Source organism: Trinickia diaoshuihuensis (assembly GCF_003390925.1).
Classification (GTDB): domain Bacteria; phylum Pseudomonadota; class Gammaproteobacteria; order Burkholderiales; family Burkholderiaceae; genus Trinickia; species Trinickia diaoshuihuensis.
In genome coordinates, this window is record NZ_QUBS01000010.1 from 1 (window position 1) to 57671 (window position 57671).

Consider the following 57671-nt stretch of genomic DNA (forward strand, 5'->3'; position numbering starts at 1 on the left):
CGTGCCGTAACCGGTGCGCGTGAAGAAAGCCGGAATGCCGGCGCCGCCCGCGCGCAGCTTTTCCGCAAGCGTGCCTTGCGGCGTGAACTCGAGCTCGAGTTCGCCCGACAGGTACTGGCGCTCAAACTCCTTGTTCTCGCCGACGTACGACGAGATCATCTTCTTGATTTGGCGCGTTTCGAGCAACAGCCCGAGGCCGAAACCGTCGACGCCCGCGTTGTTGCTGATACACGTGATGCCCTTGACGCCCGTCTCGCGCAAAGCCGCGATCAACGCTTCGGGGATGCCGCACAGCCCGAAGCCGCCGATTGCAAAGGTTTGTCCGTCCTTGACAATGTCGGCAAGCGCGCCTGTCGCGCTGGGGTGAAGCTTGCTCATGCGTTGCCCTCCGGTAGGTCCGCCCCTGTGCGGCGGACTCGTTATTGGTCTGACGCAGCGGTTACATGACGGCTGCGGATCACGCTAGCGCGACGCTATCCTCGGCGGGTACGCCGGCGGGTGCGGATTCGAATACAAACCCCTCGTAGTCGCGCGCGATAATGCCGTCGCACACATCGATATAGGCGCTGAAACCCTCCAAATCGAGCAGCACCACGCGTGGCTTGCCCGGCACGTTCGCGCCCACGTACCACGAGTTGCTTTCGTGTATCAGCGTTTTTGCCGCGATGGCTTGGATCCGCTCGGTCCACGCGTCCTGCGCGGCGTGGGTCGGCTCGACGATACCCGCGCCGCCGCCGTTCCGTGATCGCGTAATGAGCCGCATGACGAGATCGATCTGATGTTCATCGCACGGGATGGCGCTGCTCAGCGACGCCGTGCTGCCGGGGCCCGCGACGTTGAACAGGTTCGGGAAATCGGCCGACATCAGCCCCAGATAGGTTTTCGGGCCATCTTGCCAGGCCGCCCGCAGCGATTGCCCCCGCCGCCCGCGAATATCGATATTGAGCAGCGCACCCGTCACGGCGTCGAACCCCGTGGCGAATACGATGACGTCGAGTTCGATCTCGCGTCCGCCCACGCGGATGCCGCGTTCGGTAATCGTCTCGATCGGCGTCTCCTGCAAATCGACGAGTGTGACGTTGTCGCGATTGAAGGTTTCGAAGTAGCCGCTGTCGGCACACAGGCGCTTTGTCAGAATGGGGTGATTACGCGGCGTGAGCTTCTCTGCGACGGCCGGGTTCACGACCTTTTCCCGTATCTTGGCGCGCACGAACTCAGCCAAAGTCTCGTTGGCCTCCTTGCTCGTCATCAAGTCCGGATAGCAGGTATAGAGGCACAGCCCACCCGCTTGCCAACGCGCTTCGAATTCACTGAGACGCTCCTCGGCCGATACGGCGAGCGCCGAAGTCGTGAGCGGGAGACGCGGCTCGCCGCCGACGAGCACGAAGCCGCCCGGCGACCGCCATTGCATGCGGCGCAGTTGCTCATAGCCGGCTTTCATGCGCTTCTCGTAGTCCAGGTCCATCGGGCGATTGCGTAGCGGAATGCTGTAATTGGGCGTGCGCTGAAAGACCGTCAAATGAGCGGCGACTTGTGCGGCGACGGGTGTGAATTGGATCGCCGACGATCCGGTACCGATCACGCCAATGCGCTTGCCGGCCAGTTCGACGGGCTCATGCGGCCAGCGCGACGTGAAATAGCAATCGCCGCGGAAGCTGCCGTATCCGGGAATATCGGGAACCTTAGGCGCCGACAGGCATCCGGTAGCCATGACGCAAAAGCGAGCGCGATACGTTTGTCCGGTCTGCGTCGCGATGGCCCATTGGCCGCGTGCCTCGTCGTATACCGCCGAGTCAATACGAGTGCCGAGCTGGATGTGCGGGTAAAGCTCGAAGCGCTGCGCCACGTGTTCGAAGTACCGCAACAACTCCGGCTGCGATGCGTAGCGTTCGGTCCAATGCCATTCCTGTTCGAGCTCCGGCGAAAACGAATACGAATATTCGAAGCTCTCGATATCGACGCGTGCCCCCGGGTAGCGATTCCAATACCACGTACCGCCGATTCCGTCGGCCGCATCGAAGAGTCGCGCCGATAAGCCGGCTTGCTTTGCCCTATGCAGCATGTACAAGCCTGCCACGCCTGCACCGACAATGATCACGTCGAAGGCGTCTTGCTGCTTTTGTGCGATCGCCTGCATATTCGATCCTCTATTCGTGACTGGTTTGGGTACTGCCGTTGAAAGAAAGGCGGGAACCTTCCGTTCAATGCTGAAGCTGCCGGGACGAGGCGCCGCGGCGCACGGACGACACGAGCCCGCCCCGCGCGGCGGGGCCGCGCAGATCGTGACGCATTGATGCGTTGGGATGCCGATGTGAGATGTTGTGAGGGACTGCGATGCGGCGCTATTCGTAGACGCGCGATCCGACGGCAACCGCGGGTATCGACCACTTGCGGCCGTAGGCGACCATCATCAGGAAGCTGAGGATGAAGCTCAGGCCACCCACCATCAAAAGGCCCAACTCCCCGAGCACCGGCAGCAGATTCGTGAGGAAGCCCGTCACGACCCATGCAATGGCCATCACAGAGCCCGCGACGCCGAGCGCCCATCCTTGACGATCTTCAGTGACAGCGTCCGAGTAGGCCGTGTACATCGTCGTGTAAGCGACCATATCGAAGCATCCGACGATCATGCCCAACCCCCACAGCATGCCTTCGTGCGGCAGTAGCGCGGAGAGCACCTGGGCGATGCCGGCGATGAGCAGGCCGGTCTTGGCGATCTCGATTACGCCCCAGACCTTCAGCATCAAACGTACGATCACCATCAAGCCGAAGACGAAACAAATGCCGATCAGCCCGCTGAACAAGCCCAACTGCGAACTCGTGTACTGAAACTTCGTTTGCAAAACGAGCATGATCGTCTGCAAGTAGAGGCCATAACCGACCTGCATCAGAAAGAAGACAATCGAGAGGAAGGCGACGCGGCGGTGCTTGCCGGCTTCGTAGATGATGCGCAGCGGCAGCAGCAGATCGATCCGCGTGGCGCCTTTCGGTGCGACGGCATTGCGATAGAACCCGTATGTCCATAGCCCGCAGACCACCGACAACACCGCCACGAGCAGGAACGGCGTGCCGTAGTTGAAGAACGGTGCGATCGTCCGGTCCGAGGTCACGCCGCCGAGTACGGGGCCGACGATGACCCCGGCGCTGAACGCCATCGACATGATGCTCATGTTGTAGGCTTTGGTTTCGGGCGTGCTCATATCCGCGATCGCGGCTTGCGCAATACCTTGGCAACCGGCCATCAGCCCGCTCAGTCCACGGCCGATGAGCAGCAAGGCAATGCTTGGCACGAGTGCGCCCAGTGCCATCAGAAGATAGCTGAGTGCGAGACCGAACACGCAAAGCAGCAGAATCTTTCTTCTGCCGTAGCCGTCCGACAACTCACCCATCAGTGAAGAGCCGAAGAACATACAAAACGGATATACGCCATAGCCGAGACCCAAATAGAAATTACGGATATGGGGATCGGTACCTGGACCGATGATGCCGGAATGCGGATCGGAAAAGATGGCGGCCATGATGGGATAGACAAGACCGAATCCCATTGCATCGATCGCGATCGCCAGCAGACAGGGGCCCAACAACTTCAGATTGAGCTTTGACATTTGCGCCCTCGATTGGTTACGTGGTCGTAACGTTAGCCGATGCGCATTTATGCGAGTAGGTTTGCTGCGTCGATTAAACCTATCGGACTTACTGATGAGTGAGCGAGGTATGTCCGCCTCGCCCCCGGTATCGTGCGTTTTCAGGCGGAAGCACGACCCGCGCTTCGCGCGAACGATGCAAGTACGGCTGTTAAGTTTGGTAGGGATAAGCGTTTAATGCCATCGCCATGGCATGCATCGTTCTCGCTCTCACTTAGCGAACAACATGTCGAGGTTGCCGAACGATTTGAATTCGAGCGCGTTTCCGCTTGGATCCAGAAAGAACATCGTGGCCTGTTCACCCGGCTCGCCCTTGAAGCGGATATATGGTTCGATCACGAATGTCACTCCGGCAGCCTTGAGCTTATCGGCCAGTGCCGTCCATTGCGGCATGGTCAGGATCGCGCCGAAATGGCGGACCGGCACACCGTGGCCATCGACTGCGTTGGTCGTGCTGACGCCCGTTTCCTCCGGCGCAAGATGCGCGACGATCTGATGGCCATATAGGTTGAAATCGACCCATTCGGCCGAGCTACGGCCTTCCGGACAACCGAGTAAGCCGCCGTAGAATGCGCGCGCGGCATCGAGGCTATGTACCGGAAACGCGATGTGGAACGGTAGCAGCGGAGTATTCATGAACGAGCTTCCAAGCGTTGAAGGGACCGGACGCGCGAGGTCACGCACCGCGAAGACATGTTACACATGATCAAATTCGATGCGACGTCGCAGCGCGATTATGAACAAAAACGCAACGATGATTTATCAAACTAGGTATTAACCCTAGGACCTCCAATCACTACACTGCAGTCATCGGTTCACGCAACGAACTCGATGCAAACAGCAGGTACCACAAACAATCTTGGAGGTAGTAATCATGAAATCGCTCGTTCAATCCGTCGTCATCGCCGCCGCTCTTGCCGCTCCCGTGGCCGTGTTCGCCCAATCGAACGCATCGGTCACGCGTGACCAAGTGAAGGCTGAACTGATTCAGTACAAGCAAGCGGGTGGCCGCACGAATTTCAGTAACGATCCGCACTATCCGGAAGACGCCCAACTCACGCAAGCTCGTGTGAATGCGCAAAACGGCAACAATGAAGGCTACGGCGGCGTGCAAACGGGTTCGTCGGCCTCGGGTGCGCCCGTGAAGGCCGACGGCGTAAAGCCGACCTTCTTCGGACAGTAATTCGGAGATCGACGCATCACGGCCGGCAACGCCCAAAGGCGGGCCGGCCCGCGTAAAACAGCTTCGCTGACTCGAATCGAATTCGGCTTGCGTCGCCGTCGCGACGGCAAGCCGTTCTCGCATCGATACCTCCGCCGCCGAGCATCGGCGGTTTCGCCTGGCCCTTTATTCGGCCGGGCGCTTTTTCCCGGTATTCCCTTTTTGGGTGTGGCAACGGCCACCGCTCAGTCGAGCGCGCGCATGAAGTCGGGCATCGAGCTGCCGATCGAGGCGAGGTACCTTGCCATGGTACCGGCGACCTTCCGCACGGCCGGACGCGAACTCATGCGATCGCGCCACGCGAGCAAATTAGGCGTGTCGGCAGTCATCGGCGCCCCCTTGCGCGCACCGAACAATTGCGCCATGTAAAAGGCGATATCCGCATACGAATAGGTCCCCGCCAAAAACGCTTGGCTGCCAAGCGCTTGCTCCATGCGTCGATAGAATTGAGTTGCGGCCTCGCACGCGCGCCGCGCTGCCGGGTGATCGGGACTGTCTTCGAGCGCCATCAGCCGGATGACGTGCGGAAAGTAAATCTCATCGCTACAGTGCTCGAGTTGGCGCGCTCTCGCACGCGCCTTGGTATCCGCCGGCCACAGCGCGGGGTCCGGCTTCAAGTCCTCTAGATACTCGAATATTTGCGTCGAGTCGAAAATCTCCAAGTCCGCGTCGATCAATACGGGCACCTGGCGCTTCGGATTGACGCGCAGCACGTCGGGATGCTTCGGTTCATACCCTCGCATCTGATCGAACGGCGCCATCACCAATTCGAACTCGATGCCTTTCTCGTGGGCGGCGATCTCCACCTTCGCACCGAACATGCTGAGCGGGCCCGATATGATTTTCATAAGCATCCGATTGAGGCAATGAGCGATACGGCGAATAATAGGCCGCCTAACCTGACACCTTTTGTCATGTATTCGTGAAGGCCTCTTGCCTATGAAAGCCAGCCGCCTGTTGTCCATCATGATGATGCTGCAAACGCGCGGGCGGATGACGGCGCCGGCTTTGGCCGAAGCGCTGGAGGTTTCCGAGCGCACGATCTTGCGCGACATCGATCAGCTCTCCACGGCGGGCGTACCCATCTGGGGAGACCGGGGGCGCAACGGCGGATTTCAGCTACGAGAACGTTGGAGCACCGATCTCACCGGGCTCACCGAAGCCGAGGCGCAGGCGCTCTTTTTAGCGGGTCTGCCGGGGCCCGCAACGGAGCTCGGGCTCGATGCGATGGCCACTTCGGCCCGGCTCAAAGTCATTGCCAGTCTGCCCGCCGAATCTCGCGAGCAAGCGGATCGCGTCGCGAGCCGTTTGCACGTCGACATGGTGGATTGGTACCAAGCGCAGGAAACGCCGGCATTCCTTCGCGAAGCGGCCGATGCGGTGTGGGGCGCCTATCGCATCGAAGTGACGTATGAAAGCTGGCGCGGGTTATCGCACCGCGCACTCGAACCGCTAGGCCTAGTCCTGAAGGGCGGCGCTTGGTATTTGGTCGCAAAGGTAGTGGGCAAGCCCGACCCATCGACGTTCCGCCTCGCGAACATCCATGAATTGAAACGCTCTAGCCGCCGCTTCAAGCGGCCGTCACGCTTCGATCTCGCCAAGCACTGGCGCGCCGCGATGGTGAAATACGAGGCCGAACTCTACCGCATGACCGCGCACATCGCGGTATCGCCGCGCGGCGAGCGTTGGTTGGCGAATGCTCGCGTCAAAACCGCTCCGCTGCCGAGCGATGACTCCCGCATCGATACACCGCCGGGATGGAAAACGTTGATTATGCCGATCGAATCGATCGACCAGGGTGTCCGCAAGCTGCTGGCCTACGGCGCCGAAGTGAAAATCGTCGGCCCGCAAGCGCTGAAAGATCGATTCATTGTGGAGCTATCGCGGTTGCAGACCCTGTACGAGCAGGCGTGATCGCGTTTTCGTCGGGCCGTAACGTTAAAACGCGGACACCGTTTCGCGTGACGGCCACCGTATGCTCGAATTGCGCGGAAAGCCGGCCATCGCGCGTCACGACCGTCCAGCCGTCGGCTTCGGTCCGCACGGCATGACGCCCTTGGTTGATCATGGGCTCGATCGTGAACACCATGCCTTCACGCAGCGTCAAGCCGGTTCGCGGCCTACCCCAATGCAGCACCTCGGGAGGCTCGTGCATCTCCCGCCCGATACCGTGACCGCAATATTCCCTAACGACCGAATAGCCATGTCTGCGCGCATGCCGCTCGATCGCGTAGCCCACATCGCCAAGCGTCGCGCCCGGACGCACGGCTTTGATGCCCTTCCACATGGCTTCGTAAGTCACTTGTACAAGGTCCCTTGCCAGCGGTGACACTTCGCCCACGAGGTAGGTCTTGCTCGAGTCGGCGATATAACCGCCCTTCTCCAACGTGATATCGAAGTTGACGATATCGCCGCTTTGCAGGATCTCCGCGGTGGAAGGCACCCCATGACACACCACGTTGTTGCGAGACGAGTTCAATGCGTACGCAAACCCGTATTGCCCTTTGCTTGCAGGGCGCGCCTGGAGTTCATCGACGATGTAGCGATCGACCAGATCGTTCACTTGCATCGTCGACATACCGGCCAAACTCAATCGATCCAAATAGGCGAATACATCGGCCAGCAACCGGCCTGAATGCGCCATCAATTCGATCTCTTCGGGGCGCTTGGTCATGCGGCCGCCGCCTTGACGGGTTGCGCCGTCACCCCCGCCGCGCGCAGCTCTTTTGCCACGATCTCGTTGAAGGTTTGCGTCGGATTCATTTCGCACAACATGCCGATCTTGATCCAAAACGCCGCCTGCGCGTTGATGGAACGGCACGACACCACGCTGGCCTTGCGTATCTGGTCGTGCAATTCGTCGTCGATGTTCACGATCCCCATGCGATCTCCGGATATATGAAACGTATATGGATCATATAGTCGAAGGCGCAACGCTGCAAGCGGCGCCTGCGGCCGGGGGGCGAGATTGTGAACGGATTTGCAACGATGATTTATCAAACTAGGCGTTAACCCTAGGACTCGAAATCACTACACTTCAGTCATCGGTTCTCGCAACGAACTCGATACAAACAGCAGGTACCACAAACAATCTTGGAGGTAGTAATCATGAAATCGCTCGTTCAATCCGTCATCATCGCCGCCGCTTTTGCCGCTCCCGTCGCTGCTTTCGCCCAGTCGAACGCGCCGCTCACCCGCGCTCAGGTCAAGGCCGAACTCATTCAGTTCGAAAAGGCCGGCGGCCGCGTGAACTTCAGCAACGACCCGTACTACCCGGCCGATGCCCAAGTCGCGCAAGCTCGCGTGAATGCGCAAAACGGCAACAATCAAGAAATTGGCGGCGTGCAAGCCGGTTCTTCGGCCTCGGGTGCGCCCGCAAAGGCTGATGGCGTGAAGCCGCTGTTCTTCGGCATCTAAGTTGGCCGCCTTCGAATGTCGCTCGGCGGCGCTTCAGGTAGCGCACCGAGCGGCGCCATCGATCTGCTTTCGTCAAATCGAATTGAAACCGGCTTGCCCGTCGACGCGACGGCAAGCCGGTTTTGTATTGGGCCGACAATCGGCCTCGGCCGCGCCGTTTACGAGCCCGCGGACTCCGAACTTACTGCGAAACTCTCGGTCAGCCAGTCCCGCATCAATCGATAAGACCGCGCCGCCACTTTCGCGTCATATCGGCAATTTCCCGTTTTGGCCGTCGCCTCGGTCTCGGTGAAACAATGCACCGCGTGCCCCATTTCAACGAACTGCCAATCGGCGGGGTCCTGCTCCATGCCCTTCGTAAAGTCGGGCACTTGCCCGATCGTAAACGTATCGGCCGACCCGTTCATGGCAAGCACCCGCGCTTTGATATTCGCAGCCAAAGCGGGGTTGTCGGTACTCAAATCGCCATGAAAGGCAACCACGGCTTTGACGTCGGACCCGGTGCGAGCCAGATCGAGCACCGCGGCGCCGCCGAAACAAAAACCGATCGCGCCGAGACGCGACAGATCGATAGGCGCATCCGCGGCCTGCCCTTTGAGTTGCTCCAACGCCTTGACGACTCGCGCACGCATCAAGCCGCGGTCATGATAGAGCGGCGCAACAGCCGTGCGCGCCTGATCGTCGCCTTTCGGGCGCACATCACCGCCATACATGTCCGTCAGCAAAATCACGTATTCTTTGCCCGCGATCATTTCCGCCTTCTTGATGGCGACGTCATTGACGCCGTACCAATTCGGCACCATCACCAGCCCGGGCCGCTTTGTCGTCACCGCATCGTCATATACCAGCACGCTTTTGAACGTCGTGCCGTCGAGCTTCCAAGCTACCGGTTTGCTGACCATCTTCGCCCACACGGGCGATACAACGAAAATACCGAGCACAATCAAAACGACGCGCATGAATCGCATGGGAGTGTTCCCTCATCGGTTGGACCGCAAGTTCGTAGTCGGGATCGGCGCGCCGGCCGCGCGAGCGGGCCGTTGGCTGAGCCAAATGCTGCCGACGACGAACACGATACCGGCGATTTGAATCGCAGTCAGCGTCTGATTCAAGAACACCCAGCCCAGCACGGCCGCGGTCAACGGACTTATAAAGAGCAGCGGCGACACCGCGGCCGATTCGAGTCGCGCGACACCGCGGAACCATAGAACGTAGGTGAGCGCCGCACCGATCAATGTGAGCCACGCGAGCCCGGCGACATTGATCACCGTCGGCACGGGCATCGGGGGCGCGAACAGCAGCACGACGGGAATCAACAGAATGCCCCCCGCCGTCAGTTGCCATGCGGTAAACGCGAGCAGCGACACGGGCGGTTGCCACTTACGCGCCAAGACGTTTCCGACCGCCATCGAGGCCGCCCCGGTCAGCCCCGCCGCAACACCGACCGGATCGAGTGCGGCTTTAGGTGTCAGCACCAGCAGCGCCACCCCCGCGATACCGACCAACACGGCGACGATCGACGTCGGCCGGATGGGGCTCCCAAGCAGCATGCGGGCGAGAAAGACGGCAAAGAGCGGCTGGACTGCCGCCACGGTGCCGGCGACACCGCCCGGTAACCGATACGCCGCCACGAACAACATGCTCAAGAAAATCGAGATGTTGAGGCCGCCGAGAACGAACACGTGAAGCCAACCGATGCCGCTGGGTAGCTGACGCACGATCGCAAGCAGCAGTAACCCCGCCGGCAATGCGCGCAGCATCGCAACGCTCATCGGCGAGAAATTCGGCAGCAATTGCGTCGTCACGATGTACGTGCTGCCCCAGACGACGGGGGCCACGGCAGTCGACAACAGATCGCGGGCGTTGGCTTTCATAAGCTTTCATAAGATCTGCAGCACTTCCGATAGCGACCGCCGCGGCTTTTGCGGCCAGTTGCCCGGCGCGGGCCGTCCGACCGCCACGAGCATCACCGGCAGTTCATCGCTCGCGAGCCCGAACCCGGTCGCCACGGCGTCCGCATCGAACCCGTTCATTGGACCCGAAGCCAATCCGAGCGCGCCTGCCGCATACATCAACGTCGCCGCGCCCAAGCTCGCCGAACGGACAGCCTCATCGCGGGCGGCTTGCGGATCGGCATACTTCGCGCGCGCACCTTCTTGCCAAGTCGACGACATCTCCGCTCGCATATATCCAGCCTCGACGAAGAGCCGCAGCCGCTCGGGAATGTGCTCCGAATCAGGCAGCACGCCACAAACGATAAAGGTCACCGCCGCGTTCGACACCTTCGCCTGATCGAATGCAAGCGCGCGCAGCGCATCTTTCGCCGCCGCATCGCGCACGGCGATGAATCGCCAGTTCTGCAAGTTGTAGGCCGTGGGAGCACGCGTTGCGAGACGGACGAGCGTTTCGACTTCCGCATCGCTCAATGCGTGGCAGGTATCGAAGGCGTTGGCCGAAACACGTTGCTCGATGAGCGCGATCGTAGGGTTGGTCATTGCGTAATCGAATGGAAAAGAGATTACGCACAGCATACGGAATTGACCGATCAATGATAATGTTCGCATTAGAACAACATCATCAACCAACGGTGAATGATCGATGGATCGCTATACCGCACTGCAAGTCTTTCGTCATGTGGCGCAGCTCAATAGCTTTGCGGAGGCGGGACGGCGGCTCGGGCTATCGGCGGCGGCGATCAGCAAGAACATCGCCGAATTGGAAGCGTTCGTCGGCGCGCGGCTGATCAACCGCACCACGCGCCGGATGGCGCTGACCGAAGAAGGCCGGATCTATCTGGAGCATGTCACGCGCGGGCTCGATGCGCTCGCCGAGGCGGACGACGCCTTGTCCCCGATCAAGAAGTCGCCGAGCGGCACGCTGCGCGTCAGCGCACCGATGTCCGTTACGTTGACGCGGCTCTCGGCTGCGATCCCTGGTTTCTTGTCCCGGTACCCCGATTTGAAACTCGACCTACACCTCGATGACAGGCGCGTCGATCTGGTCAAGGAGGGGTTCGATCTCGCGATTCGCGGCAGCGACAATCTCGGCGATTCGAGCTTGATCGCGCGGCCCTTGGCAGTCATGCCGCATGTCGTTTGCGCGTCACCCGCCTATTTCGAGGCGCATGGCATCCCGAAGGTGCCCGCCGATTTAAGAGCGCACAACTGCATTCGATTCAGTCTTTCGGGGCATGCCGACGTTTGGGAATTCACCCAGGGCGAGCGCACCGAACGCATCGCGGTCGACGCACGATATTCGGTAGGTTCCAGTCTCGCCATTCGCGATGCGTTGCGCGCGGGGTTCGGGCTCAGTTTGATCCCGTATCCCTATGTCGAACAAGATGTGAACGATGGCCGATTGCAATGCGTGTTGACCGATTGGGACACGGTGCGAACAACCCTCTACGCGATTTATCCGTCGCGGCAACACGTCACCCCGAAACTTCGCGCCTTCGTTGCGTTCTTGATCGACGAATTCAGCCGGTAGGCGCGGACCGAGGCTGGATCACGGTCATCTTGAACGGTCCCGCATTCGCGGCGGCGTGGCGCACGGCTTCGTTCGCCTGGTCGAGAGAAAACGTCTGGACATCGATATGGTCCAGGCTCAACAATCCCGAGCGAATCAGTGCCGCCATGCGAGGCACCGCATCGGGCGAACACATCCACTTTCCTCGTACCGTGATGTCGTTGCGCATGAGCCACGGATACGGCAGATCGAGACCTTCGCCGCCGAGCATGCCCACCCCACCCATCAAGACGACGCGTCCGTATGGGCGCACCGCCATCAACGCCGCGCGCACGGCCGTGGTCGGCGCCGAAGGGGGGAGCAGATCGAGCACGCAATCGATCGCACCCGGGGCCGCTTGACGCATGCGTTCGCGGTCTTCCTCCTCATTCCCGGAAATTCTCACCGTTCGTACGCGCTCGCCGAACCGGCGCTCTAGATCGGCGAGCACGCGTTCGTTACGTCCGGGCGCGACAACGCAACCCGCACCCATGGCGAGTGCCACCGCGACGCAGGCACTGCCGAAGTTTCCCGTCGCGCCGCTCACGAGCAACGTTTCTCCGGCTTGGAACGATGCCGCCAACAACCCGCCATACGGCACGAGCATGACCGTGAGCGCGCACCAACGCGAGGCCCGCTCTGGTTCAATGTCGCCGATACGAACCGCGTTTTCGGTCGGCACGCGCACTTGCTCCCCAAACGGCCCGTCGTGGTAGTACCGTTGCAGGCGCAAGCCACCGTCTCCGCGGGCACTCCAGCCTTGCAGGACGATGTCTGGCATCAAGGCATCGTCGCGCGAGCGCACGGTCGGATCGCAAAACACCCAATCGCCTACCTTCAAATGCGTGGCGTCGGGTCCGCTGGTACGGACTCGCCCTATTGCCCCACAGCCCGGTATGATCGGAAGTTCGATCGGATAGCGGCGTGCCCCGTTGAACACTTCGTTGGCGTAGGACAACACAGGCGCGGCCACGACATCCACGATAACTTCCCCGGTTCGCATTTCCGGGGCGGGGACGTCGGCGATCGCGAAGGGTTCGTCCAGCGACTTCAATACGGCTGCTCTCATCGTCTGCTCCGTGAGTAATCCGCAACGAGATGATTGTGGGCACGCATGCGATCCCTATCCAGGCCTGGTACTATCCTAGGATTCGCAGATACCACGTCCGAGGTTGCCCATGCCGGAGTCTAGGCGTAGCGAGTTTGGAGAGTTTCTGCGCTCGCGCAGGGAAAAGCTGGCGCCCGATGCACGCATGCTCAAAACCGGGCGCCGCCGCCGCACACCAGGTTTGCGTCGTGAAGAAGTGGCGGAGCTAGCCGGCATCGGCGTGGATTGGTACGTGCGGCTCGAGCAAGGGCGTACGGTCAGCCCATCCGAGGCCACGCTGGATGCACTCGCGCAAGCCTTGCGGCTAAGCAAAGCGGAAGCCGCGCATCTACGAACGCTTGCTCGCGGAGACGATGCGCGGGCCTTCGTCCCTGAAAGCGTACCGCCCGCCATCGAGCGAATGGTTTCGCGCCTCCCTCTGCCGGCTTATATCACCGGCCGGCGCTGGGATATCCTGGCGTGGAACAGGGCGGCGCAAGATCTGTTCGGGTTCGGTCGCGTGGCGCAAGCGAATCGCAATGTCCTACTCTTCATGTTCACCGAGCCGAGCGCGCAGGCATTGTTCGGATCGACTTGGGCAGACGAAGCGCGCCGGATGATCGCGCTATTTCGCGCGACACACGATCTTCATGCGAGCGATCCCGCATTCGTCGCGTTGGTCGAGCATTTACGGTCAGCCAGTCCGCCATTCGCAAAGTGGTGGAAAGCGCATGATGTGCGCGGCCCCGGGTCGGGGCAAAAGGTGCTCGTTCATCCTAAGCGTGGCGTAGAGCGCTACGAGTACGCCACGTTTCAAGCGAACGACGATCCGGCTTTGAAGCTGGCGATTTATACGCCCTTGTGAAGTTGCTCCTTTCTAAAATTCGCAGTCGGTCGAGCAGATAAGCGTTGCGAACGCCGCGCCCAACGTCTTATTGTGGTGTTCGATGATCGACTTCGCGGGCAACACCGGCGTATCCATGCAAGTGTGCGCATCGGCGATCAGCACGGGGTGAAAGCCCATATCGGCAGCCGCCCGGCAAGTCGTATCCACACAGTACTCGGTCTTCATGCCCGCGATGACTAATTCATCGATCGCCGCGTCTTTGAGCCAAACCGTTAATCCCGTGCCGGCAAATGCATTCGGACGGGTCTTGTCAAAGAGCCTATCGATGCTTGGATCAAGCTCCATGTCGGCTAATAACCGCGTCAAAGGGCTGCCCGGTTCGATCGGCGAACCGGCTGGCCCCGTATGGCGAACCGCGAAAATCGGCGCCTGCGCATTGCGCGCGTTGGCAATCAACAGCTTGACGTTCGCGAGAATTCGCTCGCGGTCGTAAGGCTCTTCCGGGCCATTGAACAGGCCCTCCTGCATATCGAGGATCAACAGCGCACGGCGTGGCGGACGAGAACTTTGCATGACCTTTCTCCGTTCATGCCAGCGACGTACGGAGAAACGACAAGGCCCCGTCCGTTGCTGGCGGGGCATTGGGATGAATACGATTTGTAGCGCACGTATCGACCTCACGGCCCGCCATAAGCGGTCGTAGGCGTTGTCGTGTTCGTGAAGGTGCGCGAGCTCATGCTCTGCATCATGCGGTAGCGCGCAGCCGGCGTCAATACGCCAGCTCAAGTCTCTCACGCAACCGCGCGCGCCGCGTTCCTCCCGCGCAGCCATTCGAGCGCCAGCAGCAATCCCGTCGAAAACAGAATGAGAATCGTGGCGAGCGCGGCGATCGTCGGTGTGATGTTCTCGCGGATACCGGTGAACATCTGGCGCGGCAACGTCGTTTGATTCGCCCCCGCGAGAAACAGCGTCACGACCACTTCGTCGAACGAAGTAGCAAACGCGAAGAGCGCACCCGAAATCACTCCCGGCGCGATCACCGGCAACGTGATCCGAAAGAACGTGTGCGTCGGATTGGCCCCCAGCGAGAGGCTGGCCCGCACGAGATTGCCGTCGAACCCCTGCAACGTGGCGCCGACCGTCGTTACGACGAACGGCACACCGAGCGCCGCGTGCGCCATGATGAGGCCGATATAGGTGTTGGCCAGACCGAGCGGCGCGAAGAACAGATACATGCCGACGCCCACGACGATCACGGGCACGATCATTGGCGAAATCAATATCGCCATCAGAATCGCCTTGCCGCGAAAGTTCGCTTTCGCAAGCCCCAATGCCGCCAGCGTGCCGAGTATCGTCGCCAGGATCGTGGCTGAAGGCGCGACGATAAAGCTGTTCTTCGCCGCCATGCGCCACGCGTCCGACGTGATCAGATGCTCGTACCAGCGCAGGGACCAGCTCGGAATCGGATAGACGAGGAACGTGCTCGACGAAAAGGACAACGGCACGATCGCCAGCACGGGCAGAATCAAGTACAACAGCGTCAGCACGGCGCCGCCGCGCAGCAGGAAATACCAGGCGCGTTCGACGAGCGACGTATGCGGCGCGAACAGCGGTTTAGAAAGTTTCATCGTCGGCTCCGGCTCGATTGCCCCGAAGGGCATCGCGGGTCTATTGAGTCAAATGGTCGAAAGCGCGAAGGCGAGCGCGGCGCTATAGATTCGGCTGCGCCTTCGTGAAGCGGCCATATACGGCATAGAGCACGAGCGTCGCCGCCAACAGCAGGCCACCGAGCGCGCAAGCCATCCCCCAGTTGATCGTCACGTTCGTGAAGTACGCGACGTAGTAGCTGACCATTTGATCGTTCGGCCCACCGAGCAACGCCGGCGTAATGTAGTAGCCGATCGCCAAAATGAACACGAGCAGCGCCCCCGCACCGATACCCGGATAGGTCTGCGGCACATACACGCGCCAAAACGCCGCGAACGGATGGCTGCCGAGTGACACAGCCGCGCGCTGATAAGTCGGCGGAATCGACTTCATCACGCTATAAAGCGGCAAAATCATGAACGGCAACAAAATGTGCGTCATCGAAATATAGACGCCGGTGCGATTGAACAGCAGTTCGAGCGGCGCCTGAATCAGGTGCAAGTCGATCAACGTCCGGTTGACGAGCCCTTCGGTCTGCAAGATGACGATCCACGCGGCCACGCGCACGAGGATCGATGTCCAAAACGGAATCAGCACGAGGATCATCACCAGGTTCGCGCGGCGCGCGTTCAACGTCGAGATCCAATACGCGAGGGGATAGCCGAGCAGCAGCGCCGCCAGCGTGACCACCGCGCCGATCACGAACGTGCGGCTGAAGACGTTCAGATAGATACGCTGATCGGGATCGGTCTTCTCGATGTGACCGAATGCGTCCTGTCGATGGTCGAGCGAGGCAAGCAGATAAAACGGCGAATAGCGCGAGCCGTTTTTTGCAATCGCGCGCCAATAACGCGCGTCGCCCCACCGCGCATCGACGTCGATCAACTTCGCGCGCAGTTGCTCAGGGGTCAGTTTCAGCGGATGGTTATCGTCGTCGGTGAACGGCAATGCGTTCGCCGTCTTCGATATCAACGAATGAAAGCCCGGAATTTCCACATTCAGCCGGCGCTCCAAGCTGCCCATGATTTGGCCGTCCTGCGTCGCGGCCAAATCGGTCGTCAGCGCCGCGTACGCGCCGACCGGCGGTTCGCTCTTGCGGTCCCAGCGGCTCAAGGCGGCGGCGGTCTTCGGCAGCGCGTCGGCGACCTCGGGGTTTTGGACGGCGCGCGTCAGCAGCGCCGCGATCGGCACCACGAACACCAACAACAAAAAAATCGCAAGCGGTGCAATCAAGAGCAGCGCCGTCAGTCGCTTGCGCGCCTGCGCCGCTTTCAACTCGCGCTTTAAAGTCGCGGTTGATGCGCCGCCCGGCTCGCCCGGAATCGTCATCGTTTGCACGCTCATCTCCTGCATTGCCTCTTCTTCCCGCATTGTGCTTCCGGCCGTGCGCCGCTCGGCCTATCTATCGAGCGGCGCGCTCGGCAATACCGACTATCGCATCGGTATTGCCGCCACTGCTTGCTTGCCGATCGACGTTACTTCGATGCCCACGAGGCGAAACGCTGCTCGAGTTCGTCGCCGTAGTCGGTCCAGAACGCCGCGTCTTGCAAGACCGCGTTCTTACCGTTGGCCGGCGAATTCGGCAGGTTCGACAGCGTCTTCGCGTCGAGCGATTTGATCGCATCACGGTTCGCGGGACCGTAAGCGATATGCTGCGCATAGGCCTGTTGCGGCTTGGACGATATCGAATAGGCAATGAACTGTTCGGCGAGCGCCTTGTTCGGCGTTCCCTTCGGGATGACCCAGTAGTCGAGATCGTAGATGCTGCCGTTCCAGACCACCTTCAGGTTCTTGCCTTCGCGTTGCGCGGCATCGATCCGGCCGTTGAATGCCGACGACATCACGACATCGCCCGCAACGAGGAATTGCGGCGGCTGCGCACCCGCCTCCCACCACTGGATATTCGGCTTCAGTTCGTCGAGCTTCTTGAACGCGCGGTCTTGCCCGGCTTTGGTCGCCAGCACCTTGTAAACATCTTTGGGCGCGACGCCGTCCGCCATCAACGCGAATTCGAGGTTGCCGCGCGCACCCTTGCGCAGCGCACGCTTGCCGGGGATCTTCTTCACGTCCCAGAAATCGGCCCAGCCCGTCGGCGCCGTCTTGAGCTTGTCGGCGTTATAGGCGATGGCGGTCGACCAAACGAAGAAGCCCACGCCGCAGGTGCTCGGCGACTCGGGAATCAATTCCGACTTCTTGGCGATTTTCGACCAATCGAGCTTTTCATAGAGGCCTTCGTCGCAGCCGCGGCCCAGATCGCCCGATTCGACTTCGACGACGTCCCAATTCACGTGCTTGGCTTCGACCATCGCCTTGATCTTGGCCGTTTCGCCGTTATATTCGACAGCCGTCACCTTGTTGCCGGTCTTTTGCTCGAACGGCTGATAGTAGGCAACCTTCTGCGCATCGGCGTTCGCGCCGCCGAAGTTGACGACGGTCAGCTCGGCGGCCGACGCGCCTGCCGCACCGAGCATCGTCAACGCGCAAGCGCCGGCAAAGAGCGCGGCTGTGCGGCGCATCGTGATGGTGTGGGTCTTCATCTAGGCTCTCCTCTACGTGGATCTTCGTGGGTCTTGCGGGGGCTGATAGGGTTATTGGCTATCTTTTTCGACGTGCGTTTCGCCAGCACTTACTTGGCTTACGCGAATACGCGCAAGTGTTCCGGTGCGAACTCCAATGCGACGGGTGCGCCGGGCACATAGGTATCGAGCGCTTCCGTCCCGAGCGGCACCTTGACGAAGCATTCGTCCTGATCCGGCACAGCGCACCGCATGCGCACGTGATCGCCGAAATAAATGAGTCCGCGCACCTCGCTCGAAAGCGCGTTGCCGCGTTGGGGATCGCGCGCCTCGGTCGCCAAGCGCAACCGCTCGGGGCGGATGCAGGCCACCGCGGGCGTCCCTGCCCTCGCGCCGGCCACGTTGCGGCCCACGACATGGGTGCCGTCGTTCAAGCGCAGACGGCAAAATTCGCCGTCCACATCGGCGATCGTGCCGCGCAAGCGGTTGCTGTCGCCGATGAAGTTGGCGACGAATTCATTGCATGGCGTTTCGTAGAGACGGTCCACCGTGTCGAGCTGCTGCACGATACCTTTGTCGAAGACGGCAACGCGGTCCGACATCGTGAGCGCCTCGCCCTGGTCGTGCGTCACGTAAACGAACGTCACTCCGAGCTTCTCGTGCAGCGCCTTCAGTTCGTATTGCATGTGCTCGCGCAGTTGCTTATCGAGTGCGCCGAGCGGTTCGTCCATGAGCACGAGCTTCGGCTCGAACACGAGCGCGCGCGCCAGCGCGATCCGTTGCTGCTGACCGCCCGAGAGCTGCGACGGATAGCGCTTGGCAAAGCCCTCCATGCGCACCATCTTGAGCGCTTCGGCGACGCGGTGAGCGCGCTCGGCGCCATCCACCTTGCGCACCGTCAGCGGATAGCCGACGTTCTGCTCCACCGTCATATGCGGAAACAGCGCGTAGTTCTGGAACACCATGCCGATGTTGCGCTTATGCGGCGGCACCGTATTGAGTAGTTGCCCGTCGAGCCGAATCTCGCCGCCGGTGGGAAATTCGAAGCCGGCCAGCATCATCAGACAAGTCGTCTTACCTGAACCGGACGGCCCGAGCAGCGTCAAGAATTCGCCCTGGTAAATGTCGAGGTCGAGCGATTTGACGACTAGGGTTTCCCCGTCATACGTCTTGCGCACACCGCGAAAGCTCACGATCACCTGATCCGTCTTCATCGTCCGTCGTCTCCGTTTCGGCCTTGGCCGGCGCCTCGGCGGTCTCTTGGATTGGCTCCATCGACTCGCGAGCTACGCACTGCAGTTGCAATCCAATATAATCGGTCACGGTTCCACGCAACGGAACCATTTCATTATTCCGAAGGGAACCACTTTGGATACGATCATTCTGTCGGACTGGCTCGCGGCCAGGCTCGAACGGGGCGCGGCCGAGCCGATGTACCGCCAAGTGCTACGCCTCGTGCAGCAAGCGATCTTGACGGGGCAGCTCGCCCCCGGCACCAAGCTGCCGAGTTCGAGGATGCTGGCAGACGATCTCGAGATCGCGCGCAACACGGTTCTACGCGTATATGACCAGTTGACGGCCGAAGGGTACGTGCTCTCGACCACGGGCAGCGGCACTTATGTGGCCGATACGCGCCCCGACGCGACCGCCGTCCGGCCTCGCGCCGTGCCGCACGCAGCGGAGCCGGGCACGCCGCGCGAAGCGCTCGCTCAGCAAAGCCTGTCCACGCGCGGCCGGCGCTTGATCGGGCGCGCGGGCGTCGCGCCCAAGCAATGGGGCGCCTTTATGCCCGGCGTGCCCGACGTGACCGAATTTCCCTCTCGCACATGGAGCCGCTTGCAGGCCAAGCTGTGGAAAGAGGCGAATCCGGACCTTCTGACCTACGCGCCCGGGAGCGGCTATCGGCCGTTGCGGCGGGCGTTGTCGGACTACCTGCGCGTTGCGCGCTCGGTCAAATGCTCGCCGGATCAAATCATCATCACGACGGGTATTCATCAGTCGATGGATCTCGCCGTGCGGCTGCTGACCGACGTCGGCGATCGCGCCTGGGTGGAGGAACCTTGCTATTGGGGCGCGCGCAGCGTCTTGCAAGCGGCGGGACTCGAGCTGGAACCGATGCCCGTGGACAACGAAGGATTGAACCCGCGCGGCCCCGCCCTCTCGGCGCCGCCGCGCATTGCCGTGGTGACGCCCTCGCATCAATATCCGCTTGGGATGGTAATGAGCCTCGCCCGCCGCCGGACCTTGCTCGAATACGCGCGCCAGCACGGCGTGTGGATCGTCGAGGACGACTACGATAGCGAGTTCCGCTACGGCAGTCGGCCGATCGCCTCGCTGCAAGGGCTCGACGAAGCAGGACGCGTCATCTACGTCGGCAGTCTCGGGAAAATCTTGTATCCCGGATTGCGGATCGGCTACATGGTCGCCCCCGATCATTTGGTGGACACGTTCCGCACGGGCGTCGCCGAGTTGTACCGGGAAGGCCAACTCATGCATCAGGCCGTATTGGCCGATTTCATCATGGACGGCTACTTGACCTCGCATGTCCGCCGCATGCGGGCCTTGTACGGCGAGCGCCGGCAGATTCTCATCGACGCGATCACCACGCGCTTCGGCGACGCGCTGCCGGTCATGGGCGACGAGGCCGGCCTGCACTTCGTGCTCGGCTTGCCGGAAGGCACCGACGACCGGGCCATCACGGCCGCGGCGTTCGAAGCAGGCGTGATCGTCCGGCCGCTATCCACGTACTACAGCCACGAGGATGCCGCGAAGACGGGTCTGTTGCTCGGCTATGCGTGCGTGCCGCACGAGCGGATCGCGCCCGCGTTCGACGCCCTGGCCCGCGTGATCGAGCGGCACATCGAGCTCGGCTCGGCGCGCGCGGCCTAGGGGCACGCGCCGAGCCGGATCGCGACGCTCAGTACGTCGCGCTCAGCTTCGAGAATTGCAGACTGCCAAAGCCGGTGTCGTAGTCCCAGCCCGCCGCCGGCTTATAGCCATAACCGCCATAGCCGTTGCTCGTGGCGGCGGTCACGTCGTGCACGAGCGCCTTGTTGCTCGAAAGCTTCCGGTATAAGCAAGACGTCGGCAGACCGATGATGTTGTTGTGCGCCGACTCGATGCGCGCGAACCCTCCGACGAAAATCGGCGACGATAGACTCGTGCCACCGACTTGCTGGCCGGGTTGTCCGTCGATGACGATCAACGCCCCCGTGCTCGACGCCGCATCGAATGCGACATCCGGCAACGCACGCTTCTTCAGGGAAGTGCCCAGCACGGCCGTTTGCCAAGATGGCACGGCTTCGTAGGCGCTGACCCCGCCGCCCGTTGCCCAGATCCGGGCCGCGTTGTCCACGGGGTAGCCGAATATATCGAGGTCGGCATAGGCGGCGCCTTCGTTCCATACGGTTTCGCCGGCCCAAGCCGTCGTATTCGTCGTGGAAAGCGTCGTGCCGCCGACGGCCACGACATAGGGCGAACTCGCCGGCGACGAGACGCCGTACTTCGACAATGGAATCGTCGGGGTGATCGATGTGCCGCTGCCGTTGTAATTGCCGATGTAGCCTGGCGCCCCTTGCGGCGAGTATGACCATTGATAGACGCCGGCATCACCCGAGGAAATCGAGAAGATCTGACCTTGCGCCGCGGCCTGCTTGAAGGCTGCGTCGTTTGCCTTCAGCGAGCCGTCGGCATAGGCCGCCGCCTCGTCCTCACCGAGCGAAACGTTGATGAGCTTCGCCTCGTTGCGCGCCGCCACCGTATGGTAGGTTTGCGTCAACGTGGCGTCGGTCAAGCCGCTGTCGCTGCTGTCGCCGTTGATCGCCGCGTAGAAGATCAGCTTTTTCACGCCACCCGACACGCCGATGATGTCCTGACTGTCGAGATCCCATTCGGCCGGATCGCCGTCGTCCGCGAGCGTTCCCTGACCGCCGGGCACGACGGCGGTATTGACCGTCGCCATGCCCGCGCGTTGCGTGAATTGCTTGAGATCCGCGATGGTTTGCGTCATATCGCCCCAGGTGACGATGCCCACCGTGGTCTTCGTCGCGGGCGGCAGGCCGCTCGCGCCGTATATCTGCGCGAAATCGGTCGGCTGATGGCCCACCTGCTGACCGGCCAGGGCCTGGGCAGCCAGGTTTTGTTCGCCGATCCACGCTTTGGGGGGCAGCAAACGGTGGATCATGCGATGAGGCACCTCCGCGTTTTGCAAGCCCAAGACCGCGTCGACCACGCCGCCGAGCTCGCCGGGCACTTGCGCGGGCACGTCATTGCCGTACACCGATTTACCGCGATAGTTGAACCGCTTGAGGGTCACATTGAAGGCGCCGCGCGCATTGGACACGTTGCCCTCGGCCGAGACGAGCTTGTTGTTCTCCGATACCGTAATGCCGGTAAAGCCGCTCGCGCGCAGATGCGCGACCACGGCGTCCACTTGGCCCCGCGTCGGGGCGAAGCGCTCGTTGAATTCGGCGCTGGTGAGGTAGTGCAGATAGTTCGCGCTGCCCGGCTCGCTTTGCTCGCGCAGCAGCGCATCGAGCCCTGCCTCGTTGCGTCCCTTGAGTACGACTACGATATGCAGCGGCTGACTGATTTCCAGCGGCGTGATTTTCGTATCGTTAAGGGCGGGCGTGCCCGACACGTTGAGCGCATAGCCGGTCGGCACCGCCACGCTCGCATCGGGTCGCGGCCCGGCCACGCGCTTGGCGCCGGCAAGCAAGAACGCGTCGGTACCCGTGGGTACCCACGACGACGCAGCGTGCGCGCTCAACGGGAGTTGCGCAAGTGCAATCGCAAGAGGAAGCGCTGCCCGAGAAAAACGTTTGATGGAATCGATTTTCTTATTCTTCGACATGAGGAGCTCCGTGGTTCTTTTGGGAAAGCCCGAAGAGACGGCTCGTGGCCCTCGCTCCGGGATTCGACGGCATACCACCGATGAATAATCGAATCTTTCGAGCGATTTACGGCGACATCGAGCCCTCCCATATTCAAAAGGGAATGAACGATCGGACTTCCTGCGAACGGTTGCAGGCGTGCCGGGCTGCCTCGTCTGCCCGATTGGAGCAAGAACCGGCCCATCGCCGGGGCCGTTGGAATAGCATCGACAGGTTAGGCTCTCGCCTATCGCTACCGCCCCGCCCCATGATCGAGCGAAGCCGCGCGCAGTGCCTGTGAGGGATCCGTAAATACGCGCTGCCTAAGTTGCTCGATTTGCGCCTCGCGCTCCGTGGGTGAGAGTCCCATTGCGTCGATGCGCGCACGTTGAGCACTGTAGTCGGCGTATTTCGCGTGCCATGCTTCGTCGTTTTGCTGCATCTTGACGATGCGCTCGGCGGCCTGCGGCCCGAACTCCTGGGTCGCCTTCGCTCGCAACTGATCGAGCGTCATCCCTTGCTGTCGAAGCTGAGCGACGGCCTGGATTCGAGCTTGCGCATCGCGGCTCTTCTCGAGCGCGGTGCGCTCGCCGGGGGGTAAGCTTTGCTCGAGCGCTTGCAGGCGCGCCGCCTTTTGCGCCTCGGTCAAACTCGCATCGCGCAGCACGCGCCATCGCTCGATCATGTAGTGCGCGCGCCGCCAGTCCGCCCCGAAAAACGCCTCGTTCCAGTCGGCGCCCAGCGTTCGCGCCGCCACCGCGGCGCGCTCATCGAGCGACGATTGCATCGCATCGAGATCGCTCGTGCTTGCGGTGCTGCCGGTGGAGGGCGGGGCTGCTATCGCCTTTAGGTTATTCATCGCTTCCAGATAAGCCTGGTAGCGTTGCCAAAGGTCGAGCGCTTCGGGCTCGGCCATCGTGTCGTCGAGTTGCGCCGCAATCTGCTTTCGCACGAGCGCGTCGAGCGCCTGATGCGGCATCTCGTGTTGCGCCGTGAGGAAATAGTCGAAGAACTCGCGCACGCCGCGACTCTTGCGCAAGTGTCCGCGCGCATCGAGTGGCAGCCGCGGTGGCGTCGTACCCATCAGCGAAACGGGTAAAGACGTGGGCGCCGGAACCGGGCCGGGACGCGCCGCCGGTAAGAGCGACGCAGCGCTCGCCGTAGCGGCGAGCGTTGGCGCGCTCGCGCTAGGCGCCCTGGCCGGCGCATCGAAATACCAGATCGCGGCCGCCGCGGCGATACCGGCTAGGCCGAACAGCGCGAGCGTACTCGCGGTCTTCTTAGCGTCGACAGGGCGCATCATCGGTTACAGCCCCTGAACTTTCAGCCGGTTCGCGTGCGCGCGGATCACCGCAAGCGGATCTTCGGCGTTTTGACCCAATACACCGAGCACTTGGTTGATTTCGTCAACGTGATTCCAGTGGTAGCTCGTGCTCAGCACTTGGCCGAACAGCGAGCTGCAAACGGATACGAGCCCATCGTTCGGTCCGGAGTTGCGATTGATCATGATCGTCCCCGAACCGTACAGCGTCAGCGTGGACGGGTCCTTGATATTGGCCGGGTCGAGCGCTCCCGACACGCTCGTGTCGCTCGCCCCTTGAACCCCGAGCGCCGACCACGTGGGCTGGATCGCGCTTCCGCCCCACGAATACAGGTAATGCAGGTTGCCGTTGACCGTCTCGGTCGGCGCACCCGTCTGGCACGAGCCCGGAGCGCCGAGACCGGCGCTCGGTACGGCCTGGTTGTACTGAGCGGCTCCTGCCGTCGTCAGGGCGGTCAACGCCGCAATGGCATCCTGATTCGTATTGAAATTGCTGCTGAACAGCGTCCCGAGCAGATCGGCGAACTTGGCGATGAGCGGTTCAGCAAGCCCCGTCGGATCCTTTGCGAGCACGCCTGCGACGTAATCGGCAAACTCCGAGCCGCGATGTGGTGTGCCGATCGTCGTCACCGACGCGACTAGGTCGGGCGCCACGGCCGCGACGTATCGCACCGATAACCCGCCTTGGCTATGGCCGATCAAATTGACTTTTTGCGCGCCTGTCGCTGCCAGCACCTGCTTAACGTACGCGAGCAATTGCTCTCCGCGCCCGTTCGCACCCAGGTCGCTCTGGAAGCCCGAGAGGTTCGCCACATAGACGTCCGCCCCGTGGGCCTCGAGATCGGCTGCAACGCCGTACCAATAGTCGAGCACATTCGCGTAGCGATCGGTGCCCGAGAGCCCGTGCACCAGCACGATCGGATATTGCGTCGCAGCGTAATTGTCGACTGCCGGGCCCGTGTCGGCCATGGCGGCACTCGGTTCCGCAAGCGAAAGAACCGCTGCAGCGGTGGCAAATCCCGTGAATGAAGCGCTACCGAATGCCAGCGCCGCCAAACCACTCACCACCTTTTTCTTGAAAGTCTTGGTCATGCCATTTCCTCCGATTTCCATTCCGATTAAATGTCGATTGAAATTCATACGGCGTTTTAAACGGTGCTACGATGGAACCCTTGCTGTGCGGGCCACGCAGCGCATTGGAGTGAAGCAGCAAATGACGCTTGGCGTAAGGGGAATTCTCCGATTAGACAGGTATCACTAATCTGAAAAGTGCGTTATGTACGATTAATTTTCATTTGCATTACGATGAAAGAGCATTAACACGAATCATCGATTTTATCCATTGATTAAAGATTCGCATAACAATTTACTACTATTTTGTTTAGGAGAGTTTGTAGTTTTCGCCATTATGTGAATCAGGCGAGATGAAAACAAAAAAGGCTGAGTCCGTTCGACACGGAACTCAGCCCTTGAACCGCTGCGGCGTTACGCCGTCGTTACTTCCCGCGCCTCTCGGCGGGGGCCGGCTTAAACCGCGGCCGCCGCAGCCGTCTCCGTCCGATGCGCCTCGGCGCCCAACCCCTTGGTCAACTCCAGCGCCTGACGCTCGAACAAACGTCGATACAACCCGCCCTCGAGCCGAATGAGCTGCTCGTGATTACCCTCTTCGACAATACGGCCCTTGTCGAGTACGAGCAAACGATCGAGCGAGCGCACCGTCGAGAGCCGATGCGCGACGACGAGGGTCGTGCGCCCTTCCATCAAGCGTTCCATCGCTTCCTGAATCAGCGCTTCGCTCTCGCTATCGAGGCTCGATGTCGCCTCATCGAAGATCAGCACCGGGGCATCGGCCAGGAACGCACGCGCGATCGCCACGCGTTGGCGCTCGCCGCCCGAGAGCTTCACGCCGCGCTCACCCACGAGCGTGTCGTAGCCCTTGGGCAAGCCGGTGATGAACTCGTGCGCGTTGGCAAGCCGCGCCGCGCGTTCGATTTCGGCCTGCGAGGCGCCGGGCCGCGCGTAGGCGATGTTTTCCGCCAATGAGCGATGAAACAGCAGCGGCTCTTGCTGCACGATCGCAATTTGCGCGCGAAGCGAAGCCTGCCGGACATCGGCGATGTTTTGACCGTCGATCGTGATCCTGCCCTTCGAGACATCGTAGAGACGTTGGATGAGCTTGATGAACGTCGTCTTGCCCGAACCCGAATGCCCGATCAGGCCCACCCGCTCCCCGGGCGCGATGCGCGCGGAAAAGTCTGCGTACAACGGCTGCGCATGTGCGTCATAACGGAACGTGACATGCTCGAAGCGGATTTCGCCCTGCTTGACGACGAGCGCGCCCGCACCCGGCTTGTCATCGATACCGAGCGGCTGCCGCGTCAGTTGCGCCAACTCCTCCATATCGTTTACCGACCGCTGCAGTTGACGCACGAGCATACCCACGTCGCGCAAATAGCCTTGCAAGACGAGGAACATCGTCAACGAGAAGGCAAGATCGCCCACCCCGGCGCGCCCCTCGAGCCAGAGCACGAGCCCCACGCCGAGCATGGCCGCTTGCATCAACGCGAGCATGACGTTCTGCAAACTGCCGTTGAGCGTGCCGCGCACCCATGCGCGGCGCGTGCGATCGCGCCATTTGCCGATGACGCGCGATAACCGCTGCTCCTCGCGCTGCTCCGCGCCGAAAGCTTTGACGACGGAATTGCAGGTGACGGCGTCCGCCAGCGCACCGCCCATGCGCGTATCCCACGCATTGCCCAGCCGTGCGGCGGGCGCGACGAACCCGATCGTCAGCGCAACCGTGGTGCCGATGTAGAGCACGGCGCCGACCCCGACGACGACACCCATGATCAGCCAATGCATGCCGAGCAAGATCGTCGCGCCGACCAGCATGACCACCGACGGCAACAGCCCAACCAGCACCGTGTCGTTGAGCATGTCCAGCGCCCACATGCCGCGCGTGATCTTGCGCACCGTGGAGCCCGCGAAACTATTGGCATGCCAATCGGTGGAGAGACGCTGCACGCGCTGAAACGCGTCGGACGCGATTTCGCTCATCATCCGCAACGTCAGCGCGATGATGCCCGCGAAGGTCAGATAGCGTAGCGCCGCACCGCCGAGTGCGAGCACGATCAGCGCTCCGAACGATCGCAGCGCGCCATGCAATGCGCCGTATTTATCGACGCCCGCGCCGGCCAGGGCATCGACGAGATGTCCGGCGAACAGCGGCGTCAATACGTCGGCCAGCGCGGTCAACAGCGATACGGCGACGATGCCGGCGATCCGCCAGCGTTGCCGCATCCAATGAACGAAAGCGAAGCTGAAGACGTCTTTGAACGTCTGCCCGCCGAGGTCGATTTTTTTGCGAGTCATAGGCGCTCCGCCCTGAGAGCTTGCCGCGTCCCGGGCTTTTGAAATGAAAAAGAAACGCTTCGCGACGCAGACGAAAAACGTCGGCGACGCGGCTACGCCGCGTACCGCGGCGAACGAACGGAAAAGCTAGAGAGCCGGTTTGCGCGCCGGATGACTCCGGCTGAACGCGGCAACGATTAGCGCGCTGTCAGCGGCGCATGTCGCCCGAGGGAACTCGCGCCACGTTTGGGACGGCTTTTAGCGTGGTGTTGTACATCGAACGCCTCCCTAAGTGGTTGAGTGGGTTGAGAAAGATTGATACGACGATAGTGTAGCAGTAATGGGCCGGTTCCGTGCGGATGGCGTTGTGGGGGTGGGGGTATTTGAGCTACGTGTGGCGTGCCGCTGCCGTTGCGCGGTAGGTGCGGCGGTGGCTTCGGCGCGGTGGTTAGGATTTTTCGTAGCCTCGCTATCGTAACGGTAGCGGTCGTCGGTTCATTTCCCGTGCGCAACGCGCTCGGGGCAAGCGTCACGAACGGCGCCCACACGACGCGGCGCCGAACAAAAATTCAGAAATTCCTAGGTTGGTAAGAATGCACGTCCCTGGCGACGACCATCGCGTTGAGGGGCAGGCACGGTCAAAGCGATGCGGCAGCGAGTAGGTCGGCGCGAGCCTTTTCAGCTTCCGTGAGCGACGCGCGCACGCGCGCTTCGACGACCTGCGCGGCGCGTGCGTAGGCTTGCCATCCGACGTGGGTCGAAAGTGTGGCTGCTGCGCGCCTGAGCCATGCGTCGCCAAGCGCCTTGTCTTGAATTACGCCCCACCCGCGCCAAAACAGAATACCGGTTTCGAACTGCGCGAACGGCTGTGACAGTCGCGCTCTGTCAAGCGCCAACAGCGCGAGCCATGTAGCGTGTTCGTCATTATCTCCGTTCGCATCTCGTGCGGCTGCAGAATCGCCCTCAAACGAATCAGCGACAGCTCGCGCAAGCCAAAATCTATCATGTGCATTGACCGGGGACGGCTCGTCGCCTTCGCTAAGTGCTTCTAACGCGAGCGCGATGGCTGCTTCCTCGGACCCGAGCGCTGCCGCCTTACGGTACCACCGTTGCGCAAGCACAGGGTCGCGCGCGACTCCCTCACCCGTCCCGTAGCAATTGGCAAGGTCGGTCGCCGCCTGCGCCGACCCCGCATCGGCCGCGAGAGTCAACCATTTCGACGCGGCAACGACATTTTGTTCGACGCCGCGCCCAAACAGATACGATTCGCCGACGAGCATCATGCCGTCCGCGCTGCGTGCCGCCGAGCGGTTAGCCCAAGCGAATGCCTCATAGTTGTCGTGCTGCCCGCCCACGCCGGTAAAGAGATCCCGCGCCAGCGAACTCTGCGCCGCCGAGTCTCCGTGCATCGACGCATACCTGAACCAGTAGAGCGCCGCGCCATGGTCGACGGGGACGCCTCGCCCGAGATCGTAGGTTTCGCCCAGAATACGTGCGTAGGTCGCGTCGCCCGTCGATGCGAGCCGCCATTGCCAGTAGGCGCGACCTGCCATCGGCAATTCCGGCACGGAGCCCGACGCCAGTGTGCCCATCGCGATCTTATCCCCCGCGGCGGCGGCCACGGCGCACCAATGCAGCGCGTTGCCGGCGTCGTGCGCCGGGCTGAGGGCGCTGGCATACGACTGACACAGGTCTCGCTCGGAAGCCTCATCCTTCACCGCCGCCCCGCGCGCAAACCACTCGATTGCAGTCGGCAGATCCGGTTGCGCGCCCGGGCCCGTTGCGTAAAGCTCTCCCATTACGGCATAGGCCGGCCCGAAATGCTGAGCGATCGCTTTGAGTAGCCACTCCTTCGCAACGGATAGATTCCCTACGGCGGATTGCCTCAATAGCAAACTCGCCAAAGCGGTCTGCGCGCGAGGATTGCCTTGGTCGGCTGCCCGCCTCAGATAGCTTGCGGCTAACACATCATCACGGGCGACGTCGATACCGGAAAGATATCGCTGCGCGACGATAAGCTCGGCTTCAGTGTCACCATCATCCGCCGCCTTACGTTGCCATGCGAGTCCGGCGGCCTTTTTTGCTTCCACTCCGACGCCGCTCGACAGCATCGACCCAACCCACAGTTCCGAGCGCGGATCTCCGCGCTGCGCCCCCAGCCTTGCGTACCGATACGCTTGTGCCTCATCGCGAGGCATGCCGAGGCCCTGCGCCGCCATCGCCGAGAGGTTTCGCGCAGCGACACCGAGCCCCTGCACCAAGGCACGCTCGTACCACTCGCGAGCCTCCGTCAAGTTCGGTGGCCCGCCTTCGCCTTTCTGCAGCATGGTCCCGAGATCGTTTTGCGCTGGCGCAAACCCCGCTTCCGCCGCGCTGCGCATCCACGCTACGGCGCCGTCTAAATCGACTGGCCCGCCCGTTCCCGTACGATATGAAACAGCAAGCTCAAACTGCGCGATTGGGTCGCCGTTTAGCGCCGCTTTGCGAAACCATATACGCGCGATGACATCGTCAGCAGTAACACCGATCCCCTTTTCGTAAAACTCGCCAACGCGGCGCTGCCCATTCGGCAACCCTTGGTTGGCAGAATCGAGCAGCAACGCAAATCCGTGGCGAGGATCAACCGACACGCCGGTTCCGCGCAGGTAGAGTTCTGCGAGCAGCGCTTCTGCCTCCCGCTGATGTTGGCGTGCGGCTGCGCGAAGCCAACCGCTTGCCTTTACGTCGTCCTTCTCGACACCCGAACCGAGAAGGAGAGCGCGACCCAGGAGAAACTGAGCGTCGGCATCACCATGCACTGCACCGTGAATGAACCAGGCGGCCGCACCTGACGGATCTTTCGGCGTGCCAGGCCAGCCCGCCGCCAGCATTCGTCCGGCGTTGGTGGCACCCCGTGCGTCGTCATGCGTGGCCGCTTGCACGAACTGTTTGTAAGCAGCGAGGAAATCCGGCTTTCCACCGTCGCCGGTATATTCAAGCATTCCGAGGATACCGGCAGCGACGCCATCGCCGGACGCTGCCGCACGGCTCAACCACAGGCGTGCCGCATGTGGATCCCGCGGCACGCGCTCGCCCTCCCGGTAAAGCGAGCCGACGATGCGTTGCGCGACACGCTGGCCGTCTGTCGCTGCATTGATCAATATAGTCAATCCGGCGCCGCTCGGTGCACCGGCGAATCCGTACAAGACTAGCTGGCCGTAAATGGTTTGCGCGTCGAGGTTGCCGCGAGCCGCTTCCTCAGCACAAACCGAACGCTGTTGCGCCGGCGTCTGCAACGGCGACCGGAACACGCCGCTCGGACCACCCCATTGCAAGGAGCACAATGAAGTGCTGTCGCTGAACGGGATTTGGGGAGCGGGGTGAAAGACGCCCGGATTTCCGAGCGAACCGTATCGCGCGGACGACATCGCCTGCGCGGCAAGCGACGCCATTGCGGCGACCGCGACGATCACGCGACTTACACCACACGGGATCCCCGTCATCGGCTGCCTCGAGAGTGCCATTACACGCCGCCGAACTGGACCATCAACCATTCGTTCGTGCCAAACGGCCGAAGATCGTTGATCCGCTCCCTAAAGACGCGTGCGGCCACCTCATCGTGGTTGACGAAGCGCTCGTAACCGGCTGCCATCATCCACGTTTCGGCTAGAGCGTTCTGACGTGCAGCGGGGCTCGCGATCACATCGATCATTGCGTAGACGGTCTTCAACGGCACGCGGCCGCGAACGTATTGCAGCAAGGCCTGGCGATACTGCTCCCCGCTTCTGAAATTGCTTCGACGAATGTAATCTTCGAAGTACGCATTTGCTGGAATTGAACTCTCACCGCGAGCACGCACGATGAGATAGAGCGCAGCCAGGTAGTCCCGATCGAAATCGTCCGAGCCGTACGCGGTATCGGCGATCATCGCAACTGCGTTCGGCCAGTCGCGCTTTAGGATATAGCCCCAACACAACGACCCGGTTAGTTCAGCATATTTTCGGGACACGTCAGCGGGATCCTTCCCGTCCATGAGTTCATGATGCATTTGGTCGAGCAGCGGAGCTGCTGCGGCCAGAGCGTCGTCGATGCGATCCAAGCCGACGAGAGTCGTGATCCTCGATTGTCTGAAATGCAAGTCATCGGGAGCGAGCGCGATTGCTTTGTCAATGGCTGCAAGTGCTTGTACACGCCGATCGCTCTCGTCGAGGCCGACCGATAGATCCCAGTATGCTTTGGCTTTCGCTTGAGCCGTATCAGCAGTAGTCAGCGCCTGTTGCGCGTCCCTCGCCGATTGCTGTGCGCGTTCGAGCAGCGGGTTCGCGTTGCCGAATGGGTGCCTGCGCTCGCTCGCAGCGTCGATCCCGAGGTTCGCCAGCTTCGCTAGCGTGTTCGCGTCGATCGAATCTTCGGCTGCCCAGCGCGCGAACTCAATGTAGTCAGCGCGAGCTCCATCCTTATCGCCGACGACCTCGCGATTCTGTGCTCGCAGCGCATAGGCGGCAGCAAGCGCTGGCGTGGCCGAAATCACAGTCGAGAAATTGGCGATCGCATCGCTAGGATGCCCCGTTGCTGCGAGGTTCTTGCCGAGCTCCAGATGGTATGGGACACCGAACGTGGCATCGAGATCGTGCCGGGACTCGTGCGCCGCCCGAATTCTGTCGAGCGTAGCGAGACCCTCCTTGTACCGGTGCGTGACATCGTACAGATTGGCCAAGTAAAACAACTGCCTGTCAGTGGGCGCGGACTCTAAATCGATTGCGGCTGACTGCGCTTCGATCGCAGCATCGTTGTCCCGCAGAGCCACTTCATCCGACGCAAGCCCCTCGAGCATTAATACCCTCAGCGCAATAGGCAGGTCGCGCGACGCCAAACAGGTCTTTATGAGGCGAGCCGTTTTCGTCAGGTCCAGATCCCCTGTTTGCACCGACGCCGCGACTGCCATGCAGTTTGCCCGCACATCAGGCGGCAGACTTGCGATGGCCTTCGCTATATCGGCGCCTGACGCAGGTGCCGCTTCATTCTGGCGCAAAGGAGCCTGGGCTTGCGTACCCGAGACGGATGGTTGGGCGCAGGATATCAAGCAAAATGATGCGAATGAAAGAAATGTAAAGCAGGCAATTCTTTTAATCATCGTTTGCTCTTGGAGTGGCCGGACACGACGACACAGAGCTGCAGGTGTCGTCCTTATCAATTGGAACACTTATTTATCGGCAAATTGGTCCCGGTCTTTAGTAGACTGTGAAATATCTTCCGCAGAACTCATCCCAGCGCGAGGGGTAACCGTTGAAACCAGGAATCGAACAAAACTGAGGGCACAGTAAGGTGCTTGGCGGACAGCTACACGGAGACGAAGTGCACCGTTCCGTGCGCCCAAATCGGCTTCTCCCGATCAGTCAGAGGCTTCTGGCCACGACGGATCGTGGTCTGCGTCGATCTGAAACGTCGTGCCGCTTGAAGTCGGATTGGATGTCGACCTTCTCCCGAATCGCCGCCACTGCTTCGCGCTTGGCTTGCGGCTCAAGGCTTTCCCTTGACCACCACCCTCAGCGCGTCCCTATCCAGCATCGCTTCGCCCAGCCCTGGCCCGGTTTGTGGGGGGCAAGTTCAGCAAAAAAGAACGGACGGGACAGTACCATCAACTATCGGTGCGACATCAGCGGCGATGTGCCGTACTCTTTGATCCAACCGTTCCAAAGTGCGTGGAGTTTCGCGTTGTCGTCTGTTTCGGAATAGCTTTGCGTGAACCGAATATCGGACGCCATATGCAGCAATGTGCGGATCGAGGTGGTTCCGATTTCGGTATGCTCAAGCTCCGGCACAAGACAAGTCTCCTCACACGCGTTCGTTGGCTATGACCGTTAAAGTCCTTCCGACTGAAAGCGCAAGGGAACGTCAGCGCCCGGTTCCGTGACTTTTTGAATGCGCGGCAAGCAACGCCCGGTGGCGTGCTTCGGTTTCGTCATCGGCGGGAAACATGCATTCTAGACGGAGCTCTTCTGCCACGACACTCCGCGGTGCGCCAACGGTCGTCACCATCGAGAAATATCGAAGCACGCTTCCCTCGCTGATGAAATCCATCGGAATGACGGGCATCGTGGGCGCGGCCGGCGGCCCATAGTGTGTCTTCCAATCACGCGGCACGTCTGGATAGGCGAGCAGTTCGTCGAGCAGACGCCTGGTGCCGGCGTCGATCACGTTCCCGACGGATTCCCGATAGACGCGTTGAAGTAAGCTTCGCGACACGGCATCCCAATCGGCCACGAAGGGACGCATCCCCTGCGGATCGAAGATCAAATGCAGCATGTTGCGCGGACCCGTACGCGCGGCCATGTCGATGAAACAGTCAAAGAAGCGCGGCGCCGCGTCGTTAGTCATCAGAACGTTCCAGTGGCGGTCCATCACGATCGCGGGAAAGGGCTCATGTTGGCGAACGACCCGTTCAAGCGCGCGGACGACGCTATGCATCTCCTGTGCGTTCCATGGCGCCTCTGAATAGATAGGTGCGTAACCGGCTGCGAGCAACAGGGCATTGCGCTCACGCAGCGGCACATCGAGCGTCTGCGCAAGCGCCAGCAGCGTGTCCCGTCCAGGGACGCTGCGCCCGCTTTCGATAAAACTGATCTGCCGCTGTGAGACGCCGGCCTCGAGCGACAGATCGAGCTGACTCACGCCACGGACGTCCCGCCAATAGTGCAGAAGGTCACCGAGTTCGCCTGGTGGCGCTTTCGGATCGGGACGGGTGGCGGTCATCGATTTCCCCAAGTTCAGACCGCAGGCACGGGCGCCCGCCAAGCGAACGCCTCGAACTGCGCTTCGAGCGGTGGCTGCGTCACGCTGCTCGCATAATTCGTGATCGTCGATGCTGCTACCACTGCAATCACCTCGAGTATCTGCAGGGCGCTGAACCCCGCGTCCAGGAAGCGTTGCTGGTCGGATTCGGCCAGGCGGCCCCGCTTCTCTATCAGTGTGCGAGCCAGTGCCGATAGCGCGGCCAGTCCGGCGTCGTCCGGCAAGCTCCCATGCCGGATCGCCTCTACATCAGCAGGCCTCACGCCCTCCTTCAACGCGAGCGCCGTGTGAAATGCGACCGGCCATTCGCTTGCGTTCGTCACTGCGTTGGTCAGCAAAAGCGTTTGAATTTGCGCCTCCTTCAGACTGCTGGCATGCACGCGCTCGAACAGGCCGATGAAACCGTTGATCAACACCGGCGATACGGCCATCGTTGCGGCGATGTTCGGGATCAAGCCGAACGCCTGCTGCAATTGCCGAAGCACGGGCTTCGATTGCGCGGGAGCCGATTCAATCGTATGAAGAGGATAAATTGGCATGGTATCTCCTTGGCGGTGTTCGCGACCGGAATGGGAAGCGCGATAGCCGAAGAGTAGAAGCGGCTGTTCTTTGCGCCAATTACATCGGATGTAATTGGCGCGGCGTGGCCGGCGGCCGGGCCGGGTCACAACGACTTCTCCGGGTCGATCCCGACGGCCAGATAGCTTCCCTTCCCATGACAAACGACGGCGTTCCCCAGATACCGAGCGATTGAGCGTCATTGGCTCATCCGCTTCGCCGAGCAGGCAAGGTGCCTAAAAACCGTACAGTTTCTCCGCATTCGTCACGAACGCCATCCGTTGCCATTCCTGACGCCCGATCCACCCAGCGATCGCATCGACCAGATTCGCGTCATCGGGCTTCGTGCCCTTCTCGGTCGGATGCGGCCAGTCCGTGCCCCATAGCATCCGTTCCGGCGCCATATCGATGAAGGCTTTAGCCACCGGCGCAACATCCGCGAATGACGGGGCGCCGACTTTCGTGTCGACGTATGGACCCGACAGGGTGATCCAGGTATTCCCCCTGCCGAGCAGCTTTTGCACTGTACGGAAAGCCGGCGACGTAAGCCCCTCCGGCTGCGGAATATGAGCGATGTGATCGATCACGAGTGGGCATGGTAGCGCCAGCAACTGGCGTTCGAGGTCCGGCAGACGGTGGCCCTGCACCACCAGCTCGATATGCCAGCCAAGCGGTGCGATCCGCCTCGCGAGCGGTGCGAGCATATCGACTGTGGTCGCGCCTGGATAGCTCAGATTGAAGCGGATCGCGCGGATGCCGCCGTCATCGAGCATGCGAAGCGCCGCGTCGGTCACCGACGTGTCGACGACCGCCACGCCGCGTGCATCCTTGCCGAACCGTGCAATCGCGTCGAGCGTCACGCGATTGTCGGTGCCGTACGTCGACGGCGTGACGACAACGTTGCGCCGCACGCCGAGACGCTTCTGCACCTCGCGATACTGCGCGACGGTCGCATTCGGCGGCCGCAGCGCCGTACCGGGCGCGGCAGGAAAGCGATCATCGTAAATGTGCATATGGCAGTCGATCGTCCCATCGGGCAGCGTGAACGCAGGCGGCTTCGTGCCGCTCGTCCAATTTTCCTGCGCACCCGCACACGCGGGCAACACCGATGCCGCGAGTAATGCACCGCCCTGCCGCATGAATTGACGTCGATTCAAATCCCGCATCGTTCAGATCGTCTCCGTATTGTTGGCGATCGCTCGTGTCCGGCCGGTGCGGCCGTTGCGCGTAAGCAGCAGCAGCGTCGCGACGCTCACGAGCGTGAGGATGGCGAGCGGCATGAGCGCCAGCGAATAGCTGCCCGTCGCACTTTTCACCCAGCCGTACACGTTCACCATCAGGCCGCCGCCGAGCAAATTCGCGATCGCGTTGACCGTCGCCAGTCCGGCGGCGACCGTACCGTTCGACAGCATGTCGGTGGCGAGCGTCCAGAACGGTCCCTTGAACGCGTACGCACCCACCAGCACCGCGCACAGCATGCAGACGGTCGGTGCCAGCGAACCTGTCAACGACGTCGAGAACAGCCCCACGCCGATCAAAAGCATCGGTAGGACCGTATGCCACCGATGTTCGCCGCGACGATCGGAACGGCGCCCCCAGTAGATCATCACCACGGATGCGAGCGCATACGGAATGGAGTTGAGCAGTCCAGTCTGCATCACCGTCAGCCCGTACGACTTCAGCAGCTGCGGTTGCCACACCGACAACGTGCTCCCCGCCGCGGACGCGCACGTATCGACGAGCGCAAGGCACAGCACATAGCGATTGCGAAAGAGTTTCGTAACCGGCATCGCCGCAACCTTCTTCGGCGCCTTGTCTTCCGATGCCAGCGCGCCGAGCAGCCATTTGCGCTCATCGTCCGTGAGCCACGTCGCGTCGGACGGCTTATCGGTCAGCATGAATAGACACGCGAGGCCGAGCAGGACGGTCGGCAGGCCTTCGAGAATGAACAGCCAGTGCCAGCCACGCAGGCCCGCGATGCCGTCCATCTGCAACAGCAGCGCCGAGATCGGCGATCCGATGAAACTGGCGGCAGGGATCGACACCATGAAGGTCGCCACGGCATGTGCGCGATATTTCTTCGGCACCCAGTACGATAGATAAAGCAGCACGCCCGGGGCGAAACCCGCCTCCGCCGCGCCGAGCAGAAAACGCAGCGCGTAAAAAGTCGCAGCGCTCTGCACCAGCGCCGTACAGGCGGATACGATGCCCCAGGTGATCATGATTCGCGCGAGCCAGCGCCGCGCACCGTACTTTTCGAGCGCAATATTGCTCGGCACTTCGCAGATGAAATACGACACGAAAAAGAGACTCGCGCCGAAGCCGAACACCTTCGCCGACATGCCGAGATCGTGATTCATCTGCAACGACGCCATGCCGACGTTGCCGCGGTCGATAAACGCCATCAGATAGCAGACCATCAGAAACGGCAGCAATCGCCAAGTCACCTTACGTATCGTTCGACGCTGAAGCATCGCGTCGGTGGTCAGTCCCACTTCCATGCCAATCTCCTGGTTCTCAGGCGCCGAGGCGCTCATTTCTTAATGTTTGCGGCAGCGCGAGGACCGCTGCGAACCCACCGTTGAGAAGCGGGCAAATCATGAAAGCGCTTTGCCGCGCGTTTCCGGCGCGAAAAGTACGACGATGGCGGCAGCCACGAACGCAAGGAGCGTGGTCGACAGTCCGAGCACAAACCCGCCCGACGTCGATGCCAGCGCACCGATGATCAAGGGCGCGATGAAACCACCGAGGCGACCGCCGTTGTATGCAAGCCCCATGAAGAAGCCGCGCGACGCCGTATTGCCGATGATCTCCGCAAGGAAAGGTCCCGCACCCGCGAAGATTCCGTTGACGCTGAACCCTGTGAAAAAGATCGCGATCATCAGCAGCACCGTATTCGCCGAGAGGATGTAGACCAATACGGCCGATGCGCCGACCAGCAGATAAGCGATAAACATCGGCCGCCGCCCGATCCGGTCGACCAGTGCGGAAAACAGCAAAAAGCCGGTGATCGCGCCGAACTGCAGCGACAGCACGAACTTCAAGCTATGGACAAAATCGAGGTGCTTGACTGCGACGAGAAAGGTCGGTGTCCACGTGAACACGCCCCAGTACAGGTATTGCAGGAAAAAGATGAAGGCGAACGCCGTGAAGAGACCGCGCACGTTCAGCTTTCGATCGCCAGACCCGGTCGCCTCTTGCCCAGCGCGCTGCGCCTCCGCGCGGCGTGCAAGCCAGATCGGCGATTCGGGCGTCTTGCGAGCGACCCAGAACAATACGAAAAACGGCAGCGCGCCGATCAGGAACAGCAGACGCCACCCGTTGCCCGCCAAACCACCGTTCACGTCACTGACGATGCCCGCAACGATGATCGCGAGAATCGCGCCGATCGGTAACCCCATCTGCATTAGCGCGCCGCCCTTGCCACGACGGTCGGCGTGCCAGGTCTCGGCGATCAGGGCAGCGCCCGCGGTCCACGTGCCGCCCATGCCGAGCGCACCGCAAAAACGCAGCACCGCGAACGTGTGCTCGTTCGGCGCAAACGCAAGCAGCCCGGAAAATAGCGAATAGATACCTATGCACAGCAACGCCGTACGCACGCGGCCGATGCGGTCCGACACATAGCCGAACAGGATCCCGCCCAGAATCTGGCCGGCCGCCGTGATGCTGGTGAAAAGGCCCAGTTGTGCCTTCGAAAGACCGAATTGAACGGCAAGCGTGGGTAGCAGCAGCGACAGCAGGAACGAATCGTAGCTCTCGAACGTCCAGCCGAGGCCGGCCAGCGTCAGTGAACGCCGTTCGGTGTTTGTGATGTCCCGATAGCGGCTACCGTCGCTCTGTTGTGCTTCGGTTCGAACGGCCGGGAACAGGCCTGCATTCGTCTTCATCAGTCGTCTCCGGATAATTGAAGGCGATACGTCCCTGCGGCCGTGCGGCTGAACAGCGCCGCCTTCTCGTCTGCCGACAGCGCGTGCGCCAGTCGTTTGAATGCGTTCCACAGCACGTGATAGCTGAACGCGCCTTTGTCGACGGGGAAATTGCTTTCGAACATGCAGCGATCGACGCCGAACAGGTCGATGCAGGTTTCGAAATACGGACGCCACGCCGCGGCGAGCTGCTCCGACGACGGCGGCCGTTCCTGCGAGGCGAAGTCGAAGCCGAACACGGTCATCCCCGCGCCGCCGAGCTTCATCCGTGTGTTCGGCAACGAGGCGAGCTTGCGCAACTTCGCCGCCCATTCGGTCAGCGCGACATCGCGTTGCGCCGCATGTGGGCCGACACCCACTGGGCCGCCGAAATGATCGACGACGATCGTCACCGCCGGGGCGGCCCGTGCAAGTTCGTACAACGCGTCGAGTTGCGTGTGATATACCCACGCGTCGAGCGACAGGCCATAGCGTCCGAGGATACGCACGCCGTGCACGAACGCCGCATTCGACATGCGATCGCGCGGCGGCGTCACCGGACTCGAACTCACCGCCGCATCCTCATGCCACGCGAGCGGATTGCGAATACCGCGCAGCCGCCCGCCTGATACCTCGAGCATCGCTTCGAGCACGGGCTCGACTTCGCCCGCGAGCGACAGGTCCGCCCCGCCGACGATCGCAGCGCACCCGAGTGTCGGGCCGTACGCGCCGCTCGCGAACATCGCCGCAATGCCGTTGGCGAATTCGACTTCTCCGACCGGCTTCATCGCCTCCGGCCCCGCCGACCGCATCATCGAGCGACACTGAACGTAGACCGTTGAGACGATTCGATGACCGCTCGCGAGATCGTCACGAAATTCGTGGGTCAGATAGCGGCCCGATTGACGGTCCCATAGATGATGATGCGCATCGACGATCGGCAGATCCGGCTCGAGAATCGCTTCCTCATGCGATGCGAGCCAGTCCGGTCGGACCGGAAGATGGGGCGCGTGGACGATTTGCACGGCGTGGTCCGCGTCAGAATTTCGAGCGCATGCCGAGCGTGACGCCGGTCTGGTCGTAGCCAGGTGCGACCGTGCCATAACCGTTCACGCCGAGCGCCGAATTGCCTTTGTTACGCGCAAAACCCGCGACCGCATAAAGATCGGTGCGCTTGGACAACGCGTAATCGGCCAGCAGTACCGCGAGCCACGGATCGGCATTGCTGCCGTGCACGTCCTGGTAGTACGCCGAAGCGGTCAGCGAGAACGCCGGCGTCACACTGTACTGAGCGCCAGCGTAGTACAGGTTCGCGGTGCTCGCTTGACCGCCCGGCACGACGATCGGATTGACCGGCTGGAACGTGTTGACATCGCGCAGCCAGCGATAGCCCGCGAAACCCTTCACCGGGCCGAGGATGTATGTGGCGGCAGCGTACGCACGCCGCTCGGTGGCCGTGTTGGTCGCGACCGTGTTGCTGTTGCGCTGCTCGTAGACCACGGTCGCGGCGAACGGCCCGGTCGCGTAAGTCAGTGCGCCGCTGAAGAAACGGCCCGTGAGTTGCGCGCCCGGCACCTCGCTGCCGTAGCCCGCGTCGTAACGCGTGCTGTACATGGCCGCCGCCGTCACCGGACCGAACGCGCCGACGTATTTCATCGAACTGTCGATCCGCGCGGCCATCGCGTAGTCCACGGAGAGGATCGAATAGCGCGATGAGGTACCCATCGGATCGAACGGCACGGAGGCATCGTAAAGCAGCGCGTTCTGGCGGCCGAACGTGAGTTGCTGGCCGTTGTAGTTGAGGCCGACCCACGCCTGGCGGCCGAACAACCGCTGCGTGGTCGCCGCGTTCGCGCCGAGGCCTTTGGTACCTTGCGCGGTCGTGCCGTCGTTGATGTTGAAACCGTCTTCGAGATTGAAGATCGCCTTGAGCCCGCCGCCGAGGTCTTCGTTGCCGCGCATGCCCCAGCGCGAGCCCGACAAGTTGCCGGACACTTCGCGGGTCTGGCCGCCACCGGCCGTCGTGTTGTCGATGTGTTCGATGCCGACATCGACTATGCCGTACAACGTGACGGTGCTTTGTGCGTGCGCCGAACCGGCGGCGAGACTAGCGCCAGCCACCGCTGCGCCAAACAACGCGCCGCGGGAAAGCACTTTCTTGTTGGTGCGGATCTTCAACGACATGGAGTCTCCAAAAGCATTTGAGTTATCGATTTATAGGAATGGCACGACCGGATAATGCTTATCTGCTGGCTGGTAATGCGTCCGGCGCGACGGTCGGTTCACCCACGTCGGCGCCCGGATCGCCGAGCCATACGGTGACCAGCGCGCCGGCCAGCAGGATCGCGGCGATCGCCATCAGCGGCCACGTGAACCCGCCGGACATCTGCTTGAGCGCGCCGATCATCGACGGTCCAACGAAGCCGCCGAGATTGCCGACCGACACGATCAACGCGAGGCCGCCCGCCGCGGCCCGGCCGGTCAGGAAACCGGAGGGGATCGCCCAGTAGGTCGCCTGAAACGCGAGGATGCCGCTCACCGTGAAGCACAGTGCGATCAGCTTCAGTACCGGCGCGTCGGTAAAGCCGGACACGCACAGTGCGACTGCCGCGACGACCAGCGCACCCGATACGTGGGGAATGCAGTTCGCCGAGCGGCGCGCAAGCTTCGCCCATAACAGCATCACGACCGCGCCGATCGCATAAGGGATGGCGGTCAGCCATCCGACCGTCGTATGACCCACGCCGAACTGCTTGATGATCTGCGGCATCCACATGCCGACGCCGATCGACCCGACGATTCCGCAAAAATTGATCAGGGCGAGCACGAACACGCGCCAGTTGGTGAAAGCGTCCTTCAGCCTGTTGCCGTGCTTCGCGCCGATGTCGCCCTGCTCGAGCTCGAGGCGCCGCTCCAGCGAGCGCTTCTCGTCGCTGCTGAGCCAGACAGCTTTCGACGGACGATCGGACATCACGAAAAGACATGCAACGCCGAGCAGCACCGCGGGCAGCCCTTCCATCATCAGGAGCCACTGCCAGCTGCGCAGACCGTAAAGACCACCGAGTTGCAGCAGCGCGCCGGAGATAGGCGAGCCGATCATGTTGGCGACCGGAATGCCGACGAGGAACGCCGCAGTCACTTTCGCGCGCCATTTGCCGGGAAACCAGTGCGTGAAATACAGATAGATGCCGGGGGTGAAACCCGCTTCGGCGAGACCGAGCAGAAAGCGCGCCGCCGCGAAGCTTTTCGGTCCGACGACGAACGCCGTCCCCATCGAAAAAATGCCCCACGTGATCATGATCCGCGCGATCCAGATGCGCGCGCCGACCTTCTGCATGATCAGATTGCTCGGGATCTCGAAGACGAAATAACCGATGAAAAAGAGCCCGGCGCCAAGACCAAACTGTTCGGCGGTCAAGCCGAGATCCTTGTTCATCGTCAGCGCGGCAAAGCCGACGTTGGTGCGATCGAGATAGCTGATGACGTAGCACGCGAAAATGAACGGCAGAATTCGGCGGAACGCTTTCGCTAGCGTGCGTTCGCTCGCCGCGTATTCGGCGTCGGACATCGCATGCGCCGACGACGCGCCCGCTCCGTAGGCACCGTTGCCGTTCCGCGACGGCTGTGCGTGCTGCGTCGCACGCAATGCCGGATTGCTTTCCATGTTTGCTCCTCCACGGCGCTCTGCGGCGCGATGTATCAGTGACGTCTTCGGCGAGCCTCTTCCGGCCCGCTCTTATCGTTTGCTGCTCAAGTCTTCGCGCGATGCGGCAACGGGCCCGCGACTTTCATCCGCGCCTTCAGCACGGACCCGGATACGGACTCGGTCATGTAAAGGGTTTTCATGTCGTCGCCGCCGAAGCACAGATTGGTCAGCGACGTGCCCGCAGAATTGATCAATACCTCGACCGGTTCCGCGCGATGGTTGAGCACCCACACGCGGCCGAGCCCGGGATTCGCGACGAGGATCCTGCCTTCGCAGTCGACCGTCAGGCCATCGGGACCGCTCGGTCCATACGAGGTGAAGAACTGCCCTACCTTGCTCACCGATCCGTCCGCCTGCAACGGCACGCGCCATACGCAGTTGCCGCGCGTCATCCCGACGAACAGCACCTTCTCGTCCGGCGACAGCACGAGGCCATTCGGGCTCGGGCAATTGCCGAGCAGCATGTCGAGCCTGCCATCCGGTGCGAGGCGATAGACTCGTCCGCTCGGGTCGTGCAGACCCGATTGGCCTTGATCCGTGAAATACAGGTTGCCGCGTGAATCGAAGGTGAGATCGTTGACGCCGCGAAAGCGCTCGGAATTGCGGCGCTCCAGGAACGGCTTCACGACACCGCGTTCGATCTCGAGCAGCATGAGACCGTTGCGATAGTCCGTAATCAGCAGATGCGCGTCGTCATAGCGTTTCATGCCGTTGGGCTCGCCGTCGTACTGCGCGACGAGTTCCCATTCGCCGTTCGTCGAGATGCGGAAGATGCGGCCGTGCGGGATGTCGGTGACGAACAGATACCCCGCCGGATCCCATACCGGCCCTTCGAGAAACGAATCGGTCGGCAGACCGCCGCGATTCGCTCGCGCCCAATCGGTCTGCACGCCGGGCTTGCGCCAGCGCTCGGGCATGCGCGTGAACACGTCGGCTTCGCGCACTTCAGGCTGGATGAGGAAAAACATGATCGTATCCTCGGTGTCGTGCGTTCGTCAGACGCCGCTGCCTGCGTGCGCTTCGAGCACGGCCAGCACGTTGGCCGCCGCGGCCGTGCCCATGGCCACGTATGCCGCATCGCTGACGCCGCCGATATGCGGTGACAGGATAACGTTGCCGATGCCGTCGAATGGATGCGGATGCGGCTTCGGCTCGACCGCAAAGCTGTCGAGACCCGCGGCGCGGAGCTCCCCGCTCGAGAGCGCGTCTACGAGCGCGTTTTCGTCGATCAGGCCGCCGCGTGCCGTGTTCACCAGAATCGCGCCACGCTTGATGCGCGCAAGCGCGGCGGCGTCGATCATGTTGCGGTTCTCGTCGGTGAGCGGACAGTGCAGCGAAACGACGTCGGACGCCGCGTACAGATCGTCGAGCGCGACGAGTTTCACGCCAGCCGGCGCTTCCTTTGCATACGGATCGAAGGCGATCACGTTCATGCCGAACGCGATGCCGGCGGCCGCGACGCGACGACCGATCGAACCGAGACCGACGAGGCCGAGCGTGCGGCCGTTCAGCTCGATCGACTTGTGCGTCGACTTGTCCCAATGGCCCGCGCGCATGCGGGCGTCGAGTTGCGGCACCGCTTTCGCGCAGGCGAGGATTAGCGCCCACGCGTGCTCTGCCACGGCCGGCGCGTTCGCGCCGACCGCCGCGCGCACCGCGATCCCTCGCGCAACCGCTGCCGCCTGATCAATTACGTCGATGCCGCTGCCGTGCTTGGAGATCACCTGGAGGTTTTCCGCCGCGTCCATGATGCGCGCGTTGATCTTGCCGTAGCGCACGATGATCGCGACCGGCTTGTGGCGCATGCACAGTGCGACGATATCGTCTTCTCCCGGCTGCTTGCCGGCGAATACGACTTCGAACCCCGACAGCATCGCAAGCGCCTCGGGCGCGAGATCGGCGGCGGTGACGAGCACCACGGGTTTGTTCGCGACGCCCTGCATCACAGCGCCTCCCCTTCGGCCAACATACCGGCGGCACGCAGTTCTTTTTCGACCCACGTGGGACGCAACTCGCCTCTCGCGATACCGGCGATGCGCGCGGTTTCGCCCGCGAGCTTCTTCGCCGCGAGATCGATAATACGTGCGACGTCGGCGCGCGGAATCACGACCACGCCGTCTGCGTCGCCGACGACCAGATCGCCGGGATTGACAGTCGCGCCGCCAACCGACACCGGGAAATTGACGCGACCCGCGACACTCTTGGTCGGACCGCACGGATTCGTGCCCACCGAAAACACCGGGAAGTCCCACGTCGCCAGTTCGTGCGAATCGCGCACGGCGGCGTCGATGACGAAGCCCGCGAAACCGCTTGCTCGCGCTTGCGCCGCCATGATTTCGCCGATCAGCGCGCAGCTCTGGTCGCCCTTGCCGTCAACCACGATGACGTCGCCGGGCTTCGCGATGGCGAGTGCGGCATGGATCGCGAGGTTGTCGCCGGGGCGCACTTCGACAGTGACCGCCGGTCCCGCGACCTTCATGGCCGGTGACAACGCTTTCACGCGACCGTTGATCGTGCCCCGCCGACCGGCGACGTCGGCCAGGATCGCCGCCTGAAATTTGCCGGCGGCGGAGACGAGTTCGGGCGATACGCGCTCGATGTCTCGATTGATGGAAGTATGTCCTGGGGGAATCGTGCTCATGAAAGCGGCCTCACATAGTGTGTTGTACTGTGTGCAATGATGCTGTACATCATGAAACGACTATACCGCTCGTGTTTTGGCGGAGACCATCGGCGTTTACCCTTTTACCATGTGCAACTGCGTTTTACTGTGTACAATCCTTAATCACGCAGTGACCGGAGATCAAGACGATGGGAAATGAAGGGGTGGCCGCTGTCGAGAAGGCGCTTTCGCTGCTCGACTGTTTCAAGCCGGGGAAGGAGAAACTTGGGCTGGCAGCGCTCGCGCAGGCCTCCGGCATGCACAAGACCACCGTGTATCGCCTCATGAACTCGCTGGAACGCATGGGCTACGTGGTGCGCGCCGAATCGGGAGAATACTCGCTCGGCGCGCGATTGCTGTATCTAGGCAAGCTCTACGAGCAATCGTTTCATCTATCGACGATCGTCGAACCTGCGCTGCACGCGCTTGCCGCGCAGACACGGGAAAGCGCATCGTACTACGTGCACGACAACGGCCACCGCCTGTGCCTCTTTCGCGCCGAGCCATCCGAAGGCCTTCGCGAAACGCGGCTTCCGGGCACGGCGCTGCCGCTCGACGACACCGCGATCAGCCAGGTGATCCGCTTCTGGGGACTCGGCGAGCCGATCTACGATACGCCGCCCGCGTTTCCGCTGTTCACGTCGGGCGCACGCGACGTGCACACCGCCGCGTTCGCCACGCCCGTGTTCGGTGCCGGCGATCGTTTCATGGCCGCGCTCACGTTGTCCGGGCCTGCATCGCGCCTGAGCGCCGCACACGAAACCGGCGAGCTGATCGAGCCGCAATTGCGTACGGCGTCGGAACTGTCGAGAAAGCTTGGGGCGAGTCTCGCGTTCTGTGAGCGCATGTACGCGCGTAGTTGATGCTATGTCGACGCAGAACGGCGACGTCCGGCGGCCTTACGCGTGACCGGCTGCGCCGGCAGCGTCGCGCCCAGCAGCGCGCTCGCGTTGGAGGCTTCCTCGTAGAGAGCGGCACGCAGCTTGCGATCGTCGACATCGAAATCGCCGATTACACCCGAGAGCGTGAGCACGCCGACGAACGCATCGTCGACACCGAACAGCGGCATCGCCATCGACGCGAGCAGCGGATCGCCGACCCCGGACGACGCGCTCACGTTTTCCACGCCCTTATTCGCCAAGGCCGCCGCCGTACGGTTTTCAAAGCGCGCGAACGCCTGCCCCGACGCGGTCTTGTCGATCGGGCGACGCGTACCCGCGCGGATCGACACACGCACGACGCGATCCGGTTCCGCGCGCACGAGACACGCGCGCGCGTCCCCGTCGCGCACATAGACGGATGCGCTGTGACCGGTCGTATGCATCAGACGATCGACGATCGGCCGCAGCGTCGCGACCAGATCGATGCCGCCGTCGAACGCCTTGCCCAGCTGCGATGCCTTGACGCCCAGCCGGTATGCGCCGTTCGCTTCCTTGTGCACGAAGCCGCGTGCTTCGAGCGAGAGCATATAGCGCAGGATCACGCTCTTGAAGAGGCCCGTTTGCGCTTCGAGATCGCTCAAGGACCGCGTGCCCGGCTTGCCGAGGAACGCTTCCAGCAGGAGCAGGGTCCGATCGACCGCGGCGACCGAACGGTCGATGAGTTCGTCGTCGCGGCTCATGCTTGTTGCCATTGCTCGGAAGCGCCGACTCTCATCAGCAGGTGCGGGCCGAGCTCGTCGAGCGCGTTCAGGCCGAGCAGACCGAGGTTGCGCTGTACCTCCGTGCGAAGAATGGCGATTGCATGATCGACGCCGGCTTCGCCCGCGACCGCCGCCGCATAGTTGAACGGCCGCCCCACGAACACGAAATCGGCACCGAGCGCGAGCGCCTTCAAGACGTCCGTGCCGCGCCGGATACCCCCGTCGATCATGACCGGCATCTGCGCACCGACCGCCGCGGCGATCGCCGGCAGCACACGCAGCGGCGCGACCGCGCCGTCGAGCTGGCGCCCCCCGTGATTCGACACGATGATGCCGTCTATACCGTGATCGCAAGCCGCGCGTGCATCGTCGGGAGCGAGCACGCCTTTGATGATCAGCGTGCCCTTCCACTGTCGGCGAATCTCGTCGACATGGGTCCAGTTCAAATGATCTTTCGCGCCGAAATCGCGGGCTACGCGGCCCGAAAAAATCGGCGCTCCGCGCGTGGCATAGGAATTTTCAAAGTGCGGCATGCCGTGCTTCACAAGCGTCTTCACCGCCGTGCCGAACAGCCAGCGCGGGTGCGTGAGACCATCCATGGCCAGGCGCAGGCTCGGCTTGAGCGGCGTCGAAAAACCGGCGCGAACGTTGTTTTCTCGATTCGCGAGCACGGCCGTATCGACAGTCAGCACCAGCGTCTGGTAGCCAGCGCGTTCGACCCGCTCGACCAGCGCATGGATTTTCGCGGATTCGCCGGGTAGATATGCCTGGAACCAGGTTTGTGGGGCAACTTGCGCGACCGCTTCGAGCCGGATCAGCGACGAGCCACTCATGATCATCGGAATGCCGGCGCGTTGTGCAGCTTGCGCGAGCACCAGATCACCGCGATAGGCGGAGAGCGCGGAAATACCCATCGGCGCAATGCCGAACGGTGCGGACCATGTACGACCGAACAACGTGGTGGACTGCGAACGTTTCGATACGTCGCGCAGCACGCGCGTAACGAAACGGTACTCGGCATAAGCGCGCTGGTTGTCGTCGAACGATTCGTTGCGCTCGGCAGCACCGCCGATGTAGCCAAAAATCGGTCGTGGGAGATGCCGTTGCGCCCCTTGCTCGAAGTCGTCGAGCGATAGGTAACGGCGCAAGGTTTTTTGCGGTTTTGGTGGTGTCAATGTTTGGGGATTCGTCTGGGCCATATAAAACCATAACATCGTTATGATTTCTGCCAACCGATGACAACGGACTGCCTGCCATCCACCCAGCCGGCAGTCTTCAAAGCTAAAACGGCCGTTTAGTCGTGACGGCCCCAATGACTGTTCGTGTGGTGTCGCTGCCTAAAAAATGTCACGCTCGGGTCACGCAGCGTAGGGCTGCAGCGAGCCGCGCGAGGCCTCGATTCAAACCGGGCGCTTCAGGCATGCGCTCTGCTTGCTCATTACAAGCGCTCGAGGCGCTCGTACGAACGAGCACGGGCCGACGTGGTGGTTGACCAATCCCGGGTCTCTTTAGCACGCCTCATGACTAGCTCGTACAACCTTCCGCTGGTGGCGCTCTCGATCGTGCTTGCGACGGCGATGTCTTTTGCTGCGGTCCGACTCGCCCGAGCTCAACTCGCGAGGCCGAGGCGAGCGAGCGCGGTGTGGACCGCAGCAACGGCGCTGGTGCTGGGCACGGGCATTTGGTCGATGCATTTTGTCGGAATGCTCGCCTTTCGGTTGCCGATACCGATCGGGTATGACTTCACGACAACGCTGGCGTCCTGGGCGGCCGCCGTCCTTGTCTGTTGGTTCGGACTGACGTTCGTGCTGGTGCCGAACCCGACAGCAAGCGGCATCCTTGTCGGTGCGCTCTTGATGGGTTCGGGAATCGCCGTGATGCACTATTCCGGCATGGCGGCGATGGAGATGAGCCCGTCGATCCAGTATCGACCTGTACTCGCCGCGCTATCGGTAATCATCGGCATCGCGGCGTCATACGCTGCATTGCGCGTGCTCATCGGCTTACGCACTCTCACGCAAACATTTACCAAGGACGTGACGGCCGCAGTCCTCATGGGCATCGCGGTGTCCGGCCTGCATTACGTCGGGATGGCCGCCGCCGAATTCCCACCATACTGCGTGAGTCGAGCCGCGAATGGGTTCGACCAGCGGCAGTTTATCTTCGAACTGGTCGTGACCGTCCTGGCCGTGCTCGGCGCAGCATTGAGTGCGGCGCTGTTCCAAGCGCGCGAAGAAGCAACCTTTCGTGCGATGGAACAGGAGCAGCGGCTTTCGGTTACGACAAGCCGCCTCGCGGAAAGCGAGCAACGATTCAAGGCGGTGCAGGACGTCGCCGTCGATCCTTTCTTCATCCTCACGCCCGAGTCGGATGGGGGAGCGATCGCCGACTTTCGCTTCAGCTACGTCAATCCGGCCGCGCTCCGGTTTTGGCAACTTCCCGCGGCGGACGTCATCGGACACAGCTACGCGAAACGGTTCCCCACATCGCTGGCCAACGGCCTGTTCGCCATGTATGCGCGGGTCATGACGACTGGGGAGCCGGCCACCGTCGAGCAGGAGTACGTAGGAGATGGGATCTCCGGATGGTTTCGGATAAGCTGCGTCAAACTCGTCGACGGGGTCGCAATCGCGTTTTCGGACATCACCGACCGCAAACGTTACGAGCAAGCGCTTCGCACGTCTCGCGAGGAGCTGCGGCGGCTGTCGGCGCATGTCCAACACGTGAGGGAAAAGGAAAAGGCCCATATCGCCCGCGAGCTACACGACGATCTGGGCCAACAGTTGACTGCTTTGAAGATGGCGGCATCGCAGTTGGAAAATACCGCTCGTTCGGATGGAGCTTGGCCCCCTCAAGCCCTGAGCGATATCTACGCGATGATCGACAATCTCGTCGCATCGGTCAGGCACATCGCGGCCAACTTGCATCCGGTCATGCTGGAAGATCTTGGGCTGATCCCGGCGATCGATCACTTAATCGACGATTTTTCCGCGCGCTACGGCATTCGCGTCGTTCGTCATATCGATCAAGACGCGATCAATTTCAATCACCAATGCCGCAACGATATATTCCGGATAGTTCAGGAAGCATTGACGAACGTGGCGCGGCATGCGGATGCGAGCGAAGTCGTAGTGGAGATCGCGCGCGAAGATTCACACTGCATCGTACGAATCGTCGATAACGGACGCGGTGCGTCGAACCAGGACCCGAAGCGGTCATTCGGTTTGTTGAGCATGCGTGAGCGCGCCACGATGCTTGGGGGCGAAGTTCGCATTAGTACCGACTCCGGATCCGGATTCGCCGTGACCGCGATTTTGCCGCTGTCTAGTTTGCAGGCGGAGTGATGGGACTGGCGGGGAACGAATGGCATGCAAGGTCCGCGGCGTCGACGGGCACTGCTATCTCACCGAGTTGATGGCAGCCGTGTCCGGGCAGTAAGTCGGTATCAGCGGGGAATTCGTTGGTAGGTCCACGCTTACGCAATCAACTCGAAGCGAATGTGCTTGCCGAGCGCTGCCGCTGCGCTTGCAAGCGTGGTTAGCGTCAGGCTTGTGTCTGCGGCGTCCAGGAGCCGATTGAGCGCTGCTCGACTGGTGCGCATACGTTCCGCCATCGCCGTTTTAGTCAACTTCTGCGCCTTCATTTCCTGCTCGATTTGCCAAGCGATCACCCGCTTCATGGCGGTTGCCGTAGCTTCTTCCAGCATCGCCTCTTCGGACAGGAAATCGTCGAAGCTGCTTCCGATGTGCTTGTTTGCCATGACTGACTCCTGGGTTAGCCGCCCTTCAGTTGGTTCAATCGCTTGCGCCACAACTCCTCGTTGCTGACTCCGGGAGGAATCTTCATGTCTTAATCGATCACATTTTCCCGCGCCGAATCATATAGATCCCAGTTTTGCAATCGATCAGCGATTCGGCGACACGCTTCCGCCCCTCTTCCACGACGCCTAATTCACCCCCTCAAGACGCCGGCATCAAATCAACCCGGGTAGAAGGCCCGTTATCCTTCATCCCCTCCACTCCGAAATGCGGCGCGACAACCTCCAGCCGATTCGCATCAATTTTCTGACTCAAATACTGCCGCACGTGCTGCGCGCGCTGCTCCGCAAGCGCATGCAGGCTCGCATCATTAACGGGCGCGTGATAAGCAAGCGCTCGCTTCATATCCTCATCGGGCAGCGTCTTCGTGAGCCCGACGAAATTGCGCGGCTTCTGAAAATCCGCGTCTTTATACGCCTGCGTCAGATAACGATGGTATTCGTCCGGCGTCACGGTAACCGCGGCCGGATCCGCAGCCGACGACGCTTTCGCCTTCTGCCGCCGAACGAGATCGTCGACGTAAGCCATCTGCAGTCCCGGCATGTCCACGTTTTCATCGGCGCGGCCGCTCAACTCCAGCTTCACGGCCGGCCTCTCGCTAAGCAACTTGACCAGCGTATCAAGCTTCTCGCGCGACGCATCACTCAATGCAGCCGAGCCCGGTGCAAACGCAATGTACTGCAGATGCTCGGCGCTCGCGTTCCCATCACCGCCCGCCCCCAATGCATTAGCCAATAGCGAGAACGGCGCGGTGACGGCCCGCTCGATCAAATGCTTCACCGCGCCCCAAATCACGCTGCCCAAGCTGAACTGCGGATTCGACAGCGATCCGGAAACCGGGATATTGACGTCGATCTTGCCGTGCGAATCCTTGAGCAGCGCAATGGCGAGCCGCACGGGCAGGTGCGTTTCGGTGGTGTTATCCACGTGGTCGCCGAACGTCAATTGGTCAATGACGAGATGGTTTTGCGCCGTCAGTTGATCGTTTTGCAACTGGTAGTGCAAATCGACGTTCAAGCTACCCTTCACGATCGGATAGCCCGCGTACTTCAACGAGTACGGAGTGAGGTTCTTCAGCCCGACATCGTGCGCGCTCGCCGTCAGATCGAGCGCTGGCTTCGAAGCCAGCGGATTGGCCGTGCCGCGAATCGCGATCGGGCCGTTGTCCGCCAAGCTCGCGCTAATATCCACCGGGGCCGGCGCGGCAACGTCCGTACCAAAGGTGCCGATCTTGCCGGTGATATCGACCAGGTCCGCCGTGTAATGCGGCTGAACGAAATCGTCCGTGTAATTCACATGACCCTGCTGCAATACGACCTCGCCGATCCGCGCATGAACCGGCATCGAAGGCGTGCTCGGCGCATGCGTTTGCACCTGCGCCGTGCTGGTCGCGGATTTCGGTTTGTCCGTCGTCTGGTTCGACGCCTCACGCTGCTGGGAAAGCACGTCGTTCAGATTGAGCTTGCCTTGCGGATCGAGCAGCACCCGCCCGAAAAAGCGCGCGAACGTCACTCGCGCGATGTCGAGATTCAACCCACGCGCGTCGTAGCGCGCATTGATGCCGCCGATTCCCAACGTGCCCCAACCGGCGAGCGGCGAACCGTTCGTGCGGTCGAGCAAACGCACGTCGACGAGCGCGGCGTATCCGCGGTAGGCATACGACGCCGCGCCGTTCTTCGGGATCGTCGCCTTGACGTCGCCGCGCGCATTGAGCCCCGCGCCGGCGATCTTCGCATTGAGACTCCCGCCGAAGTACGGTTCGAGCGGCGCGAGATCGAGCCGGTTCGCTTCGACCTTCAACGTGGCGTCGAGCGGGCTAGGCACGACGTTGCCGTCTAAGTTGAGCGCACCTTTGCCGTTCAGCGACGCCTCGAGCTTGACCGCCAGCGGGCGGCTCAGATCTTCGGTGACGTTGCGCACATCGAGTTGGAGCGGTGCAAGGTGTAGCTTCGCGGGACGTGGCGCCGCTTCGTCGACGAGATCGGCCGCGCCGTCCTTAACCAAGAGTTCGCCGATCCGATAGCGCCAGCCGGGCTGCCCGCTTTCAGCCGTATGAGCTGACTTCGGTTTGCCTTCGGCGACCGGCTCTTTAGCGTGGGACGCGCGCCCGTGTTCCGCGACACGGGCCTCGCTTGACGAGTGCGGCGGCTGGGCAAGCTCGGCGAGACTGATGCGGCCGTCCTTATCACGCGCGCCGGAGACGGTCAGCCCCGTTGCCTCGATTCGTTCGATTTCGGCCGAGCGCGCCGCCAGATCCACGTTCTTAATGGCGATACGCCCTTGCGACAACGCGACAGCCGGCGCCGCGCCTTTCGCCGCCGCAGCGCTGGCCACCCTGAGCGAGCTGAGCGTCACATCGCCCGCGCCGACATGCAGTTGCGTCGCCGCGCTCGACCAGTCGGCATCCAACGAGAGCGCCGCGCCGAGCGTGCCGTCGGCCAGACGCGCGCCGGTAACGCCGTCCAAGTACGGCTGAGCCACCGGCAATGCCAGGCCGTCGAGCTTAAATTGAACGTCGGCGCGTTTTGCGGCCAAACCGAGCGCACCGCTCGCGTCGATCGTCCCGCCTTGCTTCAACGCTGTCCGGACCACATAACGTGCTTTCTCGGATCCGAGCGTCGAAAAATCGTCCAGCGTCGCTGCCAGCTTGGTCAAATCGAGCGACACGGGCCGCTGCGGCACACGGTCCTCCAACGCGATGCTGCCGTCGTTCAGGGCGAAATGCTTGATGGAAAGATCGAGCGGCGTCGACTTGTCCTGACCCGCGGCGGCTGGTGCCGAAGCAGCCAAAGCGGCCGAAGCCGGGGCCGAAGCAGCCGAGGCCGCCGAGCTCGGCGCAGCGGAGGCCGCAGCCGGTTGAGGCGGCGCAGCAAACGCACTCGCGATACTCAATGCCCCCGAGTGCTCGCGCGTGAGATGCAGCGACGGCTGATCAAGCCGGATTTCGTCGAATCGATACACGCCGGCGAGCGGCTCGAGTCCGGCCGCCGATACATGCAGCGCCTGCGCCGAAAAGAACGGCGCGTGCGAGGTCTCGTCGATGCGCGCATCGGTCAAATCGGCCGTACCCGAGACGGTCAGCGCGGGCTTATCGGCCGACATGACGAACCGCAGCTTGAGCGCCCCGGCAAGCCGGCCGCTTTGCACATCGAGCGGCAGCTTCGTCGGCAAATACGAAACGAGGCGCGGCACGTCCAGTCCGCTGAACGTCAGCGTCACATCCGATTCGCGCGACTTGGCGAACGGCTTCGTCTTGCCGGCGATCACGATCGGGCTGCCGTCAACGCGCGCCGAAAAACGCGGATCGACGAAGATGTCGGTCTGCGACGGCAACGTCGCGATAAACGGCACGCCCAGCGACAGTTGGTCGAGCAAATGGCGCGCGCCAAGCAATCGGTCGTCGAATGCGATGCGGCCGTTTTCGAGGGCAATGTTCGAGACCGAGAACAACGCGGGCCCCGTTTGCGGCTGCGAGGGCTTGGCAAACTTCTCGGCGATGTCGGTGAAGTTGAAACGCTGCGCGTCGTAGCGCACGACGTTGACGGCCGGCGAATCGATCCGCAACTCGGTCACGATCGGCGCGAAGCGCAGCAGCGTCATCCACGACGCGCGCACGACGAGCCGCTCGATCGCCGCGAATTGCCCGGCGCCGCCGCGCTCGGAAACGCGGATGCCGTCAACTTCGAGCCGCAACGTATACGGATTGAGCACGACGCGCTCGATCGTGGCGGGCCGATCGAGCGCCCGCCCCAATTGCTGTTCGGCGACATGCCGAATCAACGGCGGCGCCGCGAAAAAGCCCAGCAAGCCATACAACACCACGGCGATCACCACGCCGATCGCCGTGCGGCGAGCGCCGCGCGACCCCAATTTGTCCTTCAGGCGGCCTACCGCGCCACCCTTCGGTTCGCTCGTCATCGAACTACTCCAGTCACGCTCGTCTCACCCGCCGTTGCCACGACGTCCTCGGTTCATCGCCGCTTGAGCGGCGGCGGCGCCCAACTACCGTCCGTGGCCGACGGCTGTGGCGCATAGAGGCGCATCACGAGCTGGAAGGGACCCTCCGGCGCGGGCAGCCAATTGGCCACATACGCGCGGCCCGGCGATTTCGACGACACGAAGATGTCGACCGAACCGTCGCGGTTGCGCCGGATGCGGTCGTGCGAGTCGATCGAACGATGCGGCAGGTGTCCGGAGACCAAGGCGCCGTCGGGCGTGTACGCCGTAATCGTCCAGTACGCGCGGGCGGGCGGCAGCGTCTTGCGCGTGAAATGCATCACGTACTCGTTCTTGCCGTCGAGCGGCTGTCCGTCGGCGTCGACGGATACGGCCGGGAACGCCTCGTCCTGTGCGCTCGCCGCGCCCGCGTGCGCGAAGGTCGCGTAGGCGCGCAACGCATAGTCGTCGCGATAATTACCCGTGCCGTCGCCAGCCCAACTCCAGCCGTTACCCGAGACCGCATTCACGGGCGGCGCCTGCACGCGCTTCACGCCGTCGGCCACGCCCGCCGCGATCGCACCGGCGGCACCGTCGGCGAAATGCAGCGGTTGCCCCGGCTGCACGCCAATATCGGCCAATTCCTTGAGCGCGTGGCTGTCGTCGGCATCGGGCGGGTTGTCGCGCATCGCATCGGCCAGTTTGCTGAAAAAAGCGTTCGCATCGAGCTTGGTGACGGCCAACGCGTTCGCGGCGAGCCCCGTCGACGCTTCGGCGACGCTCTCTTGCGGATCAGCCGTCGTTGCATGGGCTGCCACACGCTCGTGTTTGCCGCGTTTGGCTCGCGCCGCATGATGCTCGTGATCCCCGGCGGCATAGGCCGAGAGCGGCGCAACCCGCACCTCGCCGAGCAGCCGGCGTGCCCACGGCAGCTCACGCGCGTCGAGCGCCGCGATGCGCACGCCGAGCCACAAGTTCTTACCCGGCGCATCGACACGCTGGACGCCCTGCGGCAATTGGCCGTCCCAGCCCGGAGGAACCAATGCGATCGTCTGCGGCTTCGGGGCCCCCGTGCGCGCGTTGGCGCCCGGCCCGGTCGACCAAACGACGTTCGTCCACATGTCCAAGACGCGCGCGTCGAGAAAGCGCCCATGCGTATTAGGCACCGAAACGAGCACAGGCTCTTGCGACAGATCGAGCCACGCATTGGCGGACAACGTATCGACGTCGGCCAGCGGCGGCAAAGGATCATCCGCCGTTTCGGTCGTCGGCATCGGGCGCAGCGTATTGAGCGCCGCCCCCGTATCGGTGCCCGCGGCGGCCAAGGCCTGTGCACGGGCCGTCGCCATGACGACGAGCGGATAACCGAACACGTAGGAATCGACCACTTCGTCCTGCGTCCACCCGCTCGCGCTGGGCGGCGGCGCCGCCTTTTGCGGCGCGGCGCAACCCGCAAAGACAACAGCGGCAACGCATGCCAGCCAGGAACGCGCCCCCATGGGAAGGAATGCTTTTCGAGTTTTTGTTTTCATGTGTACGATCTGTTGACCAGGTGTCCGGCGCGATACCCGCCTGCACCATTGTTTCGCGCCCGATCCGGCCGGGACCTCGCGCCGCGTCGATTCTTCTGCTTCGAATCGCGAGAGCGTTTTATCGTATCCTCGCCCGCGAAGCAAGGACTCGCCCACACCCGAGCATAAAACGTTGGACCCGCCGGTACAGTACCGCGGCCCGAATGAGTTCGAGCGGGTCCCATTATCTGCCCGTCGCATCGTTCAAACGAACGGGCTTCGACGCAGCGCGGCCGAGCGGAAGGCATGCTTGACCTTCCCATCATGGGAAGGCTAATAGTGTTTCTCATTCCGGCCACAGTCCGCTCTTGTTCACCGTTCGAACCATCATGACAGACCTCTCCTCCCCTAGCGGCGCCGGCGTCTCGACCGCCGAATTGGATATCGAGGGCATGACGTGCGCCTCGTGCGCGGCGCGTGTGGAAAAAGCGCTTTCGCGCGTGCCGGGGGTCACCGGTGCCTCCGTCAATCTCGCCACGGAGCGGGCGACGGTCCATGCCGCCGCCACGCTCGCGGCCGCCGACGTGCAGCGGCTCGTCGATGCGGTCGTCGGCGCGGGCTATCAAGCGCACCCGGTCGCAGTCGAACAGGAAGCGGCCGGCAGCGGGCCTTCCAGCGGCGAAGGCTCGCGGGCGCAACAGGCCCGGCGCGAGCTCCGGGCGGTCGCGCTCGCCGCGGTGCTCAGCGCGCCGCTGATGCTGCCGATGCTGACGGCGCCGTTCGGCGCCGAGCGGGCGCTGCCCTCCTGGCTGCAATGGGCGCTGGCAAGCGTCGTCCAATTCGTCTGCGGCGCGCGATTCTACGTTAGCGCCTATCGCGCCGTCCGCGCGCGCGCGGGCAACATGGACTTGCTCGTCGCGCTCGGCACGTCCGCCGCTTACGGCCTGAGCGTATGGCAGACGATCGCCCATCCGGACGATACGATGCATCTATATTTCGAGGCATCCGCCGTGGTCATCACGCTCGTGCGGCTCGGTAAATGGCTGGAGGCCCGCGCCAAGCGCGAGACGACCGATGCGATTCGCGCATTGGCCGCGCTGCGCCCCGAGCGCGCCTCGATCAAGGACGAACGTGGCCACGAACGGGAAGTGCCGCTCGCGCAGGTCCGCGTCGGAACGATCGTGATCGTGCGGCCGGGCGAACGGGTACCCGTGGACGGGCTGATCGCTGCGGGCCGCACGCATGTGGACGAATCGCTGATCACCGGTGAAAGTCTGCCCGTCGCCAAGGGCCCCGGCGAGCGCGTGACGGCGGGGTCGGTCAATGGAGAAGGATCGGTCGAAGTGACGACGACGGCGACCGGCGCCGAGACGACGCTGGCCCGCATCATCCGACTCGTGGAAAGCGCGCAAGCGGAGAAGGCGCCGATACAACGTCTCGTCGATCGGGTCAGTGCCGTGTTCGTGCCCGCCATTCTCGTGCTCGCGGCGGCCACGTTCGGTCTATGGCTGCTGGCGGGCGCGCCGGTGCAGACCGCGATTCTGAACGCCGTATCCGTACTCGTCATTGCATGCCCTTGCGCGCTGGGCTTGGCGACGCCGGCGGCGATCATGGCCGGCACGGGCGTCGCCGCGCGCCGCGGCGTATTGATCAAGGACGCGGAGGCGCTGGAACTTGCGCAACGCGTGTCCATCGTTGCATTCGATAAAACGGGGACGCTGACCGAGGGCAAGCC

The 57671-nt window shown here is 62.3% G+C and carries 47 protein-coding genes (1 of these 47 running past the window's edge); 9 read left to right on the forward strand and 38 right to left on the reverse strand.

The features are described 5' to 3' along the window. From DXT59_RS01250 to DXT59_RS01265, 4 genes are all read right to left on the reverse strand, one after another. A partial coding sequence (locus tag DXT59_RS01250) for a CoA transferase subunit A (RefSeq protein WP_162877891.1) occupies window positions 1-378 on the reverse strand: 378 nt, incomplete at its 3' end. A gap of 79 nt (window positions 379-457) precedes the next feature. Further along, window positions 458-2137, reverse strand: coding sequence for a flavin-containing monooxygenase (locus DXT59_RS01255; RefSeq protein WP_116135120.1), 1680 nt, complete (start codon window positions 2135-2137; stop codon window positions 458-460). Window positions 2138-2342: 205 nt separating this feature from the next. Then, window positions 2343-3605, reverse strand: coding sequence for an MFS transporter (locus tag DXT59_RS01260; RefSeq protein WP_116135122.1), 1263 nt, complete (start codon window positions 3603-3605; stop codon window positions 2343-2345). Window positions 3606-3854: 249 nt separating this feature from the next. After that, entirely contained in the window at window positions 3855-4280 is a 426-nt protein-coding gene (locus tag DXT59_RS01265) for a VOC family protein (RefSeq protein ID WP_116135124.1), read from the reverse strand. Window positions 4281-4518: 238 nt separating this feature from the next. Here DXT59_RS01265 and DXT59_RS01270 point away from each other — a divergent pair, with 238 nt between their 5' ends. Continuing rightward, the gene (locus tag DXT59_RS01270) at window positions 4519-4827 is read left to right on the forward strand and encodes a DUF4148 domain-containing protein (protein ID WP_116135128.1); all 309 of its coding nucleotides are present in this window, start codon (window positions 4519-4521) and stop codon (window positions 4825-4827) included. A gap of 224 nt (window positions 4828-5051) precedes the next feature. Here DXT59_RS01270 and DXT59_RS01275 read toward each other — a convergent pair whose 3' ends face one another. Then, window positions 5052-5714: a glutathione S-transferase family protein gene (locus tag DXT59_RS01275; protein ID WP_116135131.1), complete on the reverse strand. Its 663-nt coding sequence runs from the start codon at window positions 5712-5714 to the stop codon at window positions 5052-5054. A gap of 91 nt (window positions 5715-5805) precedes the next feature. Between DXT59_RS01275 and DXT59_RS01280 the strand changes: the two genes are divergently transcribed. After that, window positions 5806-6780, forward strand: a complete 975-nt coding sequence (locus tag DXT59_RS01280; protein ID WP_116135133.1) for a helix-turn-helix transcriptional regulator — start codon at window positions 5806-5808, stop codon at window positions 6778-6780. Here the strand turns inward: DXT59_RS01280 and map are convergent. Both map and DXT59_RS01290 read right to left on the reverse strand, forming a co-directional pair. Further along, a complete protein-coding gene (gene map / locus DXT59_RS01285) occupies window positions 6734-7540 on the reverse strand; it encodes a type I methionyl aminopeptidase (protein WP_116135136.1) in 807 nt (268 codons plus the stop codon). The genes DXT59_RS01280 and map overlap by 47 nt on opposite strands. Next, window positions 7537-7749, reverse strand: a complete 213-nt coding sequence (locus tag DXT59_RS01290) for a ParD-like family protein (RefSeq protein WP_116135139.1) — start codon at window positions 7747-7749, stop codon at window positions 7537-7539. The genes map and DXT59_RS01290 overlap by 4 nt, the downstream gene beginning before the upstream one ends. A gap of 225 nt (window positions 7750-7974) precedes the next feature. Between DXT59_RS01290 and DXT59_RS01295 the strand changes: the two genes are divergently transcribed. After that, window positions 7975-8283 (forward strand): DUF4148 domain-containing protein, encoded by a 309-nt coding sequence (locus DXT59_RS01295; protein WP_116135140.1) that lies wholly within the window; start codon window positions 7975-7977, stop codon window positions 8281-8283. Window positions 8284-8441: 158 nt separating this feature from the next. On the opposite strand, the gene DXT59_RS01300 is transcribed toward DXT59_RS01295, so the two are convergent. From DXT59_RS01300 to DXT59_RS01310, 3 genes are read right to left on the reverse strand one after another with little or no spacing between them, the layout of a single operon-like run. Beyond that, entirely contained in the window at window positions 8442-9251 is an 810-nt protein-coding gene (locus DXT59_RS01300; protein ID WP_116135141.1) for a dienelactone hydrolase family protein, read from the reverse strand. A gap of 12 nt (window positions 9252-9263) precedes the next feature. After that, window positions 9264-10157, reverse strand: coding sequence for a DMT family transporter (locus tag DXT59_RS01305; RefSeq protein ID WP_116135142.1), 894 nt, complete (start codon window positions 10155-10157; stop codon window positions 9264-9266). A gap of 6 nt (window positions 10158-10163) precedes the next feature. After that, complete coding sequence (locus DXT59_RS01310) at window positions 10164-10778, reverse strand: nitroreductase family protein (protein WP_116135143.1); 615 nt, start codon at window positions 10776-10778, stop codon at window positions 10164-10166. Between the two features lie 103 nt (window positions 10779-10881). On the opposite strand from DXT59_RS01310, the gene DXT59_RS01315 reads away from it, so the two are divergent. After that, window positions 10882-11769, forward strand: coding sequence for a LysR family transcriptional regulator (locus DXT59_RS01315; RefSeq protein ID WP_116135144.1), 888 nt, complete (start codon window positions 10882-10884; stop codon window positions 11767-11769). Here the strand turns inward: DXT59_RS01315 and DXT59_RS01320 are convergent. Beyond that, window positions 11759-12856 carry a zinc-binding dehydrogenase gene (locus DXT59_RS01320; RefSeq protein ID WP_116135145.1) on the reverse strand — a complete coding sequence of 366 codons (1098 nt, stop codon included), beginning with the start codon at window positions 12854-12856 and terminating at the stop codon, window positions 11759-11761. The genes DXT59_RS01315 and DXT59_RS01320 overlap by 11 nt on opposite strands. 109 nt (window positions 12857-12965) lie before the next feature. Between DXT59_RS01320 and DXT59_RS01325 the strand changes: the two genes are divergently transcribed. Next, on the forward strand, window positions 12966-13739 hold the full coding sequence (locus DXT59_RS01325; protein ID WP_116135146.1) for a helix-turn-helix transcriptional regulator: 774 nt from the start codon (window positions 12966-12968) through the stop codon (window positions 13737-13739). Between the two features lie 12 nt (window positions 13740-13751). Here the strand turns inward: DXT59_RS01325 and DXT59_RS01330 are convergent, their stop codons facing one another. From DXT59_RS01330 to DXT59_RS01350, 5 genes are all read right to left on the reverse strand, one after another. Continuing rightward, a complete protein-coding gene (locus DXT59_RS01330) occupies window positions 13752-14294 on the reverse strand; it encodes a cysteine hydrolase family protein (RefSeq protein WP_116135189.1) in 543 nt (180 codons plus the stop codon). Window positions 14295-14512: 218 nt separating this feature from the next. Beyond that, window positions 14513-15349 carry an ABC transporter permease gene (locus tag DXT59_RS01335; protein WP_116135190.1) on the reverse strand — a complete coding sequence of 279 codons (837 nt, stop codon included), beginning with the start codon at window positions 15347-15349 and terminating at the stop codon, window positions 14513-14515. Window positions 15350-15431: 82 nt separating this feature from the next. Beyond that, window positions 15432-16697 carry an ABC transporter permease gene (locus DXT59_RS01340; RefSeq protein ID WP_116135191.1) on the reverse strand — a complete coding sequence of 422 codons (1266 nt, stop codon included), beginning with the start codon at window positions 16695-16697 and terminating at the stop codon, window positions 15432-15434. Window positions 16698-16843: 146 nt separating this feature from the next. Continuing rightward, window positions 16844-17905: an ABC transporter substrate-binding protein gene (locus tag DXT59_RS01345; protein ID WP_116135147.1), complete on the reverse strand. Its 1062-nt coding sequence runs from the start codon at window positions 17903-17905 to the stop codon at window positions 16844-16846. 98 nt (window positions 17906-18003) lie between these two features. Next, on the reverse strand, window positions 18004-19098 hold the full coding sequence (locus DXT59_RS01350) for an ABC transporter ATP-binding protein (protein ID WP_116135148.1): 1095 nt from the start codon (window positions 19096-19098) through the stop codon (window positions 18004-18006). Window positions 19099-19252: 154 nt separating this feature from the next. Between DXT59_RS01350 and pdxR the strand changes: the two genes are divergently transcribed. After that, window positions 19253-20773: a MocR-like pyridoxine biosynthesis transcription factor PdxR gene (pdxR, locus tag DXT59_RS01355; RefSeq protein ID WP_116135192.1), complete on the forward strand. Its 1521-nt coding sequence runs from the start codon at window positions 19253-19255 to the stop codon at window positions 20771-20773. Window positions 20774-20801: 28 nt separating this feature from the next. Here the strand turns inward: pdxR and DXT59_RS01360 are convergent, their stop codons facing one another. From DXT59_RS01360 to DXT59_RS01445, 17 genes are all read right to left on the reverse strand, one after another. Further along, a complete protein-coding gene (locus DXT59_RS01360; RefSeq protein ID WP_116135149.1) occupies window positions 20802-22736 on the reverse strand; it encodes a S53 family peptidase in 1935 nt (644 codons plus the stop codon). A 272-nt stretch (window positions 22737-23008) separates the two neighbouring features. Continuing rightward, complete coding sequence (locus tag DXT59_RS01365) at window positions 23009-24058, reverse strand: lipase secretion chaperone (RefSeq protein ID WP_240324357.1); 1050 nt, start codon at window positions 24056-24058, stop codon at window positions 23009-23011. Between the two features lie 3 nt (window positions 24059-24061). Beyond that, a complete protein-coding gene (locus DXT59_RS01370; RefSeq protein WP_116135194.1) occupies window positions 24062-25168 on the reverse strand; it encodes a triacylglycerol lipase in 1107 nt (368 codons plus the stop codon). A gap of 435 nt (window positions 25169-25603) precedes the next feature. After that, complete coding sequence (locus tag DXT59_RS01375; RefSeq protein WP_116135150.1) at window positions 25604-27448, reverse strand: ABC transporter ATP-binding protein; 1845 nt, start codon at window positions 27446-27448, stop codon at window positions 25604-25606. Window positions 27449-28065: 617 nt separating this feature from the next. Continuing rightward, the gene (locus DXT59_RS01380; RefSeq protein WP_162877893.1) at window positions 28066-30930 is read right to left on the reverse strand and encodes a tetratricopeptide repeat protein; all 2865 of its coding nucleotides are present in this window, start codon (window positions 30928-30930) and stop codon (window positions 28066-28068) included. After that, window positions 30930-32540, reverse strand: coding sequence for a tetratricopeptide repeat protein (locus tag DXT59_RS01385; RefSeq protein ID WP_162877894.1), 1611 nt, complete (start codon window positions 32538-32540; stop codon window positions 30930-30932). Before DXT59_RS01385 ends, DXT59_RS01380 begins: the two co-directional genes overlap by 1 nt. Before the next feature lie 761 nt (window positions 32541-33301). Next, complete coding sequence (locus DXT59_RS01395; protein WP_116135195.1) at window positions 33302-34159, reverse strand: helix-turn-helix domain-containing protein; 858 nt, start codon at window positions 34157-34159, stop codon at window positions 33302-33304. Between the two features lie 14 nt (window positions 34160-34173). Further along, on the reverse strand, window positions 34174-34737 hold the full coding sequence (locus DXT59_RS01400) for a carboxymuconolactone decarboxylase family protein (protein WP_116135154.1): 564 nt from the start codon (window positions 34735-34737) through the stop codon (window positions 34174-34176). Window positions 34738-34992: 255 nt separating this feature from the next. Next, complete coding sequence (locus DXT59_RS01405) at window positions 34993-35922, reverse strand: amidohydrolase family protein (protein WP_116135155.1); 930 nt, start codon at window positions 35920-35922, stop codon at window positions 34993-34995. Window positions 35923-35925: 3 nt separating this feature from the next. Next, on the reverse strand, window positions 35926-37257 hold the full coding sequence (locus tag DXT59_RS01410; RefSeq protein ID WP_116135196.1) for an MFS transporter: 1332 nt from the start codon (window positions 37255-37257) through the stop codon (window positions 35926-35928). A gap of 96 nt (window positions 37258-37353) precedes the next feature. Continuing rightward, on the reverse strand, window positions 37354-38643 hold the full coding sequence (locus DXT59_RS01415) for an MFS transporter (RefSeq protein ID WP_116135156.1): 1290 nt from the start codon (window positions 38641-38643) through the stop codon (window positions 37354-37356). Continuing rightward, complete coding sequence (locus DXT59_RS01420) at window positions 38643-39686, reverse strand: amidohydrolase family protein (protein ID WP_116135157.1); 1044 nt, start codon at window positions 39684-39686, stop codon at window positions 38643-38645. Before DXT59_RS01420 ends, DXT59_RS01415 begins: the two co-directional genes overlap by 1 nt. A 13-nt stretch (window positions 39687-39699) precedes the next feature. Beyond that, entirely contained in the window at window positions 39700-40845 is a 1146-nt protein-coding gene (locus DXT59_RS01425; RefSeq protein ID WP_116135158.1) for a porin, read from the reverse strand. A gap of 58 nt (window positions 40846-40903) precedes the next feature. Then, window positions 40904-42325 (reverse strand): MFS transporter, encoded by a 1422-nt coding sequence (locus DXT59_RS01430; protein WP_116135159.1) that lies wholly within the window; start codon window positions 42323-42325, stop codon window positions 40904-40906. Between the two features lie 86 nt (window positions 42326-42411). After that, window positions 42412-43335 (reverse strand): SMP-30/gluconolactonase/LRE family protein, encoded by a 924-nt coding sequence (locus DXT59_RS01435; RefSeq protein ID WP_116135160.1) that lies wholly within the window; start codon window positions 43333-43335, stop codon window positions 42412-42414. 27 nt (window positions 43336-43362) lie between these two features. Continuing rightward, window positions 43363-44310 carry a hydroxyacid dehydrogenase gene (locus DXT59_RS01440; RefSeq protein WP_116135161.1) on the reverse strand — a complete coding sequence of 316 codons (948 nt, stop codon included), beginning with the start codon at window positions 44308-44310 and terminating at the stop codon, window positions 43363-43365. Further along, window positions 44310-45008 carry an RraA family protein gene (locus tag DXT59_RS01445; protein WP_116135162.1) on the reverse strand — a complete coding sequence of 233 codons (699 nt, stop codon included), beginning with the start codon at window positions 45006-45008 and terminating at the stop codon, window positions 44310-44312. Before DXT59_RS01445 ends, DXT59_RS01440 begins: the two co-directional genes overlap by 1 nt. A gap of 170 nt (window positions 45009-45178) precedes the next feature. On the opposite strand from DXT59_RS01445, the gene DXT59_RS01450 reads away from it, so the two are divergent. Beyond that, entirely contained in the window at window positions 45179-45892 is a 714-nt protein-coding gene (locus tag DXT59_RS01450) for an IclR family transcriptional regulator (protein WP_116135163.1), read from the forward strand. A 2-nt stretch (window positions 45893-45894) separates the two neighbouring features. On the opposite strand, the gene DXT59_RS01455 is transcribed toward DXT59_RS01450, so the two are convergent. Together DXT59_RS01455 and DXT59_RS01460 are read right to left on the reverse strand one after the other, a co-directional pair. After that, window positions 45895-46650 (reverse strand): IclR family transcriptional regulator, encoded by a 756-nt coding sequence (locus tag DXT59_RS01455; RefSeq protein ID WP_116135164.1) that lies wholly within the window; start codon window positions 46648-46650, stop codon window positions 45895-45897. Next, the gene (locus DXT59_RS01460; protein ID WP_116135165.1) at window positions 46647-47870 is read right to left on the reverse strand and encodes an alpha-hydroxy acid oxidase; all 1224 of its coding nucleotides are present in this window, start codon (window positions 47868-47870) and stop codon (window positions 46647-46649) included. Before DXT59_RS01460 ends, DXT59_RS01455 begins: the two co-directional genes overlap by 4 nt. Window positions 47871-48311: 441 nt before the next feature. Between DXT59_RS01460 and DXT59_RS01465 the strand changes: the two genes are divergently transcribed. Next, a complete protein-coding gene (locus DXT59_RS01465) occupies window positions 48312-50015 on the forward strand; it encodes an MHYT domain-containing protein (protein ID WP_162877896.1) in 1704 nt (567 codons plus the stop codon). Between the two features lie 131 nt (window positions 50016-50146). Here the strand turns inward: DXT59_RS01465 and DXT59_RS01470 are convergent, their stop codons facing one another. The 3 genes from DXT59_RS01470 to DXT59_RS01480 form a co-directional block, all read right to left on the reverse strand. Continuing rightward, entirely contained in the window at window positions 50147-50431 is a 285-nt protein-coding gene (locus tag DXT59_RS01470) for a helix-turn-helix domain-containing protein (RefSeq protein ID WP_116135167.1), read from the reverse strand. 199 nt (window positions 50432-50630) lie between these two features. After that, window positions 50631-54407 (reverse strand): DUF748 domain-containing protein, encoded by a 3777-nt coding sequence (locus tag DXT59_RS01475; RefSeq protein ID WP_116135168.1) that lies wholly within the window; start codon window positions 54405-54407, stop codon window positions 50631-50633. Window positions 54408-54460: 53 nt separating this feature from the next. Beyond that, window positions 54461-55924, reverse strand: coding sequence for a DUF1254 domain-containing protein (locus DXT59_RS01480; RefSeq protein ID WP_116135169.1), 1464 nt, complete (start codon window positions 55922-55924; stop codon window positions 54461-54463). A gap of 401 nt (window positions 55925-56325) precedes the next feature. Between DXT59_RS01480 and DXT59_RS01485 the strand changes: the two genes are divergently transcribed. After that, window positions 56326-57671, forward strand: partial view of a heavy metal translocating P-type ATPase gene (locus DXT59_RS01485; RefSeq protein ID WP_116135170.1) — the 5' portion only. The gene runs 952 nt beyond the window's last position; the window shows 1346 of its 2298 coding nt (coding positions 1-1346); the start codon lies at window positions 56326-56328; its stop codon lies off the right edge, out of view.

What these genes read in the sequence shown, in the direction of transcription:
- DXT59_RS01255 (WP_116135120.1), bottom strand. Translation starts at nt 2,137, where the DNA reads ATGCAGGCGATCGCACAAAAGCAGCAAGACGCCTTCGACGTGATCATT.
- DXT59_RS01260 (WP_116135122.1), bottom strand. Translation starts at nt 3,605, where the DNA reads ATGTCAAAGCTCAATCTGAAGTTGTTGGGCCCCTGTCTGCTGGCGATC.
- DXT59_RS01265 (WP_116135124.1), bottom strand. Translation starts at nt 4,280, where the DNA reads ATGAATACTCCGCTGCTACCGTTCCACATCGCGTTTCCGGTACATAGC.
- DXT59_RS01270 (WP_116135128.1), top strand. Translation starts at nt 4,519, where the DNA reads ATGAAATCGCTCGTTCAATCCGTCGTCATCGCCGCCGCTCTTGCCGCT.
- DXT59_RS01275 (WP_116135131.1), bottom strand. Translation starts at nt 5,714, where the DNA reads ATGAAAATCATATCGGGCCCGCTCAGCATGTTCGGTGCGAAGGTGGAG.
- DXT59_RS01280 (WP_116135133.1), top strand. Translation starts at nt 5,806, where the DNA reads ATGAAAGCCAGCCGCCTGTTGTCCATCATGATGATGCTGCAAACGCGC.
- map (WP_116135136.1), bottom strand. Translation starts at nt 7,540, where the DNA reads ATGACCAAGCGCCCCGAAGAGATCGAATTGATGGCGCATTCAGGCCGG.
- DXT59_RS01290 (WP_116135139.1), bottom strand. Translation starts at nt 7,749, where the DNA reads ATGGGGATCGTGAACATCGACGACGAATTGCACGACCAGATACGCAAG.
- DXT59_RS01295 (WP_116135140.1), top strand. Translation starts at nt 7,975, where the DNA reads ATGAAATCGCTCGTTCAATCCGTCATCATCGCCGCCGCTTTTGCCGCT.
- DXT59_RS01300 (WP_116135141.1), bottom strand. Translation starts at nt 9,251, where the DNA reads ATGCGATTCATGCGCGTCGTTTTGATTGTGCTCGGTATTTTCGTTGTA.
- DXT59_RS01305 (WP_116135142.1), bottom strand. Translation starts at nt 10,157, where the DNA reads ATGAAAGCCAACGCCCGCGATCTGTTGTCGACTGCCGTGGCCCCCGTC.
- DXT59_RS01310 (WP_116135143.1), bottom strand. Translation starts at nt 10,778, where the DNA reads ATGACCAACCCTACGATCGCGCTCATCGAGCAACGTGTTTCGGCCAAC.
- DXT59_RS01315 (WP_116135144.1), top strand. Translation starts at nt 10,882, where the DNA reads ATGGATCGCTATACCGCACTGCAAGTCTTTCGTCATGTGGCGCAGCTC.
- DXT59_RS01320 (WP_116135145.1), bottom strand. Translation starts at nt 12,856, where the DNA reads ATGAGAGCAGCCGTATTGAAGTCGCTGGACGAACCCTTCGCGATCGCC.
- DXT59_RS01325 (WP_116135146.1), top strand. Translation starts at nt 12,966, where the DNA reads ATGCCGGAGTCTAGGCGTAGCGAGTTTGGAGAGTTTCTGCGCTCGCGC.
- DXT59_RS01330 (WP_116135189.1), bottom strand. Translation starts at nt 14,294, where the DNA reads ATGCAAAGTTCTCGTCCGCCACGCCGTGCGCTGTTGATCCTCGATATG.
- DXT59_RS01335 (WP_116135190.1), bottom strand. Translation starts at nt 15,349, where the DNA reads ATGAAACTTTCTAAACCGCTGTTCGCGCCGCATACGTCGCTCGTCGAA.
- DXT59_RS01340 (WP_116135191.1), bottom strand. Translation starts at nt 16,697, where the DNA reads ATGACGATTCCGGGCGAGCCGGGCGGCGCATCAACCGCGACTTTAAAG.
- DXT59_RS01345 (WP_116135147.1), bottom strand. Translation starts at nt 17,905, where the DNA reads ATGAAGACCCACACCATCACGATGCGCCGCACAGCCGCGCTCTTTGCC.
- DXT59_RS01350 (WP_116135148.1), bottom strand. Translation starts at nt 19,098, where the DNA reads ATGAAGACGGATCAGGTGATCGTGAGCTTTCGCGGTGTGCGCAAGACG.
- DXT59_RS01360 (WP_116135149.1), bottom strand. Translation starts at nt 22,736, where the DNA reads ATGTCGAAGAATAAGAAAATCGATTCCATCAAACGTTTTTCTCGGGCA.
- DXT59_RS01365 (WP_240324357.1), bottom strand. Translation starts at nt 24,058, where the DNA reads ATGATGCGCCCTGTCGACGCTAAGAAGACCGCGAGTACGCTCGCGCTG.
- DXT59_RS01370 (WP_116135194.1), bottom strand. Translation starts at nt 25,168, where the DNA reads ATGACCAAGACTTTCAAGAAAAAGGTGGTGAGTGGTTTGGCGGCGCTG.
- DXT59_RS01375 (WP_116135150.1), bottom strand. Translation starts at nt 27,448, where the DNA reads ATGACTCGCAAAAAAATCGACCTCGGCGGGCAGACGTTCAAAGACGTC.
- DXT59_RS01380 (WP_162877893.1), bottom strand. Translation starts at nt 30,930, where the DNA reads ATGGCACTCTCGAGGCAGCCGATGACGGGGATCCCGTGTGGTGTAAGT.
- DXT59_RS01385 (WP_162877894.1), bottom strand. Translation starts at nt 32,540, where the DNA reads ATGATTAAAAGAATTGCCTGCTTTACATTTCTTTCATTCGCATCATTT.
- DXT59_RS01395 (WP_116135195.1), bottom strand. Translation starts at nt 34,159, where the DNA reads ATGACCGCCACCCGTCCCGATCCGAAAGCGCCACCAGGCGAACTCGGT.
- DXT59_RS01400 (WP_116135154.1), bottom strand. Translation starts at nt 34,737, where the DNA reads ATGCCAATTTATCCTCTTCATACGATTGAATCGGCTCCCGCGCAATCG.
- DXT59_RS01405 (WP_116135155.1), bottom strand. Translation starts at nt 35,922, where the DNA reads ATGCGGGATTTGAATCGACGTCAATTCATGCGGCAGGGCGGTGCATTA.
- DXT59_RS01410 (WP_116135196.1), bottom strand. Translation starts at nt 37,257, where the DNA reads ATGGAAGTGGGACTGACCACCGACGCGATGCTTCAGCGTCGAACGATA.
- DXT59_RS01415 (WP_116135156.1), bottom strand. Translation starts at nt 38,643, where the DNA reads ATGAAGACGAATGCAGGCCTGTTCCCGGCCGTTCGAACCGAAGCACAA.
- DXT59_RS01425 (WP_116135158.1), bottom strand. Translation starts at nt 40,845, where the DNA reads ATGTCGTTGAAGATCCGCACCAACAAGAAAGTGCTTTCCCGCGGCGCG.
- DXT59_RS01430 (WP_116135159.1), bottom strand. Translation starts at nt 42,325, where the DNA reads ATGGAAAGCAATCCGGCATTGCGTGCGACGCAGCACGCACAGCCGTCG.
- DXT59_RS01435 (WP_116135160.1), bottom strand. Translation starts at nt 43,335, where the DNA reads ATGTTTTTCCTCATCCAGCCTGAAGTGCGCGAAGCCGACGTGTTCACG.
- DXT59_RS01440 (WP_116135161.1), bottom strand. Translation starts at nt 44,310, where the DNA reads ATGCAGGGCGTCGCGAACAAACCCGTGGTGCTCGTCACCGCCGCCGAT.
- DXT59_RS01445 (WP_116135162.1), bottom strand. Translation starts at nt 45,008, where the DNA reads ATGAGCACGATTCCCCCAGGACATACTTCCATCAATCGAGACATCGAG.
- DXT59_RS01450 (WP_116135163.1), top strand. Translation starts at nt 45,179, where the DNA reads ATGGGAAATGAAGGGGTGGCCGCTGTCGAGAAGGCGCTTTCGCTGCTC.
- DXT59_RS01455 (WP_116135164.1), bottom strand. Translation starts at nt 46,650, where the DNA reads ATGAGCCGCGACGACGAACTCATCGACCGTTCGGTCGCCGCGGTCGAT.
- DXT59_RS01460 (WP_116135165.1), bottom strand. Translation starts at nt 47,870, where the DNA reads ATGGCCCAGACGAATCCCCAAACATTGACACCACCAAAACCGCAAAAA.
- DXT59_RS01470 (WP_116135167.1), bottom strand. Translation starts at nt 50,431, where the DNA reads ATGGCAAACAAGCACATCGGAAGCAGCTTCGACGATTTCCTGTCCGAA.
- DXT59_RS01475 (WP_116135168.1), bottom strand. Translation starts at nt 54,407, where the DNA reads ATGACGAGCGAACCGAAGGGTGGCGCGGTAGGCCGCCTGAAGGACAAA.
- DXT59_RS01480 (WP_116135169.1), bottom strand. Translation starts at nt 55,924, where the DNA reads ATGGGGGCGCGTTCCTGGCTGGCATGCGTTGCCGCTGTTGTCTTTGCG.